Below are 48,852 nucleotides of genomic sequence, written 5' to 3' on the forward strand. Positions count from 1 at the left end.
ACGCCTTCAGCCTGACCTCGACGGATTGGGATTTTGTCGGCCTCGCCAATTATGCCCGCGCCTGGAACGATCCGGTCTTCTGGGTCGCACTCAAAAACAACCTCATCATCGTCTTCGGCTCGGTTACTCTTCAGGTCGGCATCGGCTGCATCCTCGCCGCGCTTCTCGACCGGGGCATCCCCAAGGGGCAGACCTTCTTCCGCACCCTGATCTTCATGCCGATGGTGGTGTCGTCGGTGGCGGTGGCGCTGATCTGGCTGATCATCTTCGACCCCAACGTCGGCATCCTGAACGAACTGGTCAAGGCCATCGGCCTGACGCCGCCGCAACTGGGCTGGCTGGGCGACCCGGACCTGTCGATCTGGATGGTCCTGATCGTGGCCGCCTGGCAGTACACCGGCTTCATGATGGTGCTGATCCTCGCCGGGCTGCAGGGCATCCCGAAAGAGCTCTATGAGGCAGCGGCGCTGGATGGCGCGCGGGGGATCAAGGCGTTCTGGCACATCACCCTGCCGGCCATCCGCAACGTCCTGATCGTCGCGGTGCTGATCACCACCATCGGCGGCTTCAAGCTGTTCGATTTCATCTACGTGCTGACCCAGGGTGGGCCGGCCAATTCGACCCAGGTGCTGGGCACCTACATCTTCCTGCAGGGCTTTTCGCTGACCAACATGGGCTATGCCAATGCCATCGCGGTGGTGCTGCTGGTGATCGCCGTCATCCTTGGCTGGATCCAACTCAAAGTGAGCAGAAGCGCATGACCCGGTTTCGACTTGCCCGCCTCTTCGCCTATGGCATGGTCACGGCCTGGACGCTCTTCGTGGTCCTGCCGCTGCTCTGGATGGTCATGGCCGCCTTCAAGACCCGGCGCGAGATCTTCACCGATCCGCTGGGCCTGCCGTCTGGGTTCAGCGGCGAGAGCTTCGAACGCGTCTGGGGCGTGGGCCTGGGTTTCTTCATGCTCAACTCGGCCATCGTCACCTTCCTTGCGGTCGGGGTCATCGTGCTGGTCTCGGGGATGGCCGCCTACGTGCTGGCCCGGACCAACACCTTCGCGCTCAGGATGGTCTATCTTGCCATCGTCGCGGGGTTCGCGGTGCCGATCACGGCGGTCCTGCTGCCGCTCTACCAGATGGTGTCCTCGGCCGGGCTGCTCAACAGCTACTTCGGCATCGTGCTGGTCTATGCCGCCTATGGCATCCCCTTCACCACCATCCTCTTCTACGCCTTCTTCCTCGATTTTCCGCGCGAGTTGGAAGAGGCGGCGCGGCTCGACGGCTGCAGCCGGGTGCAGATCTTCTTTCGCGTCATCGTGCCCCTGTCGGGCCCGGCGGTGGCCAGTGCGGCGATCTTCCAGGCGGTCTTTGTCTGGAACGAGTTCCTGCTGGCGCTGGTGATGCTGACCAAGCCGGCGATGAAGACCCTGCCGGTGGGCATCCTGCAACTGCGCGGAGAGTTCTCGTCGGACTGGCCGGCGATCATGGCCGGGCTGGCACTCGCCACCGTGCCGATCCTCGCGCTCTTCATCGCCCTTCAGAAATACTTCGTCCGGTCGCTCGCGGGCCTCGGCAAATAGGACATTGACCATGAACAGTCTTTCCGTTCGCAACATCGTCAAGAACTACGGCAGCTTCCGCGCGATCAAGGATGTCAGCTTCGAGGTGGACCCTGGCGAATTCATCGTCATGGTCGGCCCCTCGGGCTGCGGCAAGTCCACGCTCTTGCGCTCCATCGCGGGGCTCGAGACCATCACCTCGGGCCGGGTCGAGGTGAATGGCCGCGACATCACCGGTGACGAGCCGGCAAACCGCGGCGTGGCGATGGTGTTCCAGAACTACGCACTTTACCCGCACATGACCGTGCGCAAGAACATGGGCTTTGCCCTGTCCATCGCCGGCCGTCCCAAGGCCGAGATCGATGCCGCCGTCGAACGGGCGGCGGGCATCCTGCGGATCACCGACCACCTTGAAAAGAAGCCGCGGCAGCTGTCCGGCGGGCAGAAACAGCGCGTCGCGATCGGCCGGGCGATCACCCGCTCGCCCGAGGTCTTCCTGTTCGACGAGCCGCTGTCCAACCTCGACGCCGCCCTGCGCACCCAGATGCGCGTCGAACTGGGCCGGCTGCATGCCGAGCTGGGCGCGACGATGGTCTATGTCACCCACGACCAGACCGAGGCGATGACGATGGCCGACCGGATCGTGGTGCTGCACGACGGGGAAATCGAACAGCTCGGCGCGCCGCTCGACCTCTACAACCGCCCCGCCAACCGGTTCGTCGCGGGTTTCCTCGGCTCGCCCCGGATGAATTTCATCGAGGCTGCAGTGACCGGCGTGCAAGGCCGGTCGGTCAGCGTCGCGGCACCCGGACTGACCGGCGAGGCGGCCATCGAGATCCACGCGGAGGCCGAGGTCCCGCGACAGGGTGACAAGGTCATCATCGGCGTCCGACCCGAGGGCTTTGGCGCGGCGGGCGAACCCGGCTGGTCGATGGACACCCGCGTCGCCGTCGTCGAAAGCCTCGGCCGGGAAACGATCGTCTATGTCGATGCGGGCGAGCTGCGCGCCTTCGATTCCGAATCCCACGAAGGCTACTTCGCGGTCTACCGGTCGGCGCAGCTGAGCCTCGGGCACGGTGAGGCGCTTGGCCTGACGATCCCGGCGCGGTCGGTCTACCTCTTCGCCGAGAGCGGCACGACCCTGGCCTGGCCCGACTCTGCCGAGGCCCTCCCCGCCATAGGCTAGCGCCGTACCGCGCCCCTCATTTCAAACATGCTCACCCAAGGAGACGCCTGATGCGTTACCGGCAGATTCACCTCGACTTCCACACCAACGAGACCATCGCCGGCATTGGCAGCCGGTTCGATCCGGGGGCCTTTGCCCGGGCCTTCAAGGAGGCGCATGTCGACAGCGTCACGGTGTTCTCCAAGTGCCACCATGGCCATTCCTACCACCCGACCGAAGTGGGCAAGATGCACCCGCATCTTGAGTTCGACCTGCTGCGCGCGCAGATCGACGCGCTGCACGCAGAAGGCATCAACGCCCCGATCTACCTGACCGCGACATGGGACGAGCTGGCCGCATTCGAGCACCCCGAGTGGCGCACGGTGTCGCCCGACGGGACGCTGCCGACCTTCATGCCGCAATACGGCAATGGCGCCGGCTGGGCCTTTCTCGACTTCGCCTCGCCCTATCTCGACTACCTGTGCCACCAGACCGAGGAGGTGATGCAGCGCTATCCCGACGCAGACGGGATCTTCATGGACATCTCGTTCCAACTGCCCTCGATCTCGCGGTTCGCCAAGATCAAGATGGACGCGATGGGGCTGGACTGGAGCAACGCCGAGGACCGCGAGGCCTTTACCGCGCAGTCCATCGTCACCTACTTCGGCCGGGTCCGCGACGCGGTGCACAAGCACAACCCGAAGATGCCGCTCTATTTCAACTCGCCGCACATGCCGTGGGAGCTGCGCAAGCATTACAAGGACTACTATTCCCACGTGGAACTGGAATCGCTGCCGACCGCGGGCTGGGGCTACGAGCATTTCCCGCTCAGCGCCCGGTTCGTCGACACCCTGGGCGAACCCTTCCTCGGCATGACCGGCAAATTCCACATCCACTGGGGCGAGGTCGGCGGCTACAAGCTGCCCGAGGCGCTGGTCTATGAATGCGGGGCGATGCTGGCGCACGGCGCGTGCTGCTCGATCGGTGATCACCTGCACCCCACGGGCCAGATCGACCGCACCTCGATGGACGTGATCCGCCCGGCCTACAAATGGGTGGCCGAGCGCGAGGCCTGGGCCAAGGGGTCGACCAACCGGGCACAGGTTGCCATGCTGCCGACCGAGGCTGCCAGCCTGCCGTCTTTTGCCGGGCGTCCGCATCATCACTGCGACGCCGACGAGGGCGCCTCGCGCGTGCTGCTCGAGACCCAGATGGCGTTTGACGTGGTGGACATGCACAGCGATCTCTCGGGCTACAGGCTGCTGATCCTGCCCGACGATGTGGTCGTCGGAGACGCGCTGAAGGCCAAGGTCGAGGCCTTCGTCGCCGGTGGTGGCCGCGTCCTTCTGACCGGGAAAAGCGGCATCGACCCCGAGCATGGCTTCGTCTTCGACGTCGGCGCCGACTGGGACGGGACCTCGCCCAACAGCGACGGCGACTACGTCCTGCCGACCGAGGCCTGCCGGGCCAGTTTCGTCGGCGATCCGCTGTTCATGTATGCCCCGGCCGAGCATGTGAAACTGACCGACGGCACCTCGCTGGGTGAGGTCTACGAGCCCTATTTCAACCGCACGGTGCGGCACTTCTCGGGCCACGTTCAAGCCGCCAGCAAGCCCGAGCCGCTGGGCACCGCGGCGGGATCGGCCAAGGGCGGCTTCACCTATTTTGCCTTCCCGATCTTCACCACCTATTTCCAGGTCGGTTCCCTCGCCATGCTGGAGATCGCCGAGAAGCTGATCGAACAGGCCCTGGGCGAGGACCGGCTGGTGACGACCTCGTTGCCGCGCGCCGGACGCGTGACCGTGCGCCATCAACCGGAAGAGGCCCGCGACGTGGTGCACCTGCTCTATGCCACGCCGGCCCTGCGCGGAAACTTCCGCGGCGCGCCCGTGCAGCCGATCCAGGAGTTGATCGACCTGCACGACATCACCGTCGACCTCGCCGCGACCGGCGCGGTCAAGGCCGTGTCTGTGGTGCCCAATGGCCCGGCGCTGGAGTTCACGCAGACCGACGGCCGGGTGCGCTTTACCGTCCCGAAGGTGCGGGGCCACCAGATGGTCGAGGTGCGCTACTGACCGGCGCGCCCCTCGCGACGGTTACGGTCATCGGGCTCGACCCGGTGACGCCCTCACCGCGGCAGAAACACCAAGATACCGCACCGTAGTTCCCGCGCTGGTGCGGCGGATGGGCCGGCAAATCGGGAGGGTCCTTGCACGGATTGAGGCGCTGGACACCGGGTCAAGTCATGCTCACACGGGCCGGCGCATTCTTTTTCACGAGGTCGGGCCCTCGACCAACCAGTTCTGGTCTGCACGTGTCGGCCAGCGAAAACGCTCCGGTGGCTCGGTCTGACGGGCCCAGGCCTCGAGGATGCGTTTGCGTGCGATGCCGCGATCGATGGTCTGGGTGATATGGGTCGGGTCCCAGCCATCGAGTACACGTGTCAGCAGCTGGTCGCGGACCTCGGCGTATTGCGGCGCGTCGAACAGGTTGTGGGTCTCGTCCGGGTCGGCTTCAAGGTCGAACAGCTGGTGCCGGTCGTCGTGGAAGTAGTTCAGCTTGAAACGGCCCTGCCTGACCATGCGGGTCAAGAGCTTCTTGCCCCCCGTCCAGGCCTTCATCCCGTCGGTGCAATACTCCGAAAAGGTTTCGTTGCTCCAGTCGGCCTTCGGGTCTTTCGCGATGCCCAGCAAGCTGCGGCCGTCAGCCTCCGGCAACGGATCGTGGCCCACGGCGTCCACCAGCGTCGCGGTGAGATCGACGAGATTGACGACATGGTCGCGCCGCTGGTTCTCGGGCACCTTCCCCGGCCAGCTCAGGATCAGCGGAACCTTGGCCGATTGGTCATAGAACGTCTGCTTGAACCACAGGTCACGCTCGCCCAGTTGATCGCCGTGATCGGAGGCGTAAACGATCATCGTGTGCTGCATCAGCCCGTGGCGTTCGAGCCGATCCAGCACCTTGCCGATTTCGCCATCCAGCGTCTCGACCAGCGCGTAGTAGGCGGCCTTGGCGCGCCGCTCTTCCGCCGGCGTCATGTCGTTCATTCCGGTCTGCTTGCGCCACCAGGCAAGGTATTCGGGCTCCTGCGTCTCGTCGCGTGCCAACCTCGGGTCCGACACCCGGTCATGGTAATATTCGAACAGACCAGGGTCCCCGACATAGGGCTGATGCGGCAGCATATAGCCAAGGCTGAGCGAAAACGGATCGGTGTGACCGCGGGCGCGCTTTTCGGCCTCGCGGTCGAGAAACGCCAGGGCGTGCCGGGTCACGTCTTTGTCGAGGTCTTCGAAACTCATCCGCCCCGGACCCGATTTGACCAGGGCATCGCGAAACGGGCGCTGGCACTTGTCCAGAACGCCCAAGCTATAGTCGCTGCCCCCCAGCCAGTCGGTCATGTGGTCGCCGACCTCGCGGTGGGCATAGCCATGCAACTGATCCGGCCCAAGGCTGTGCAGGCGTCCGATCAGTGTCGGGCGGTAGCCGGCCGCGCCATGGGCATGGGCAAAGGTCGGGAGGTCCGAGGCGAGCGAGTCGCTGTTGGTCCAGACGTTCTGACGACAGGGATACCGCCCCGTCAAAAGCGACATGCGGGCCGGCAGGCAGATCGGCGACGGCGTGTAGGCATTGTCAAAGCGCACCCCCCGGGCCGCCAACCTGTCGATATTGGGGGTGCGGACAACCGGATCACCATAGCAGCCGGCGACATGCGCGGCATGCTGATCCGACAGGATATAAAGAATGTTCGGTTTCAAATGCCTGCCTCCGTCTGCCCTGTGCAGGATGCATGGTTGCCTCGCCGCGACAGAACCACAAGTGCGATCTGGGCCGTCAGCCATAACCTCAGGGCAAGTCAGCCGGGGGTGATCGGATCGGCCAGGCCGCTGTCGATCATTTCGCGGCTGACGTTTTGCAGCTGTTCGATCAACAGTTTCGCCGGGGCCGAAAACTGCATGTCGGACCGGTGAACGATGCCGACCTTGCGTGGCATCGAGATCTCCGGCAGCGGGATCGCCGCGACGTGATCCGAGAATTCCTGGATCACCAGGGTGGGATGCCAGCTGATCATGTCGCTGCTCTTGATCATCGAAATGGAAAACAGCGTCGACTCGCTTTCAACCACAGGTTTGGGCGCCGGAAATCCCAGATCGTGAAACCGCGCATCCAGACGGCGATGCCCCAGGTGCTCGGCCGCCGGCAGAATCCAGTCGTAGTCCAGACAGTCGATCGGCCTGAGGTCCGGCTTGCGCAACAGCGGATGGCCCTTGCGCACCGTCGGTCGGATGCTGTCGGAATAGAGCGGGATCTCCGCCAGTTCGTCCACGACGTCGGGCGTCGCGAGCTGGCACAGGGCAAGTTCGACATCGCCCCGCTGCACGTCCGGCATCAGGCCGTCGTGCAGCTTGCTGACGACCTTGTATTCCACGTTCGGATGGCTCGATTTCACCCGCAGGATCGCATCGGGCAGCAACTTCAGCCGCATGCTGGAGCCGACGCCGATGGTCACCTTGCCGGTGTGCCCGGATTTCATCGCCCGCAGCTCGTCCTCGACACGCATCAGGGCGTGACGGATCGACGTGCCGCGCAGGGCAAGGACGTCGCCAAAGGCGGTGGTCTCCACCCCCCTGGGCCGCCGGTCGAGCAGGGAGACGCCGAGCTCGATCTCCAACCGTCGGATCGCCTTGCTGATGGCCGGTTGGCTGATGTTCATGACCTCTGCCGCCCGGCCGAGGCTGCGTTGTTCGACGGCGGCGAGAAAATACTCCAACTGTCGCAGTTCCATGGCGCGCTCCTTCTCTGGTCGGCTGCCGCCACCCATAACCTCTGGTTTGGGATTCGGCATCAAATGCAGTTAGTAATCATGTCCCGGCCCGAATTACACTCACCGGGACACAGAATTTGCCGGGGGGCTTTGGGACATGGCGTCGGATCGACCGAACATTCTTTGGTATTGCACCGATCAGCAGCGCTACGACACCATTGCCGCACTCGGAAATCCGCACATCCGCACGCCCGCGCTTGACCGCTTTATCGAGGCCGGGACGGCGTTTCGTCAGGCCTATGTCCAAAGTCCGATCTGCACCCCGAGCCGGGCGTCCTTTCTGACCGGGCGTTACCCCGCCAGCACCCATGTCCACCGCAATGGCAACGCCTACTTCCCAAGCTCGGAAAAGCTGGTGACGCGCATCCTGGCCGATCACGGCTATGACTGCGGGCTGGTTGGCAAGCTGCATCTGGCCAGCGCCGAGGGCGAGATGGAAAAGCGCACCGACGACGGCTATCGCATGATGGCGTGGAGCCACCATTCGATGCCAGAACCGGCCTCGCGCAGAAACGACTACGGGCGCTGGCTGAAAGAGGAAAAGGGCGTCGACCATGCCGAGCTGTTTCATGACGTGAAAGGGTTCTGCACGCCCGGGGTTCCGGCGGATCTGCATCAGTCGACCTGGTGCACGGAAATCGCCATGCGGTTCATCGACGAACCGCGGGACGGGCCCTGGATGCTGTCGCTCAACCCGTTTGATCCGCATCCGCCGTTTGATCCGCCGCCCGAGTACCTTGCGCGGTATGACCCCGAGACGCTGCCCGACCCATTGTTCAGGCCGTCCGATCTTGAACGGCAGAAGGGGTTTCAGAACATCTGTCAGCAATCGCTGGAGGCGTCAGACCCCACCATCGGCGACAATGCGGCGGCCGAGGACAGTGAGTTCACCGCAACGCACCCGCCGGCGTCGTTCAACGGTCGCGGCATCAAGGCTGCCTATTACGCGATGATCGAGCTGCTGGATGACCAGTTCGGCCGCCTGATCGACCATCTGGACGCCAGGGGCGAGCTTGAGAACACCCTGATCATCTTTCATTCCGATCACGGCGAGATGCTGGGCGATCACGGGCTGCTCTACAAGGGCTGCCGGTTCTTCGAGGGGCTGGTGCATGTGCCGCTGATCTTCTGCTGGCGCGGGCAGATACAGGACAACCAGATCAGCGATGCGCTGGTCGAACTGGTGGATCTTGCCCCCACCGTGCTTGATGCGGCCGGAATCGAGATACCGTATTACATGCAGGGGCAGTCCTTGTTGCCGCTGCTGCGGGGCGAGGCGGACCCAAGCGTTCACAAGGCCTCGGTGGTCTGCGAATTCAACGATGCCCTCGGCTCGGCCAGACACTCTCTGCCAACCCACGCCACGATGAATTTTGACGGCCGCTACAAGACCGTGGTCTATCATGGGCACGGATTTGGCGAGTTGTTCGACCTGGACGAAGACCCGGGCGAGTTCACCAACCTCTGGGATCACCCGGAGCATCAGGAGTTGCGCCACCGGCTGGTTCTGAACCACCTTGACGCGATCATGGCGACCAGCAGCGCAGGTATTGAAAGGGTGGGGAGGTTCTGACCGGCACCCTTGGCCAACCCGCACCATTTGCATGTGCGGCAATGAGACATCCCTCGACACAGAGAGAGATGCACCAACACGTGGAGGAGACCCTTATGAAGACGCTTTCGCAAGTATTTCTCGGCACCTGGCTTGCCGTCGGGGTCGGACTGTCCAGTCCGGTCGCGGCGCAGAGCGATGAGGTGTGCCCCAAGCGCGGCGGCACGTTCCGCACGGTGGACATGCAGTATTCGCGTGTCGACCCGACACAGGCGGTCAACCCTGTCTACCTGATGGACCTGGTCTATGACGCACTTTTGCGGGTCGAGCACGACCTGACGATATCACCCGGCCTGGCCGTCGACATGCCAGAGCAGATCGATGACCTCACCTTCGTCTTCAAGCTGCGCGAGGGGGTCAAGTTTCACGACGGCACCGATTTCAACGCCGAAGCGGTCAAGTTCAACGTGGAACGGCAGCAATCCGGCGACGTGGTGTCGCCCTTCACCGGCATCTGGCAGGAGTTCCTGAGCGAGGTGGTGGTCGAGGACGATCACACCGTGCGTTTCGTGCTGGCCAAGCCGTGGCCGGGGTTCCTGTGGGAGGTGGCAAGCTATCTTCGTTTCGCCTCGCCCGCCAAGGTCGAGGAGTTGGGTCAGGACTACGGCATCACCGGTGCCGCCGGGACCGGGCCCTTCATGTTCGAGACCTTCGATCCGAAAAAGAGCATCACCCTGGTGCGCAATCCGGACTACTACCGGAGCGGAGAGCCCTGCGTCGACCGGTATGAATCCTCGCTTCTGGCCTCTGCCAGCGTCCGCATCCTGTCGCTCAAGAGCGGTGAGCTGGACCTGATCAACACCTTCCCTGAATCGCAGTTCCCGCAGTTCGAAGGGGTCGACGACATCATCATCGAGGAAGGCGTGGCGACAACCCTGACCCTGCTGCCGCTGAACACCCGTCACCCGGCGCTGGCCGATGTCCGGGTGCGCAACGCGATCCAGCACGCCATCGACGGCAAGGCGATCATCGACAACGTCTATGGCGGTGCCGGGGCCGAGATCGAGTCGATCTTTCCGCCGTGGCACAAGGGGTTCGTTCAGGCCGAGAACGTGTCGGCGGTGCGCCCCGACCTTGAAAAGGCCCGCGCGCTGCTGGCCGAGGCGGGCTATGGCCCCAACGGCAAGGCGCTGAAACTGAAGCTGATGACCGGCGGTGGCGGAGCCCATGTGCAACGCGGCATCCTGATCCAGGCGCAGCTCAAGGAGATCGGGATCGATCTGGAGGTCGAGAACAAGGCCTATGGTCAGTTGGTGAACGACATGTTCGCCGGCCGGTACGACATGGTGTTGTGGCAGTTCAATGGCGATACCAGCCTGAAGGACTTCACCTGGAACCTCTATTCCGGCAACAGCAGCACCAACATGACCGGCTACAACAAGGAAGGCGGTTTCCAGAACCCGCGCGCGCAGGAGCTGGCAGAGACCATCGGCCAGACCGAGGACCCGGCCGCGGTTCAGGCCGAGATCGCGGAGCTGCAACAGCTCGTCTTTGCGGACACGCCGTTCATCTTCGTCAACTTCCGCAACCACCGCGCGGCCTATAACGACTATGTCAAAGGGTTCCAGATCCCCAAACTCAAGGGCCGTGACATCCTGCACAGGGTCTGGCTGGACAAGTAGAGCCTCTGACGGCCTCATGTCCGCAGCGACACCAGACCAGGCAGTCCGACCGGATGGCCCCGGCCGGACTGCCGACACCCCGGCACGCACCGCGCGTGACGGCTTGCATCCGAGCGCAACCTGAAAAGGGACTGAAATGCTGCTTTTACTGATCGTGCGGAGGCTCTTTCTGACGATCCCGACCTTGTTTGGCGTCGCGCTTCTGGCCTTTCTGCTGGTGCACATGGCCCCGGGCGATCCGGCGCTGGCGGCCCTCGGGCTGGACGCCGACGGGGCGTGGCTGATCACCGAGGCCGATCTTGTCCGGGTGCGCGAAGACCTGGGGTTGAACAAGCCCATCGCGCAGCAATTCGGTGACTGGGTCTGGCGGGCGCTGCAGGGCGATTTCGGCCGATCCTACGTGCAGAATACCGAAGTGACGCGGATGGTGCTCAAGGCGCTGCCGACCACGATGATCCTGCTGTGTCTGACCATGGGATCGGCGATCGTGATCGGCTGCACCGTCGGGGTCCTCTCCGCCATCTACCGCGGCCGGACGATCGACTATGTCGCGCGCTTCATCTCGATTCTCGGCGTCAGCACACCGACCTTCTGGTTTGCCCTGCTGCTGATCTGGTCGCTGGCCTATCTGGTTCCGATCTTTCCGATGAACGGCCCGATCGCACGGCACGGGATGATTGCAATGGTCCTGCCGACCATGGCGCTGGCGCTGCATCCGGCGGCGCTGATCGCCCGCATGATGCGCTCGAGCATGCTCGAAGTCCTGTCGCATGACATGATCCGCACCGCCACGGCCAAGGGGCTGACCAAGCGTCGGGTCTATTTCGTGCACGCGCTGCGCAATGCGGTGAACCCGGTGATCACGGTTGTCGGCTTCCAGTTCGCCAACCTGATGGGCGGGGCCGTCGCGGTCGAGTTCATCTTTTCGCTTCCCGGATTGGGCAGCCTGCTGATCGACAGCATCTATCAGAAGGATGTGCTGGTCATGCAGGGCGCCGTGCTGCTGATCGGGGTGGTCTTTGCCGCGTCCAACCTGATCGTGGACCTGCTGTACATGATCATCGACCCGCGGGTGCGCCTATGAGCCAGACCGCCTCCGAATACGAAGGACGCGCAGGGGCGCACCGCACCTCGCTTGTGCGGGCCCGCGAAAGCTTTGCGATCTTCCTGAGCAAACCGCTGAACGCCGCAAGCTTTGCCCTGACCGCGAGCCTGTGCCTGATCGCCATTCTGGCCCCAGTGCTGGCCCCATACCCCTATGACGCCATCGACCTGGCCAAGGGATTGACGCCGCCCAGCTGGGACAACCTGCTGGGCACCGATACCGCCGGGCGCGACATCTTTTCCCGGCTGCTGTACGGCGCGCGCATGTCGCTTCAGATCGCTCTGGTGACCGTGGCCTTCGGCATGCTGGTGGGCGTCACGATCGGCGCGGTGGCGGGCTATTTCGGCCGCTGGGTGGATGAGGTGCTGATGCGCATCGTCGAGATCTTCATGGCCGTGCCGGGGATTGTCATGGCGCTAGCGCTGGTCGCGGTGCTGGGCCCGAGCATCCCGTCGATCATCCTGGCGCTGTCGATCCGCCGCATCACGCAGTTTGCCCGCGTGACCCGCGGCGCGGTGCTGAGCGTCAAGACGATGGACTATATCTCGGCCTGCCATGCGCTTGGCATGAGCCACCCGCGCATCATCTTCGGTCATGTCCTGCCCAATTGCGTGGGGCCGCTGATCGTTCTGTCCTCGGTGCTGATCGGCAATGTGATCCTGACGGAATCCGCGCTCAGCTTTTTGGGGATGGGCATTCAGGAACCGACACCCAGCATCGGAACGATGATCGCCAGCGGCAATGAATTCCTGACATTCGCGCCGTGGATCTCCCTGTTTCCCGGGTTGTTCCTGTTGCTCGTGATGCTGGGCTTCAACCTGCTGGGCGACGGGCTGCGCGATCACCTCGACCCGCGTGACGGAAATGTATCATGACCAAGGCTCACCCTACATCCACAGCCGTCCTCGACCGTGCATCCTCCATTCCGGTGGTTCTGACGGTCCGGGATCTCGAGGTCGTGTTCCACACCCGCAAGGGCCCGGTGCGCGCGGTCGACGGCGTGAGCTATGATCTGCAGCACGGCGAAACCCTGGCCATTGTCGGTGAATCGGGCTGCGGCAAGAGTGTCTCGGCGCTTTCGGTGCTGCGGCTGATCCCGAACCCGCCCGGCGAGATCACCAAGGGCGCGATCCTGTTTGACGGCGAGGACCTTGCCAAGGTTTCGGACAAGCGGATCCGCGAGATCCGGGGAAACCGCATCTCGATGATCTTTCAGGAGCCGATGACCTCGCTCAATCCGATGATGACCATCGGCGACCAGCTGGCCGAACCGTTCCGGCAGCACAATGGCCTGTCACGCCGCGACGCGATGGCGAAATCGCAGGAGATGCTGGATCTGGTGCGCATTCCGGATGCGGCCAAATGGCTGCGTCGGCATCCGCATGAGATGTCCGGCGGCATGCGCCAGCGCGTGATGATCGCGATGGCCCTGGCGTGCAACCCGAGCGTGCTGATCGCCGACGAACCGACCACGGCGCTGGATGTGACGATTCAGGCCCAGATCCTCGAGATCATCAAGGGCCTGCAAGAGCGCCTTGGAACCGCCGTCATGATGATCACCCACGACCTGAGCGTCGTGGCCGAGACGGCAGACCGTGTGATCGTCATGTATGCCGGCCGTCAGGTCGAGGTCGCCGAGGTCGGCGAATTGTTCGACCGCCCGATGCATCCCTACACCGTGGGCCTGATGAAGGCGATTCCAAGCATCGACGCAATCGCCAGGGTGACCGGCACCCCGGACAGGCTGGAAGAGATCCCCGGCGTCGTGCCCGCGCTTGCGGCATTGCCCGAAGGCTGCGCCTTCGCCGATCGATGCCCCCGCGTGCAGGCTCTGTGCCGTGAGCAAAAGCCGCCGCTTGACGAAAAGCGCCCGGGGCACCGGGTGGCCTGCTGGAACGAGGTGACGCAATGACAATGGCCGCCACGCAGCCCAGCCCGGACCCGCTGCTGGAGGTCACCGGACTGGAGACGCATTTTCCGATCCGGTCCGGTTTCCTTGGTCGCACCTCCGGCGTGGTCCATGCCGTCGATGGCGTTTCGTTTTCGATGCGCCGCGGCGAGACGCTGGGCCTTGTCGGGGAAAGCGGCTCGGGCAAGTCGACATTGGGCAAATCGATCCTGCGGCTGGTCACACCGACCGCCGGGTCGATCCGGATCGACGGTCACGACATCACCCATCTCGGCAAGGCAGAGATGAAACCGTTTCGCCGCAACGTGCAGATGGTGTTTCAGGATCCCTATTCATCGCTCAATCCCCGCATCCCGGTCGGAAAAATCGTGTCAGAGGCGCTGAAGGTCCACGGCATCGCCTCCGGCAAGGAGGCGCGCGACCGTGTGGCCGGCATCTTTCGCAAGGTCGGCCTGCGGGCCAGCGACATGCACAAATACGCCAACGAGTTTTCCGGAGGTCAGCGGCAGAGGGTGGGGATCGCACGGGCGTTGGTGCTCAATCCCGGTCTCATCATCGCCGACGAGGCCGTGTCGGCGCTCGATGTCTCGGTTCAGGCGCAGGTGATCAACCTGTTCGCGGACCTGCAGGCGGAGCTGGGGCTCTCCTATCTGTTCATCGCCCATGACCTGTCGATTGTCGCACAGGTCTGCGACCGCATTGCGGTGATGTATCTGGGCCAGATTGTCGAGATCGCAACCCGGCACGAGCTCTTCCGGGCGCCGAAACATCCCTATACAAAGTCGCTGATGGACTCGATCCCTGTCCCGCACCCCAGCTTGCGCAAGACCGACCGGCTGTTGCTGAGCAAGGACGTTCCAAGCGCGGTCAACCCGCCCAGCGGGTGCCGGTTTCACACCCGGTGCCCCATGGCGACGCCGGAGTGCTCGCGGTCACGCCCTCCGATGAAAGCCTACGGCGAAGGGCATTCCGCCGCCTGTTTCAACGTGTAGGCAAGACCGGCGTCCCGATACGCGCCGGGACGCGGACCATCGGTTTCGTCGAGGGCGCCAGCCTGACGATGGCGTTCAGCGCGCGTAGCCGCCCCGGCTGCACAGCAAGCGCGCAGAAGGCTGATTATGTTGATATTGTTCCGAAACAGGAGCAGCCCGAGTTCGCGGCGAAGGTCGCGCCGGAAGCCTAGAAGAATGAGGAAATGGCGGCCGAGTTGGCGAGCCGGTTCGAAGTTCATCTGTTACTGGCAGGTGCTTGCATGCAAACACCGACGGCGCAGACGATCCACCATGAACGTGCTCAAAGTGATGCCGAATTCCCTGCAAGCAAAAGATGACCGCCAGCGAATCGATGAGGTCGTTCACGTCCTGTCGCACCACGGTGGTGTGCCCGCCGTGGCAGTTGAAAAGCTGGTCAAGACAGTCCGCCGCAAGCCCCGTCAGACCTATTCGGCTGAGGAGAAGATCCGCCATGTATTGACGGGGCCCGCTTGGCGAGGAAAGCCCAATCTACATCTTTCATCTCGCCGTCCTTCTGCTTGTTAATTCACAGACCACCTTCTTGGCACATTGCGATGCGGCCAGATGAGGACGGCCACCACCCCATTTGGATCACTGACGCCAGCGCTTTCTCCGCGGTCCGACACCTTTCAGACGCAGTAGCGTTCGAGCCTCCGCAGCGAACGGCAGCAAGGTTCACATGACCATTTCGGGCGGCGGACACCCCACCAAAATTTTCCCCTTGCCAAACGTTCCATAATTAGTACCTTTATGCACTTAAGGGTGGAGACTGTGGCCGGGAGGCGCAAGCAAGCCCTGAGACAGGCACCTCCGGGTGCTCCGGGAGGAAAGGGAAACACACTCATGAGAATCCGCAACATCATCGCCACAACGCAGCTTGGCCTCGCGCTCGCCGCGACATCGCTGGCAGCCGAAGAGATCAACCTGCCGTCGCAGATCTCCTGGACCGCCTTCGGCACCACCTCGTCGGGATACGCGCAATCGGTGGGCATAGGTCAGATGCTGAAGGAAAACTACGGCACCGGGCTGCGTATCATTCCCGGCAAGAACGACGTGTCACGGATGATCCCGCTGCGCACCAACCAGACGCATATCTGCGCCTGTGGCAGCGCCGCCCTGCTGGCCGCAGAGGGCACCCACATGTTCGCCGGCAAGAAATGGGGTCCGACGCGGCTCTACAACCTGTTCAACAACAGTGGCGACACCGGCTTTCAGCTCGTGGTGGCCGGAGATATCGGTGTCAAGACACCCGCCGATCTGAAGGGCAAGCGCATCACCTGGATCAAGGGAGCGGTGGCGCCCAACATCAATGCCACGGCGCATCTCGCCTTCGGCGGGCTGACCTGGGACGATGTCGAGAAGGTCGAGGTGCCGGGCTTCAAGCAGGCAGCCGACGCGCTGGTCAACAACCAGGCCGATGCCGCCTGGGGCGGGACCGTCTCGGCCGCCTACAACCAGCTTGCCGCTTCGCCGCGAGGCCTGTTCTGGACCGAGTTTCCACATGACGATGACGCGGCCTGGAGCCGTGCCCGCGCTCACGCGCCCTGGTGGTCAAAGAAGGTCGTGACCGAGGGCATCGACCTGACCAGCAACACCCGTGGCAAAGAGACCTTCGAGGGCAGCGCGGCGCCATACCCGATCTTCGTGGCAACGCCGGAAGCACCGGACGCGCTGGCCTACGGTCTGACCAAGGCGGTGATGGACAACCTCGAGCAGATCAAGGACGCCGCGCCCTCGATGAACGGCTATGCGCTCGATCGGCAGAACCTGCAATGGGTCTTTCCTTACCATCCCGGTGCCATCGATTACTATGAGGAGGCCGGGCTCTGGGGCGCAGAGGAGCAAGCGCACAATGACATGCTGCTCAAGCGCCAGGACGTGCTCGAAACTGCCTGGACCGCCTATCTCGAGGCCCATGGCGATGCCGAAGACGCCGCTTTCGACAAGGGCTGGCAGGAGGCGCGCGTCGCTGCCCTGGAGGAGGCAGGACTTGAGGTGAGCTTCCGCTCCTGGGAATAACCCCCGGCGGCATTCAGACCGAGCGGCCGCCGTAGCGGCCCTCGGCAATCCCCCAACTCTCAGACAGCGGCAGGCTCCGACATGACCCAGACTTCACCAGACACGCCTGATGCGACGGCCATCCCGGCCGGTGAAGAAGAAACCATCCGGTATCGCACCCTGCCCTGGCCAGCAGACCTTTGGCTGCTGGGGGCGGCCATCGCGGCCGCATTCGCCTCGATCTACATGATCTTCGGGCTGGGCAATGTTTTCGGCCTCTACGTGCCGCTGGAGACGGAATACTTCTACTTCCTCATTGCTGTGCTGCTGCCGCTGCCGTTTCTGGTCTATCTCTCCACCAGCCAGATCATCGGAAAAGTCTGCTGGCGCGAAGTGGTCCCGGCCAGCCTCGCCCTCGCCGTGCCGGCCTTCCTTGCACTGCAGGTTGCCGGGGTCGGCTTGCCGGGCGCGCTGAGCGTCGTCGGCGATATTGCCCTGTTCGCAGCGCTCCTCGGCCTGTTCGCGGTGCCGCAGGTGCTGCGCGGGTTGCGCTTTCGCAGCATGCCGCGGTTCGACATCCTTCTCGCTGTGCTGGCCTTTGCGGTGCCCGCTTATTTCGTGGCCCGCAGCGGCGACATCCTCGACCTTGGATGGGAGTACGACGCGCCGCAACACGCCAAATACCTCGCTTTCGCGCTCTGGGCACTGATCATGGAGGCGACGCGTCGCACCGGCGGCACGGCGATCTTCTACATCTGCCTCGTGGTCTCGACCTATCCGATGTATTCGCATTTCGCACCCGGCTTTCTGAACGGCGCCGCGATCCCGGCCGAGATCACCGCGGGCTTCCACGTCTTCGGCACCGAGAGCATCCTCGGGATCCCGATGACCGCCTTCGCCAATCTTGTGATCGGCTTTCTGATCTTCGGCGTGGCGCTGCAGCACACCGGCGGCGGCAAGTTCTTCCTCAACCTCGCCTTCGCCCTGCTCGGCACCCGCCGCGGCGGGCCGGCCAAGGTGGCGATCTTCTCGTCGGGGCTGATGGGGTCGATGTCGGGCAGCGTGATCACCAACGTGCTGACCACCGGCGTGATGACCGTGCCGGCGATGAAGCGTGTGGGCTTCCGCCCGGCCTATGCGGGCGGCGTCGAGGCCTGCGCCTCCACCGGAGGCGTGCTGATGCCGCCGGTGATGGGGGCGACCGCCTTTGTCATGGCCACCTTCCTCGCCATCCCCTATTCCGAGATCGTGGTGGCCGCGATCTTCCCCTCGATCTTCTTCTACCTCGGCCTTTTCCTGCAGATCGACGCCTATGCCGCGCGCAACGGGCTGCACGGTCTGCCACGGGCCGATCTGCCGGCGCTCTCCAAGGTGTTTCGCGAAGGCTGGTACTTTGTCGCGGTCTTCGTCGCGCTGATCTTCATGTTGCTCTATATGCAGCGCGAGGCACAGGCGCCGTATTACGCAACTGCAACTCTGCTGATCATCAACCAGCTGTCGAAGACCCATCGCTGGACCTGGTCCGACCTCGTGAACTTCGTCCGCGGCGTCGGGCTGCTGTTTGCCGAACTGCTGGCGATCCTTGCCGGGGTCGGGCTGATCATCGGCGCGCTGACGCTGACCGGCAAGGTCGGGACGATCACCTACGAGCTGACCCAGTTCGCCGCCGGCAACACGCTTCTGCTGCTGGTCATGGCGGCGGCGACGAGCTTTGTGCTCGGCATCGGCATGACCATCACCGCGGCTTACATGTTCCTTGCCGTGACGGTGGCCCCGGCGCTGACCCAGGGCGGGCTCGACGTGCTGTCGGTGCATCTCTTCCTGATGTACTGGGGCATGATCTCCTTCATCACGCCGCCGGTGGCGATCGGCGCCTTCGCGGCCGCGAGCGTGGCCAAGGCCGATCCGATGCGCACCGGGTTCGAGGCGATGCGGCTGGGCAGCATCATCTACTTCATCCCCTTCTTCTTCGTGCTCAACCCGGCGCTGATCGGCCGCGGCGCGGTGACCGAGATCGTCACCGTCGTCACCGCCGCCATTGCCGGCATCGCGCTGATCGCCGGCGGGCTGCAGGGTTACTTCTATGGCGTCGGCGTACTCGGCACCCGCCTCGTCGCAATGTTGGCGCGCGCCGGCCTGGTGCTGGGCGGCATCCTGTTGGCGCTGCCGGGCAACGAGATCATCGGCTACGGCAACCTCGCGATCAACGCCGCCGCCCTGGTCGTGGTGGCGCTGGGCCTCGCCTTCGCCTGGCTCGACCGGCGCTCGCAACCGCAGGGCCAGATCGGATGAGCGCCCCCGATGAGAGGCGGCCGGAGCGCCGCCACGAAACCAAGAACGAAAGGCAAGACGCAATGAACATATCCACCCCCGTCGATGACACCTCGCTCAGCCAGGCGCTGGATCAGCTGCTCACCAGCCGCTGGTCCTGCCGCGCCTTCCGGTCCGAGAGCGTGCCGGAGACCACGATTACCGAGATCCTGCGCGTGGCGCAAAAGACCGCCTCCTGGAACAATACCCAGCCCTGGCAGGTGGACATCACCAGCGGTGCCGCGACGAAGAAATTTCGCGAGGCGCTGCTTGCGCATATTGACGCCGAGGGCGCCCGCGGCCCGCATTTCGCCTTCCCGCGCGAATACGCCGGGATCTACAAGGACCGGCGGCGCGAATGCGGCTTCAGCCTTTACGAGGCGGTGGGCGTCGCGCGCGGTGACAAGCCCGCCTATGCCCGCCAGACCCGTCGCAACTTCGAACTCTTCGACGCGCCGCATGTCGCCGTCATCTCTTCGGAAGAGGCGCTCGGCACCTATGGTGCGGTCGACTGCGGCGCCTATGTCTCGAACTTCGTGCTCGCCGCGACAGCGCAGGGCGTGGCGACCATCGCTCAGGGCGCGCTGGCCAATTTCGCAGATTTCATCCGCGACTATTTCGGCTGGGGCGAAAACCGCAACCTCGTCTGCGGCATTTCCTTCGGATACGCCGACATGAGCCACCCGGCCAACAATTTCCGGACCACCCGCGCACCGCTCGACGAAGTGGTGCGCTTCGTGAGCGACTGACCTCCCCATGGCGCTCACGACAGAAGTGGGAGGGCACCCTGCCCTCCCACTTCTGGTTCGGGGCTCAGGGTTTCAGGTTCATTTCCAGCCGGATGTAATCGCCGCGATAAGTCGCCTCCACAATATAGATCACCCGCCCCGTTTCATCGCAAAGGACCCGCCGGATCTCGGCGGTGGGCGTGTTGACCGGCACCTCAAGCTGTCGCGCCAGCTGGAAGTCGGCGGATGAGATCTGCAGCGACTGATGCGCCGTCGCGACCTCGACCCCCGGCATGTCCGACAGGATCGGCAGCACCATCTTGTGCTGCAGCTCCTCCGGCGCCTGGTTGAAAACATCCTCGGCGATGAAGATCGACACCGCGCAGTATTTCTCGCCGTCTCGGGCATGGACGCGGTGCATGTTGACATAGCGCTCTGCCGGCAGCCCGTCCTCGTCGCTTAGCTCCGGCTGGTCATCGGTCAGGGTGATGTTGGAAAGGTCCGGCTCGTCACCGCGATACATTTCGACGAGATCATCCAGCGAGGTGTTCACCAGCAGCTTCTTCTTGCCGACCTGTGCATCGGTCACGAAGGTTCCCCGCCCGCGGTGCGGCGACAGCAGGCCGTCGTCCTTCAACTGACCGATCGCCTGGCGCACGGTCACGCGCGAGACGTCGAACTCGTTCATCAACTCCTCGATCGAGGGGACCTTGGTCCCGGCCTTCCACTTCTGCTTCACAATGCGCTGACGCATGACCTCGGTCAGTTGCACGTAGAGCGGGATCTGACTTCCCGAAATCATCGACATGACATCCCTATCCCTTCTTGACTTGCATAATGTTCTAACATTAGTATGTTTAAGACATTATGCAAGCGGTCACTGCCGCCACGCTACCACGAATGGCCGATATCGCAATTCGCGCCGCGCATCACCGGCGCGGGCGCCCGCGCGCGGCCCGAGACAACGGAAGCAAAGGACCCCTCCATGAAAACCGTATTCCTGCTGTTCGATTCCGTGAACCGCCTGATGCTGGAGCCCTATGGCAGCGATCTGCTGAAGACGCCGAACTTCAAGCGTCTGGCCGAGCGGTCGGTGACCTTCGATACCCATTACGTCGGCTCCATGCCCTGCATGCCGGCGCGGCGCGACATGCAGACCGGGCGGCTGTCATTCCTGCACCGCTCCTGGGGGCCGCTCGAGCCCTTCGACAATTCCTTTCCCGAGGCTCTGAAGGCCGCCGGGGCCTATTCGCACCTGATCACCGACCATTATCACTACTTCGAGGACGGCGGCGCCACCTATCACACCCGCTACAACTCTTTCGAGTATATCCGCGGGCAGGAATCCGATCCCTGGAAGGTCGCGCTCGAGGCGCCCCTGGACGAGATCAAGGCCAAGTACCACCCCAGCCAGAACGATCCGAATTCCAAGCAGAACCCCTATCACCACATGATCAACCGCGAGTTCATGACCGAAGAGGCAGATTTTCCTTCGGTCAAGTGCATCGACGCCGGGTTCGACTTCCTCGATCGCAACCGCAACGCCGACAACTGGCTGTTGCAGATCGAGACCTTCGACCCGCACGAGCCCTTCTTTGCGCCGGAGCGGCTGCGCGAGATGTTCAAGACCGATTACGACGGCCCGATCCTCGACTGGCCGCGATATGATCGCGTCACCGAAAGCCAGGAAGAGATCGACGAGCTGCGCGCCAACTACATGGCCCTGCTGACACATTGCGATCAGCTGCTCGGCCGGGTGCTCGACTACTTCGACGAACACGACATGTGGAAGGACACCGCGCTGATCCTGACCACCGACCACGGCTTCCTTCTGGGCGAACACGACTGGTGGGCCAAGAACCGGATGCCGGTCTACGAGGAGATCTCGCACATCCCGCTCTTCGTCCACCATCCCGATCACGCCGACAAGGCCGGCCAGCGCCGCAAGAGCCTGACCCAGACCATCGACCTGATGCCCACCTTCTGCGAAATGCACGGTGCCGAGATCCCGGCGGAGGTGCAGGGCAAGTCGCTGCTGCCGCTTCTGGAAGAGGACAGCACCGACCGCGAGGCAATCCTCTTCGGCTATTGGGGCGGCGGGGTGAACCTGACAGACGGGCGTTACACCTATTTCTGCTATCCTGAGGACATGGAGAACCAGGATCTCTACCAATACACCGTCATGCCCACGCATATGACCAAGATGTTCACGGTTGAGGAATTGCGCACCGCCACCCTTGCCGCTCCCTTCGACTTCACCAAGGGAGTGCCGCTGCTGCGCGTGGCGCACAGGTCCAAGGCCGACACAAGGACCCATTCCTATCACTTCCCGGAAAAGATGGTGGATACCGAGACCGCGCTCTACGACCTGGAGACCGACCCCGGCCAGATGACCCCGATCAGCGATCCGGAGGTGATCGACCGGTTGAACGCCGCCCTGTTCCGGCTGATGGCCGAGAACGACGCCCCGGCCGAGGCGGTCAAGCGCATGGAGGACAGCCTCCTGACGCGACAGGCCGAGCCGGCCTGAGGCAACGCCATGCGGGGGGACGCGATGCAGACCGGGGAAGACCCTGCCGAGGCGCTTCTGGCGCAGACGCGTGCTTTCGCCGAGCACTGCGTCGCCCCCCGTGCCGCGCGCTGGCACCGTCAGGGTCAGTTCTGCCGCAATACCCTGCGCGAGGCGGCGGCCCTCGGCCTCAGCGGGCTGCAGGTGCCGCAGGCGCAGGGTGGGCTCGGTCTGGCCTTTCCGGTCAAGGTGCAGATGGCCGAGTGTCTCGCCGCGGCGGATTTCGGCTTTGCCCTGTCGATCATCAACACCGGCAATGTCGCCTGGAAGCTGTCGCGCGACGCAGCGCCAGAGGTCGCCGCGCGACACCTGCCCGCCCTCCTGTCAGGGGAAAAATTGGGGGCTACCGCGTTGACCGAACCACGGGCCGGGACTGACTTGGCTGCCATCGAGACCACGGCGACGAAAGAGCGTAACGGCTGGCGGCTGAGCGGCGAAAAGGCCTGGATCGTCAACGCCGCAGCTGCCGATCTGATTGTCACCTTTGCACAGACCGAACCGGGCAGCGGCGCGAGCGGTATCGCCGCTTTCCTCGTCGATGCCACCCGTCCCGGTTTCACACGCCTGCCGCCGCCGAAAATCACCGGCCCGGCCTCCATCGGCACCGGCAGCTTCCGCCTCGATGGCTACCACGTGAAGGGAGATGAGGTCATGCTGCCGCCCGGCCTCGCCTTCCGTACCATCCTCAACGACATCAACGGCGCGCGCACCTACGTCGCGGCGATGTGTTGCGGCATGGTGGCTGCAGCGCTCCGCATCGTCTCTGATTACGGCACCCGGCGCAAGACCTTCGGGCAGACGCTCAGCCAGCATCAGGGCTGGCGCTGGACGCTGGCCGAGACAGAGGTCGACCTGGCCGCCGCCCGCGCTCTTGTTTCCGAGGCCGCCAAGCGCGTCGAAGCGGGCGCCGACTGCCGTCACCAGGCGGCGCAGGCCAAGATTTTTGCCACCCGGATGGCGCTGCGCCACCTGCCGGCGCTGGGTCAGTTGATGGGCGCCGAGGGGCTGCGCGATCATTACCCGTTTGGTCGCCATGTCGAGGGTGCGCGGATTGCCGGGCTGGTGGATGGCACCACCGAGATCCTGCTCGAGACCCTCGCCCGGCGCCACATACCCAAAGAGGGAGAGACCCGCTGATGACCGAACTTCTGTACCCCATCGCGCCCGAGGCGCGCGATCCCGACAAGATCGCCTACGAAATTGCCGAGACCGGCGAGACGGTGACCTATGCCGCTTTGGAGCACCATAGCCGGCAGGCCGCGCAACTGTTTCGGGCCTGCGGGCTGAAACCCGGCGATCACATCGCACTGCTGTCCGAGAACAACCGCCAGTTCCTCGAGATTTGCTTCGCCGCCGACCGGGCCGGGCTCTACTACACGCCGATCAGCACCCATGCGACGCCGGCCGAGGCCGAATACATCGTCGCCAATTGCGATGCCCGCCTCTGGATCGTGACCGCCAGAAAGCCCGAGATTGCCCGCCACCTCGCCGCCGCGCTGCCACAGGTGCAGCATCGCTATACCATCGGCGGCGCCGTCCCCCCCTGCGCGGACTGGGACGAGGCCCGCTCTGCCCAACCCACCACGCGCATTGCCGATGAGGCGCAGGGCCTTGACATGCTCTACTCGTCGGGCACCACCGGCCGGCCCAAGGGCATAAAGTGGCCGCGCCCCGATAGCGCCCCCGGCGGGCGCACTCGCATGGTCGACACGCTGTCGGGCATCTTCGGCTATGGTCCCGACACCCGCTATCTGTCGCCGGCACCGCTCTATCACGCGGCGCCGCTCAGACACTCGATGACCAATATCAAGATGGGCGGCACCGTCACCATCACCCAGCGTTTCGACGCCGAGACCGCGCTGAAGCTGATCGAAAGCCGCCGCATCACCCACAGCCAATGGGTGCCCACCATGTTCCAGCGCCTGTTGAAACTGCCCGACGAGGTTCGGCAGGGCTACGACTGTTCGAGCCTGAAGGTCGCGGTCCACGCCGCCGCCCCCTGCCCGGTACACGTCAAGGAGGCGATGATCGACTGGTGGGGGCCGATCCTGCACGAATATTACTCCGGCACCGAGGGCAACGGCTTCTGCGCCCTGAACAGCAAAGAGTGGCTCGCCCATCCCGGCTCGGTCGGCCGCGCGCTCGATGGCGTGCTGCACATCTGCGACGAGGACGGCCGCGAGCTGCCCCCGGGAGAGGTCGGTACGGTCTGGTTCTCCGATGGCCGCCAGTTCGCCTATCACAATGACCCCGACGCCACCGCCAAGGCGTATGACGCGCGCGGCTGGTCCACCATCGGCGATATCGGGCGGTTGGACGCGGACGGTTATCTTTACCTCTCGGACCGCAAGTCCTTTGTCATCATCTCGGGCGGGGTGAACATCTACCCGCAGGAGACCGAGAACCTGCTGCTCTCGCACCCCGAGGTCGAGGACGCGGCAGTGATCGGCGTGCCGAACGAGGATTTCGGCGAGGAGGTCAAGGCCGTGGTCCAGCTGGTGACCGGCTGCGCACCGTCGCCTGCCAAGGCGGAGGAGCTGATCGCCTTCTGCCGCGAGAAGCTTTCGCCCATCAAGTGCCCCCGCAGCGTCGATTTCCGTGACAGGCTTCCGCGGGAGGCGACCGGCAAGCTCTACAAGCGCAAGCTGCGCGACGCATACTGGAACAACGACAAGGTAAAGGTGCAGGCATGAACATCGGTTTTATCGGTCTCGGCAACATGGGCGGCCCGATGGCGGCAAACCTCGCCGCCGCAGGACATCGCGTGACGGGCTTCGACCCCTCCGGCGTCCTGCCCGAGGGCGTCACCGCTGCCGACGACGCCAAGGCTGCGGTCGCAGATACGGACGTGGTGATCCTGATGCTGCCCAACGGCGCCATCGTGGCGGAGGCGACGGCCGAGGTCCTGCCCGCGATGCAGTCCGGCGCGGTGCTCGTCGATTGCTCCACCATCGATGTCGAGACCACCCGCAGGCTCGCCGCCCGAGCCGAGGCCGCTGGCATCGCCACGCTTGACGCCCCGGTCTCCGGCGGCACGACGGGCGCGGCGAAAGGGACGCTGACCTTCATGATCGGCGGCGACGCCGCTGCCTTCGAAACCACCCGTCCGCTGTTCGACATCATGGGGCAGAAGGCGGTGTTCTGCGGACCGGCCGGCGCCGGACAGGCTGCCAAGATTTGCAACAACATGATCCTCGGCGTCACCATGGCCGCCACCTGCGAAGCCTTCGGCCTGGCCGACCGGCTGGGGCTGGACCGGCAGAGCCTCTTCGACGTGGTCAGCACCTCCTCAGGCGCCAGCTGGTCAATGAACACTTATTGCCCTGCACCCGGCGTCGGACCCGCCTCGCCCGCCGACGATGGATACCGCCCCGGTTTCGCCGCGGAGCTGATGCTCAAGGATCTGCGTCTTGGCCAGGAAGCCGCGCAGGTCTCGGGGGTTGAGACGCCCATGGGCCGCACCGCCTGCGATCTCTATACCGCCTTCGTCGATCAGGCGGAGGGCCGGGGCCGGGATTTCAGCGCCCTGATCCGCCGTTACGAAGACCAATCCGCCTGACCCCGTAGACCCGCAACACTTCAGATGGACACGCCGCAGAAAACCGCACTCGGACGCGCCTTCAAAGCGGCCCGTCGCATGCATTCGCTGTTTGAGGCGCTGAACGGGGTCGCGCCCGGTGCCGCCTCCTGATGTATTCATGTCGCGAAGAGAAACCGTCCACCATCGAAGGGTTTCTCGATGACAACTGAACCAGCGGCTGAGGAAGCCCGCGGGGCGCTACACGGCGTGACCGTCATCGAGATGGCCGGCATCGGCCCCTGCCCGCTGGCCGGTCAGATGCTGGCCGACCACGGCGCCACGGTCATCCTCGTGACGCGCGACCAAGCAGAGCCCGACCCGGCCGATGTCACCCGACGCGGCAAGCACCTGATCACGCTCGACCTGAAGTCGCCTGCCGGACATGATGCGCTGCTGAGGCTTGTCGAAAGCGCGGACGTCCTGATCGAGGGCTACCGTCCGGGCGTCATGGAGCGACTTGGCCTCGCACCCGAGGAGTGCCACGCCCGCAATCCACGCTTGATCTACGGGCGAATGACCGGCTGGGGGCAGACCGGTCCGCGGGCGGATCAACCCGGCCATGACCTCAACTATCTGTCTCTGACCGGAGCGCTGGCGGCCATGGGACCCGCCGACCGCCCGCCCTTTCCGCCGCTGAACCTGGTGGCCGATTACGGCGGCGGCACGATGTTTCTGCTGTTCGGCGTCGTCATGGCGCTTCTCGAACGCACGACGAGCGGCAAGGGTCAGGTCATCGACGCCGCCATGATGGACGGGGTGATGTCCCTGCTCAGCCTGTTCCACGGTTGGCAGGCGCAGGGGCGGATGAGCGACGCGCGGCAGGCCAATCTCCTCGACGGGGGTGCGCCCTTCTATCGCTGCTATGAAACAAAAGACCGCAAATTCGTCGCCCTGGCCGCAATCGAGCCGAAGTTCTACGCCGCCCTTCTGCGCGTTCTGGACTTGCCGGAGACCTGGCTCACGCAGCAATTTGTCCGATCAACTTGGCCGGACCGCGCCGCGGTCCTGCAACGCCTGTTCCGCGAACGCGACCGGGACGACTGGATGGCCCTGTTCGACGGTACAGAAGCCTGCGTCACGCCGGTCCTCGACTGGACCGAGGTCGCCAATGACCCCCATGTCCGTGCGCGTAAAAGCATGGTCGAGCGTGGCGGGGTGAAGCAGGCACGTCCCGCGCCAAGGCTCAGCCGGACGCCTGCCGCGGTGCCGACCACGCTCAGCGCTGCGGGCGCCAACACCGCGGCGGTCCTGAGAGGAATGGGTTTCAACGACAGGGAAATCGCAGCAATGGACCTGTAGGTCATGTCTGTTGGTCGTGTTGGTGCGACGTCAATTCTGCCGCAATCGGCCAAGATCGCCTCTCCGCGTGCAGCCAGACAGCGCCGGTATCGACACTCTGCAGTGACCGACCGTTAACGCGCCTTCCCGTAGCGTCGCTGTGGCCGAAGCCCCGCTTTCGCCATTCAAAACCGGAGGCGCGCAGTCCAGCACTCCGCAAGATCCCACAGGTGGTGAACAAGTCCATTCATGCCTTAACCGCCTTGCAGCACCCGGTCTGCCAGCACTGCTGCCGAAGTGCGGTTGTCGACGCCCATTTTGTGAAACACCTGCTCGAGATGCTTGTTCACCGTGCGGGCGCTGACCGACAGAATATCGGCAATGTCGCGATTGGTCTTGCCATGTGACAGCCAAAGCAGCACCTCGGCTTCGCGGGCCGTCAGGCCAAAGTCTGCTGCAAGCCGCTGGTTCTCGGACTGGCCGCCACCGGATCGCACGCGGATCATCAATTCGCTCTCGGCGAGGCCGATCAGTGAAAGCGTCGTGTCGCCCAGCGTCATGGGCCCGGCCTGCGACACCGGAATCCGAGACACCTCGGCCAGCCAGGATTGCAGACGGTCGCTGGCGCGGCCAGAAGGAAACTCGGCGCCGATCACACCCAAGGCGCTCTGCGTGCCCCAGGACAACCGGCCATCCGGCCATCCGGCAAGACAGCGATCACCATCTGCCCGGCATAGTCAAGCGCCGCCCGTGCGGATTGGATAGCACGGGCGTTCATCATATGACGGGTGATCCGGGCGATCAGCTCATCCACCACCACCGGCTTGGTCACGTAATCGACGCCCCCGGCATTCAGCCCGGCCAGGATGTGCTCGGCTTCAGTCAATCCGGTCATGAAAATCACCGGCGCGCTTTCGGAAATCGGCGGAGCTTTCAGCCGGCGGCAGGTTTCGAAACCGTCCATGCCGGGCATCATCGCGTCAAGCAGGATCACGTCGGGCCGCACCCTTTGGGTCAGCCGCAGCCCTTCTTCGCCCGAGCGCGCCACCAGCACCGTCATGCCGCCGCCTTCAAGCGCATCGCTCACCAGCCCCAGCGTCTCGGGCGCGTCGTCGATCACCAGCACGATATAGCGCCCGTTGTCGGTCGCGGCGTTCATTGTTCGATCTCCTTCAGAACCCGCGCCACCGAGGACAGGTCGTATTGCGCAAGGTGACCGTCAAGCCGCCGGCGCAACGCAGCATCAAGCGCGCCGTCCCGCACAAGCACATCAAGCTCGCGTCTCACCCCGGCGGCATGGCCGATGTCGGCGAGCCCGATCAGCCGACGCACCGCCTCAAGCGGCAAGCCGTTGGTGGCGGGTGCGGGCTCGGACGGGGCATCGAAGGTCAGCTCAACATTGAGCAGCCGTGACAATCGCGAAACCAGGTCATTGAGCGAATAGGGTTTGACCACAAAGGCATCGTAAAGCCGTTCGCGGTCGACCGGCTGACGCGCCTCGAGCGCATGCCCCGTGACCATGACAATTGGCGTGGCGCGGTATTTCGGGCGGGCGCGCAGGGCCTCGGCCAGCTCCCAGCCGGTCATTTCGGGCATGTCGATGTCCAGCAGAAAAAGGTCAGGTGTGAACTCGTCGACAAAGTTCAGCGCCGTTTCGGCATCGGAGAACGGTTGCAGCAGAAAGCCCATCGGCCGCAGCACCGTTTCCAACAACCGCAGGTGATCGGCGTCATCGTCACGGCCATGATCGTCTTGCGCGCGCCGCCATATCCGGTGGCGGCAGTGGCCTCGACCCCGCCCCAGCCGCCACCCTGCGCAGGCACGCCCTGTACCGAGGGCAACATCAGGCGCACGGTAAAGGTGGTGCCCCTGCCCGGCTCGCTGTCCACCGTGATCTCGCCGCCCAGAATTTCGACCAGCAGCCGGGTAATCGTCAGCCCCAGCCCCGACCCTCCGGCGGATTTCGGGGCCAGCCGTTCAAAGGGTTTCCAGATCCGGTCGACCTGTGCCGGGTGGATGCCGATGCCGGTGTCGCGGATTTCAAAGCGGGCGATTTCGTTGCGGTATGACAGCGACAGGCTGACAGACCCGCAGGGGGTATAGCTGATGGCATTCGACAGCAGGTTGATCAGGATCTGCCGCAGCCGCTTTTCGTCAAAATCGACCCAATCGGGCAGCTTGCCCTCGGTGGTGATGCCGAAATCAAGGCCCTTCTCGCGCGCCTGCCGTTCGAAAATTGCCGAAACCTGGCCCAGCAAGGCTGGCAGGTTGATGCGGTCGCGGTGGATCTCAAGCCGCCCGGCCTCGATCTTGGAGATGTCGAGCAGGTTCTCGATCAGCCCGGCCAGATGCTCGGATCCGCGGCGGATTGCCTGGACCGCGCCGCGGTGATTGCGCGGCAAACCCTCGTCGCGTTCAAGCACCTGCGCATAGCCGTAAATCGCGTTCAGCGGCGTCCGCAACTCGTGGCTGATCCCGGCCATATAACGCGTCTTGGCAAGGTTGGCGGCCTCGGCCTTCTCCTTGGCAGCCTGAAGGGCCGCATCGGTGCGTTCATGCGCCCGCACCTCGCGCAAGAGCCGCTGGGTCTGGGTGTCGGCTTCGTCGCGCGCCTTGTGGTGGCTTTCGGCGGTGAGGATGAAGGTCCAGACGATCACCCCGATCACCACCAGAACCGAGCAGAAGATCACCGCCAGCACCGCATCGAGCGTTCCGGTGCCGGCACTGGCGCGGATCACCACCAGCAGCGCCGCAAACACCGAGGCCGGCACGAAGGTCGCGACCGCGAACAGCGCCACCCGCGTCGCCAGCGCCCGGTAGAGCCGCTCGGGCAGGCGGCGTTTCATGCTGGCGGTAAAGACATGGCCCATGCGCGCCTGCGGCTTGCAAGCATCGCGGCAAGAGGCGTCAAGGGTGCAGCACAGCGAACAGATCGGCCCGTCGTAAAACGGGCAGTCGGTCATGTCTTCGGCATCAAAACGGAATTCGCAGACACAGCATTCGGTGGTCTGACCGGGGTGCACCGGTGGCCGGGTTCCGAGATCGGGCACCGGGCGGGCAATGTAATAGCGCCCGCCGGTTTGCCAGGCAATCAACGGGGCCATCAGCATCGCCACCGAAAGCGCGATCAGCGCCGAGAAACTCTCGGCCAGCGCGCCGAACACTCCGATATAGGCCATCAGCGATAGCGCCACCGCCGCCCCCATCGCGCCGGTGCCCACCGGGTTGATGTCATACAGATGCGCGCGGCGAAATTCGATGCCACGCGGGCTTAGCCCCAACGGCTTGTTGATCACCAAATCGGCGGTCAGCGCGCCGATCCATGCCAGCGCGACATGGGAATAAAGCCCGAGGATCGACTCGACCGCGTGAAACACCCCCAGTTCCATCAGCATCAGAGCAATTGCGACGTTGAACACCAGCCAGACCACCCGACCGGGATGCGAATGGGTCAGTCGGGAAAAGAAGTTCGACCAGGCGATTGAACCGGCATAGGCGTTGGTCACGTTGATCTTGAGCTGTGACAGGATCACGAAAGCCCCGGTCAGCACCAATGCCAATAGCGCCGAGGGCATCACCGCCTCATAGGCTGCGTAATACATCCGCGTCGGATCGGTGGCCTGGCGCAGCGGCACCGAGGCGTTGACCGCCAGCGTCACCAGAAACGAGCCCGCCAGCATCTTGGTCACGCCGAGCACGGTCCAGCCCGGCCCCGCTGCCAAAAGCGCCGCCCACCAGCGCCGTCGCTGGCGGGCGTTGCGCGGCTCGGGCAGAAACCGCAGGATGTCCACCTGTTCGCCGATCTGCGCGATCAGTGACAGAACCACCCCCATGGCCGCCCCGACCATCATCATCGTCGGGCCTTCCGCGCCGCGAGCGCCGGTATAGCTGGTCCAGCTGGTCAGCTCGGCCCCGGACAGCGCCAGAAGTGCGAAGGGCAAGATGTGCAGCCCGATCCAAAGCGGCTGGCTCCAGGCTATCAGTAAGCCCCGACGTCGCAGGGGGGTGCCAGACCCCCTGCCCCTGCCCCTGCCCCGCGCCCCATCGGCGCGGGGCCAGTCCGCGCCACAGATTCCTTTCAGTCACATTCGCAAAGGTGAGCCATGTTCTCCGAATACACGGCCAGCGAGCTCGGCGCGATCTTCGCGATGCAGGGCTTTGCCGGTCTCATCCTCTTCTCGGTCTTCGTCCTGATGGCGCTCGGCCTCGCGATCATCTTTGGCCAGATGGGCGTGATCAACATGGCTCACGGCGAATTCATGATCCTCGGGGCCTACGTCACCTATCTGGTGTCCAACCTCTTTGGCGACCATATGCCAGTGCTGTTCTCCGGCTATTTCTTTGTGGCGATGATCCTTGCCTTCATGGCTGCCGGGGCGTTGGGGATGTTTGTCGAATGGGCGATGATCCGACACCTCTACAAGCGCCCGCTTGATACCCTGCTGGCCACCTGGGGTCTGAGCCTGATCCTGCAACAGATCTATCGGTCGGTCTTTGGTGCGCGCGAGGTGGGCGTGACCATTCCTGACTGGATGATGGGGTCATTGCCGCTGACCGACATGATCGAAGTGCCGATCAACGGCATTTTCGTGATGATCCTCGCAGTGAGCATCTCGGCCGGCGTTTATGTCATGATGTACCGTTCGCGCTGGGGCCAGCAGGTGCGCGCGATCAACAACAATCGGCAGATGGCCGATGCGGTCGGCATCAACACCGCGCTGACCGACCGTATGACCTTCGGCATTGGCTGCGGCGTCGCGGGTGTGGCAGGCAGCGCCTTTACCATGATCGGCTCGACCGGGCCGACAGCAGGCCAGCAATACATCGTCGACACCTTCCTGGTGGTGGTCTTCGGCGGCGCAGGCAGCCTTTTGGGCACCATCGCCTCGGCCTTTTCGATTTCTCAGGCGCAATCGATCATGGAGTTCTTCCTCTCCGGCTCGATGGCCAAGGTCCTCACCCTGCTGACCGTGGTCGGCATCCTGATGCTGCGACCGCAGGGCCTTTTCTCGCTCAAGCTGCGCAAGTGACCCGGAGGATAGACCAATGAAAACCCACAGCCACGCCTTCCTTTCGCCCCGCGACATGATCGGCTTTGCCCTGCTTGCCGCGGTGATCTTCGTGGTCTTCCCGATGCTGCTTGAACCGTTTCGGCTCAACCTCTTCGGCAAGTACCTGACCTATGCCTTTGTCGCGGTGGGCCTCGTGCTCTGCTGGGGCGTTGGCGGTATCCTGTCGCTGGGCCAGGGCGTCTTTTTCGGCCTCGGGGGGTATTGCATGGCGATGTTTCTCAAGCTCGAGGCCTCGAGCCCCGAGAATACCGCCATCCAGTCAACCCCGGGCATTCCCGATTTCATGGACTGGAACCAGCTCTCGGCGCTGCCGTGGTGGTGGGAGCCGTTCAGCTCCTTCGCCTTCACCATCTTTGCGGTGATCGCAGTGCCGGTGGCCTTCTCCTACATCATCGGCATGGCGATGTTCCGTCGCCGGGTGGGGGGCGTCTATTTCGCCATCATCACCCAGGCCATCGCGGCGATCCTCACGATCCTGATCATCGGCCAGCAGGGCTTTACCGGCGGCGTCAACGGCATCACTGACCTGCGTACCCTTCACGGCTGGGACATCCGCACCGACGAGGCCAAGACCGCGCTCTATTTCGTCAACGGCGTGCTGCTTTTTGCCGTGCTCCTGGTGGCGCAGTTCGTTCGCAAGTCCAAGCTCGGCCGGCTGCTGATCGCGATGCGCGATCAGGAGGACCGGGTGCGCTTTTCCGGCTATGACGTGGCCAACTTCAAGATCTTCGTCTTTTGCCTCGGGGCCGCCTTTGCCGCCATCGGCGGCGCAATGTTCACCCTTCAGGTCGGGTTCATGTCGCCGTCCTTCGTCGGCATCGTGCCTTCGATCGAAATGGTGATCTTTGCCGCCGTCGGGGGCCGGTTGTCGATCCTCGGCGCGGTCTGGGGCACGCTCTTGGTGAACTGGGCCAAGACCTCGTTCTCGGAAAGCTTCCCAGAACTTTGGCTGCTCGGCCTTGGTGCGCTCTTTATCGCTGTGGTCATGGCCTTTCCCAACGGGTTGGCCGCTGTCTGGGCCGAACAGATCGAGCCGCGTCTTCTGAAACTCACCCGGCGCGGCACCAAGCCGCTGCCCAATGCCACCCCGGCGGAGTGATCCCTGATGCTCGACATGACCAACCCGAAATACGTGCTGATGGTCGAAGGGCTGACCGTGTCCTTCGACGGGTTCAAGGCGGTCAACGACCTGTCGTTCTACGTCGAACCCAACGAATGCCGTGTCATCATCGGCCCCAATGGCGCGGGCAAGACCACCGTACTTGACCTGATCTGCGGCCGGACCAAGGCAACCTCGGGCAATGTTGCCTTCAAGGGCGCGGACCTGTTGAAAATGCGCGAAGATCAGATCGTGCATGCCGGGGTGGGCCGCAAATTCCAGACCTCCTCGGTTTATGAAGATCTTTCCGTCTTTGCCAATCTCGAGCTGAGCTTTCCCAAGGGCCACGGCGTCTTTGGCGCGCTGTTCTTCCAACGCGACGACGAGGTCAAGGCGCGGATCGAAGAGATCGCCGAGATGATCTTTCTGGCCGAGCACTTGACCCAGAAGGCGGCCTTTCTCAGCCACGGCCAGAAGCAATGGCTCGAGATCGGCATGCTGCTGATCCAGGACCCCGAACTGTTGATGCTCGACGAGCCGGTGGCCGGCATGTCGGTGGCCGAACGCAAGAAGACCGCCGAGCTGCTCAACCGCATCATCGCAGACCGTTCGGTCATCGTGATCGAGCATGACATGGGCTTTGTCGCCGACATCGCCACCCGCGTCACCGTGCTGCACCAAGGCAAGGTTCTGTCCGAAGGCTCGATGGAACACGTCCAGAATGACCCTCGGGTTGTCGAAGTCTATCTCGGACACTGAGAGGTCAACATGCTGAATATCAACCAACTCCGGGCGTCTTACGGCAAAAGCGAAGTGCTCCACGGTCTCTCCCTTGATGTCGCCCCCGGCGAGATCGTGGCCATCATGGGCCGCAATGGCATGGGCAAGACCACGCTGATGAAATCGCTGATGGGGATCGTGCCGTCGCGCCAAGGCTCGATATCGATCAACGGCACAGATGTGACCGCGCAAAAACCGCACCAGCGGGTCGTCAGTGGCATCGCCTATGTGCCGCAGGGGCGGATGATCTTTTCGTCGATGACGGTGCAGGAGAATGTCGAGACCGGCCTGACCGTGACCGGCGAGCGCTGCGTGCCGTCGGACATTTACGAACTGTTTCCGGTGCTGCTTGAGATGAAAGGCCGCCGCGGCGGCAATCTTTCCGGCGGGCAGCAACAGCAACTGGCCATCGCCCGCGCACTGGCCTCGAAACCCAAGGTGCTGCTGCTCGACGAGCCGACCGAGGGCATCCAGCCCTCGATCATCCGCGAGATGGCCCGCACCCTGCGCCGCATCCGCGACGAAAAGGGCCTGTCGATCATCGTCTCGGAACAGGTGCTGAGTTTTGCGCTCGATGTCGCCGACAGGGTCGTGGTGATCGAGAACGGCGAGTTCGTCCAGGACAGCCCCCGCGCCAGCGTCGACGAGGCCAAGGTCTCGAAATTTCTTTCCGTCTGAACCAATTACAGGGAGTTTTACCATGGCAGACACGCTGATTTCCGTCGATCTTTCGGAAAGCCCGCATACCAACGACAAGATCCACAACCGCTGGCACCCCGATATCCCCATCGCCGTCTGGGTCGAGCCGGGCGACGATTTCAAGATCGAGACCTACGATTGGACCGGCGGGCAGATCGCCAACAATGACGATGCCGCCGACGTCCGCGATGTCGAACTCGAGCAGGTGCATTACCTTTCGGGGCCGATTGGCGTCAGAGGGGCGGAACCGGGTGACCTTCTCAAGGTTCACATCCTCGACATCGGTGCCAAGGAAGAAATGAACTGGGGCTTCAACGGCTTCTTTTCCAAACAGAACGGCGGCGGGTTTCTGACCGAGCATTTCCCCGAGGCGCAGAAGTCGATCTGGGATTTCCACGGCATGTTCACCTCGTCGCGGCATGTGCCGGGGGTGGAATACGCCGGTCTGATTCACCCCGGCCTGATCGGCTGTCTGCCGGACCGCAAGATGCTCGATATGTGGAACACCCGCGAGAAAGGGCTGTTTGACACCGATCCCACGCGCACCCCGCCGCTGGCGGCACTGCCCAACACGCAATCGGCACATATGGGCCAGATGCAGGGCGAGGCGCGTGACAAGGCCGCAGCCGAGGGCGCGCGGACCGTGCCACCGCGTGAGCATGGCGGCAATTGCGACATCAAGGATCTGTCGCGCGGATCGACCTGTTATTTCCCGGTTTATGTCGACGGCGCGGGCCTTTCGATGGGCGACCTGCACTTCAGCCAAGGCGACGGCGAAATCACTTTCTGCGGCGCCATCGAAATGGCCGGCTGGCTGCATATCCAGGTCGAAGTGGTCAAGGGCGGCATGGAAAAATACGGCATCCGCAACCCGATCTTCAAACCCTCGCCAATCACGCCGAAGTACGACGACTACCTGATCTTCGAAGGCATCTCGGTCGACGAGGACGGCGGCCAGCATTACCTCGACGTGCATGTAGCCTATCGGCAGGCCTGCCTTAACGCTATAGAATACCTCAAGAAATTCGGGTACACTGGGGCGCAGGCCTATGCGATCCTTGGCACTGCGCCGGTGCAGGGACATATCTCGGGGGTGGTCGACATTCCCAACGCCTGCGCCACGCTCTGGCTGCCGAACGAGATCTTCGATTTCGACATCATGCCCGGCAATGATGGCCCGACCACGCATTTCGACGGTTCGATCGACATCCCGCTGGCCCCCGATCTCTAACCTCTGACGGGCGGGGCCCTGCACCCGCCCCCTTCCACCCAGGAGGCTCACATGCCCTATTACGACTATCTCTGCGAGACCTGCGGCCCCTTCACCGAACAGACCAGCATGGCCAACTTCGATCAGCCCTGCGACTGCCCCAACTGCGGCATCTCGGCCCGGCGTGCGCTGCTGCGCGCGCCGATCCTTGCCAATATGGACACCACCCGCCGCACTGCATTCGCCACCAATGAACGCGCGTCCCACGAGCCGAAATCAACCCGCAGCCACGGACCCGGGTGCGGTTGCTGCTCGGGCAAGAAGAAACCCACGCGCACCCTGCACCGTCCGGACGGCTCGAAAAGCTTTCCTGCGGCCCGACCTTGGATGATTTCGCACTGACCTGAGGAATCCGGTACCCGCGCGCTCTGGCGGAACAGGCGTGGAAGCGCCGCAGAGCCATGACAGGTCCAATTTTGAGGTTTGGCATGACTGGCCGCGGTCGTCTCAGTCGGTGTTGAGAGGTGCTCCTTGTGCCTTTAGACCCGCCCCGTGTCCCGACCGGCAGAAGGGTTACCGAGGGCTGGCTTGGACAGAATATGGTTTGCCATCCCGTTCAAGCGCATGGTGACCTGGTGACTACCCTCTTGGATCGTGGTGGCCATCCGCCCCCTCAGCCGTCCGCAGGACCAACCCGGCCTGTCCCGCAAGCGGGCTGTATGCGGGGATGGCGGCAACCTCGTGACCCAGCCGGGCCAACCTGCCCATAACCTCGGGGCCCGCGTGGCCCTCGATCTTCAAGGAATCGCGCTGATCAGAAAAGGTCCGGCCCAGCAGGAAGCGTGGGGCACCGAGCGCCTCGGCCGGACCGGCCTGGTAGTCGATGAGGTGGGTCAGCAACACCGAGAGCGTCTGTGGCTGGCCATCGGCCCCTTGGGTGCCGAAGACAAATTCCGGACGACCGGCGCCGTTCAGAGCGATACCCGGCGTCAGGGTGTAAAAAGGCAGCTTTCCGGGGGCGAAGGCGTTCACATGGGCCGGGGCCGAGTTGAACGCGGCCCCGCGGTTTTGCCACACGATCCCGGTGTCGCCAGCGACGACGCCGGCCCCCCAGTCGAAGTACGTGCTTTGCAGCACGCTCGCCGCATTGCCCGCGGAGTCGATGGCACCGAGGAAGGCAGTGTCGCCGTGTTGCCACGGCTCGGGCCAGGGCAGCGCCCGGTTCGGAAAGATCTTGGCAGCCTTTGCGTCAAGGGTTGCGTCGCAGAGCATCCGCTCCACGTCGATGGCGGCAAATTTCGGATCGGCTATGCTGGGACGGTCCTTGAAGGCATGTTTCACCGCCTCGATGCACAGGTGCAGGTGCGCGGCGCTGCCTGCCGTCAGGCCGGCGAGCTCAAGCCGCCCGAGGATGCCCATGATTTGCAGAAGGGTGATGCCCTGCGTCGGTGGCGGTGGTGCCAAAAGGAGCCGGTTTCGGTAGGGCGCGGAAAGGGGGAGGGTTTCCCTTGTGCGGGTCTGCGCAAGGTCTGTCGCAGCGATGGGGATGCCATTATCGTGCAACCCGCGCAGGATGCGCCTTGCCAGCGTCCCTTCGTAGAAATCGCGCGCGCCACGCTCGGCCAGCGTATCCAACGTCTCGGCCAGCGCGGGTTGGCGCAGATGCGTGCCCGCGCGAAGCGGCTGGCCATCGGCGACGAACAATCCCTCAAACCCCGGCCAATCGGCGATCTCGGGCAGCCGAAACTCGGTCCAGAACGCCTGGGAGGTCGAGACCGGGTGGCCTTGCCGGGCAATCGTTGCGGCAGGTGCAATCAGATCCTGCCACTTTCCCGTCCCACCGAGCACACGGGCCGAATAGTCCAGTGCGTGCGCCCAGCCGTCCACAACTGCGGCCGTGGTCAGAACGGCCCCGGCACCACGCGTCGGGATCGGGGCGGTCGGCAAGGGGCGGTCGATGCCCTGTCCGATGGCGAGGAAACAGCGCCGATCTCCCATGCGATCCGCCACAAGCCAGACAGCGTCGCCGCCGAGCCCGCAGAAATGTGGCGCGACAACGGAGAGTACCGCCCCGGCAGCGATGATCGCCTCGGGCGCGGTCCCACCGGCGTCCAGCACCCGTTGTCCTGCGGCGGTCGCCAAGGGGTGCGGCGTGGTTACCGCTCCGGGGGTCATTGCGCTGTGCTCGCGAGGGAGGCGCGGATGATGCCCACGACTTCCTCCCGGCGGAGGTCGAGGAAGGCCGGATCGCCAAGGTCCCGACCGAGGACAACGCTCATCGTGTGGCGGTTGGCGATATGGATCGTCGAAAGACCGAGAATTGACAAATAGAGCAGCCCCGGATCCGGTCGGCTGGCAAAGCACCCCTCCTCCATGCCCCGATCAAGGACGGCGCCGATCGCCTCGATAAGCGTTTTGGCCCGGCTGTTGACGCTGGTCAGGTCGCGCACCTCTTGTGCATTGGTCATGTTCTCGATCCGCATCAGCGCCTGGAATTGCCGGTTCCGGCACATGTAGTCGAAGGTGAAACGAACGAGCCCATCAACGGCCTCGGCCGGAGGCATTTGCCAGAAGGTCGCCTCGGTTTCGGCCTTTCGCAAATCTTCATAAGCCTGTTCGAGGCAGACACGGTACAGGCCGTGCTTGTTGCCAAAGTAATGGTAGAGCATCCGGACATTGCATCCCGCCGCCTTGACGATCCGCGAGACGCTGGCGCCCTCGTACCCATGGCGCACAAAGTCGGCCGTCGCCGAAACGATCAGGCTCCGGGCGACGGGTCCGTAGACGTCACCTCGGTTCGATTCCTGCGAATGCGCCGGCTCATCGTTTTTAACCTGATCATTTATGAGGCCACCTGCGGCGCCATTGAGCGGTTTCAGCGTTTTCTGTCTCATTTTCCTCCTCCTAAGCCGTTACGCATTCCATCTGGAGTAAGTAAGCGTTCACTTACGTCTGACTGCTGCTCGCAAAGGGCGCAAGGTCAAAAGTGAAATCTCCCTGCTACGACGGCATGGCCCCATGGATTGGATCAAAATGACCAGTAAACTGCACATGATACTTGCAACTACGGCGATCGCCGCGGCAAGCACTGCCGCGTCCGCCGAGGAGTTCACGGACAAAAGGGTCGCTGTCGCGATCACCGAGACCATCTCGGGCTACAACCCATACGCGGATCCGGTGGTCCTGTTGGGCAGCGTCTGGTGTCAGGTTTACGGCTGCATCACACGCTACGACTGGGAGGCCGGCGAATTCGTTCCCTTCCTTGCCGAGTCGGTCGAGACCCTCGATGAACTGACTTGGGAAATCAAGTTGCCCGAGGGGCTGACCCGCCACAACGGAGAACCGGTGCTGGCCGCGGATGTCGTTCACTCGATCGAATACCTCGGAACCAACCCCGGCTCTGGCAAATCGTACCTCGTGGCGGGCTGGGAGAGTGTCGAAGCGATCGACGACCGCACGGTCCACATCACCACCGCAACCCCTGACGCAACCCTGCGTGACAACCTTGCCGGGGTCGCTGTGACCTCGAAGGCGCTGTTTGACGAGCTGGGCGACGGCATGTTCCGAGAGGCACCGTTCGGCGCAGGCCCCTACATGTTGTCCGACATCAGCATCGGCGAGCACATGATCATCGAGCGGAATGACGATCATCCGATGATCCGGGCGCAAAACCCGCAGCAGATCATGTTCCGCATCATGCCCGAACCCGAGCAGCGGGTCACCGCGCTTGCCAACAGTGAAGTGCAGATCGCGCAGCTGGTTCCGCCGCAGCTTCGTCCGCGGGTCGAGAGTCTGCCCAACGCCAGACTCGAGACGACCAACTCTGTCGAGATGATGTTCCTCGGCATGTCGCCCAAGACGCACCCATGGGATGTAAAGGAAGCCCGGCAGGCGGTCGCTCATGCGATCAACCGCGAAGCCATCGTTGCCGCGGTCCTGCAGGGTCAGGCCAAACTGCTGAACGGCCCGGTCAGCGAAGGCCAGTTGGGATACAACCCCGCGTTCAAGAGCCCTTACGACTACAACCCCGAACGCGCCCGCGCGCTTCTGGCTTCGGCTGGACTCGAAGGCGTCGAAGTGACTCTCTCCACGCCGGTCGGCCGTTACACCGCAGATCGTCAGATTGCCGAGGCGATGGTGCCGATGCTGGAAGACGCCGGGTTCAGCGTGTCTCTGGACACACCGGAATGGGCAACGCTCTGGGCCAATGTTCAGCAGGGCAACGTACCCTTCTACTATATGGGCCGTGGTTCGATGATCGACCCGTCGCGGGCCCTGCACCAATATTTCGCGACCGGTGGCTCGCCGCGGCTGGGCTTCTCGAATGCCGAACTGGATGCGCTATTGGCCGCTGAGCGCGCCGAGTTCGACCCCGCCGGCCGCTCGACCAAGATGCAGGAGGCGGTCGTCAAGCTGGTCGATGAGGCCCCTGCCGCATTCATGTGGCAGCACGAGATGGCTTGGGGCGTCGCCAACGGCGTGACCTTCAACCCGCATCCGGCGGATCAGGTCAACGGCTGGGAAATCCTCGTCGAGTGATCGCCCGCCCCCAACTGCCCGGGCCGCCCGTGTGGCGGCTCGGGTCTCGCGAGGACCCAACATGCTGATGTACCTTTCCAAACGCATACTTGGTGCGATCCCTGTCCTGATCGTGGTGGCCGCCGTGGTGTTCACCCTGATGCAGTTCGCCCCCGGAGACGCGGTGAACATGCTGGTGTCTGACGAGGCCTCCGAAGCGGACAAGGCCGCAATCCGCGAGGCATGGGGACTTGACCGGCCACCCCTTGTCCAGTTCCTCAGCTTCCTTGGCAATGCGGCCACAGGCGATTTCGGGATGTCCTTCAAGTACAAGGTGCCGGTGCTGGAACTGGTGCTGGAAAAGCTGCCCGCGACCATCGAACTGGCGCTCGCTTCGACCCTCGTGGCAGTGCTGATAGGTATTCCTCTCGGGGTTCTCGCAGGGGCCCGCCCGGGTACGGTCTGGGACAGCATCGCCTCGGCGTTCAGTTTTGCGGGTATCTCGATGCCCAATTTCTGGCTCGGCATCCTGCTGATCCTTCTGGTTGCCGGCCAGTGGCACCTTCTGCCTTCGGGCGGACGCGAACCCTGGGGCTTGAACCTTCCGACGATCACCGGTTTCAACCTGGTCGACTCCGTCCTGCAGGGACGCTGGGACGCCTTCGTCTCGGCGCTCAAATACCTCGCACTGCCGTCCATCGTCATGGGCACGAACATGATGGGCATCATCGCGCAGATGACCCGCGCCTCGGTGCAGGAGGCGCTGCAGGAAGATTACGTTGTCACCGCCCGGGCCAAGGGACTGAGTGGCAGCCGCGTGCTCTGGCGGCACGCATTCCGCAACGCGCTGATCGGGGTGGTGACGATCATCGGGCTCGAGTTCGGTGCCCTGCTGTCCGGCGCCATGATCGTCGAGACGGTCTTTGCATGGCCGGGCATCGGCAACCTGCTGATCCAGGGCATCGCCTCGCGTGACTTTCCGCTGATCATCGGTCTGGTGCTGGTCTACACAGGCCTGTTCATCATCGTGAACCTGCTGATCGACATTCTCTACACGATCATCGATCCCCGAATTCGGGTCAACTGAGGTGGCTTTCTTGATGCACACGCAATCCTCTACCGCGGCTCACCCCGGACGCTGGGCGCGACTCCGCAAAAGCTATCGCCAGATGACCGGGTTCAAGGCACTGTTCGGTCTTGGCATGGTTGCGCTCCTGCTGATCATGAGCATCCTCAGCCCGTTTCTGGCCCCGCACGCGCCGAACACGCAGGACCTGATGAGCGCCATGCGCCCCCCCGACTGGGTCGGCCCCCACGTTCTGGGCACGGATCACCTTGGTCGCGACATCCTCAGCCGGATCATCTACGGATCCCGCGTCTCCCTTCTCATCGCGGTCGCGGTGGCAGTCTTCGCCAGCCTGCTCGGCGTCTTCCTTGGCGTGGTCGGCGGCTATTTCGGCGGACGGATCGACGATGCGGTACAGAAGGTGACCGAAATCTTCTGGTCCTTTCCGCCCCTGATGCTGGCAATCGCCATTGTCGCCTTTGTGGGACAGGGGCTTCTGATTGTCGTGATCGCCCTGACCGCGCAACGCTGGATACCCTACTGCCGCGTGACCCGTGCCGAGACGATGGCCCTCAGGGACCGCGAGTTCATCCTCGCGGCTCGGTCACTCGGAGCCTCGAGTTGGTTCGTCATCCTGCACCACATTCTGCCGAACGTGACGCTTTCGATCATCGTGATGACCAGCTTTGCGATGGCCAACGCAATCATCGCCGAGGCATCGCTCAGTTTCCTCGGCCTCGGAGTACCACCCCACATCACCACCTGGGGCGGCATGCTGTCCGACAGCCGGGCCTATATCTCAAGCGCGTGGTGGATGGCGCTCTTTCCCGGCCTTGCGATCTTTCTCACCGTTTTGGGGCTGAACCTGCTTGGCGACGCCTTGCGCAACCAGTTCGACCCCAAACTGAAATCTCATTGACACTGACCCAACGGAGATCAAGCCATGTCGACTTTTACCCGAAGCCACCCCGATACGATGGACGGGGCCAAACGGTCGCTCGTCTGCAAGACCGGCGCATGGACCCACTTCATCGGACTGCAGCCCCGTAATCTCGACGGCGACATCAAGGAACAGGCCGCGGATGTGGTGGCCCAGCTTGAGGCTCTGCTGGAAGAGGCCGGACTGGCGCAGGAAGACCTGTTCACCGTCACCATCTGGCTGAAAGACATGCGCTATTTCTCCGCCCTGAACGCGGTCTGGAATGGCTGGGTGGACGAAACCAACCCGCCCGCACGCACCTGCGTCTCTGGTGAGCTTTACCGGCCCGACCTCTTGGTCGAAGTGGTCGCCGTCGCCTACAAGACCGAGGCCGCAGCATGACCATCCAGAAGACAGGGCGCATCGACAAATGGGGGCCAAAGATCTTTCTGGGATCGGCGGCGGGCGACATCGCCTCTGTCTGCCTGACAGCACCGGACAAGTCCGGCAGTTTTGCAGAACAGACCCAAGGTATTTTCGGGGTGATCGATGAACTGCTTGCCCAGATGGGCACGGACCGGACTGCCCTGATCTACGCTCAGGTCTGGCTGGCCGGGATCGAGCATTGGCCGGATTTCGTACCGCTCTGGAACGATTGGGTCGGGACGGACCACGCCCCTGGCCTGTCGGTGGTCGAAATGGCCGCCTCACGCCGGGACTCCCGCCTGGAAATCCGGGTCTGGGCCGACCGCCCGGCCGCCGCCTGACACCGGAGATCAGCTGTGACCCCCGTGAACAACCGACTTCTCGATATCAAGAAACTGACCGTCTGCTTCGGGGCCGACAGGACACCCGTGGTGCATGAGGTGTCGCTGACCCTGGCGCGGGGAGAGATCCTCGCGCTGGTGGGAGAAAGCGGGTCGGGCAAGTCGGTCACGACGAAAGCGGTGATGCGCCTGATCGACCACCAAGGTGGCCATATCACCGGCGGTCGCATCCTGCTTCACGCGCAAGGAACGGCCGAACCGCGTGATCTCGCGCGTCTGACAGAGCGAGAGATGCGCCGGGTGCGCGGCGCGCGAATCGCAATGATTTTCCAGGACCCCATGACGTCGCTCAACCCGGTCCTTACCATTGGCGCTCAGTTGACCGAAGCGATCCGCGAACACCGCCCGCATGCCGATGCTTCGGCCAAGGCGCGCGCCATCGAAATGCTCGAACGGGTCCGGCTCACCGATCCGATGCGCCGCTTCGACCAGTACCCGCACGAGTTGTCCGGCGGAATGCGCCAGAGGGTGATGATCGCCATGGCGCTGGTCTGCGAGCCCGACATCTTGATCGCGGACGAACCGACCACCGCTTTGGACGTGACCGTGCAGGCCGAGATCCTGCATCTTATCCGCAACCTGCAGAAACAGACCGGCATGGCGGTGCTGTTCATCACCCATGACATGGGCGTCGTGGCCGAGGTCGCGGACCGCGTTGCCGTAATGCTCTCAGGACGCGTGGTAGAGGAGGGTCCGGTGCGCCGCATCTTTGACGCGCCGGAACATGCCTATACCCGCAAACTGCTGGATGCGGCACCGAAGTTCCGAACCGCCGACCGCGAGACCACGGCGCGCACCGATACAAAGGGCCCGCCGGTCATGTGGGTGCGCCACCTCTCGACCCGGTTTCCCGTGCGGTCGGGCCTTTTGCGGCGGCACAGGGCCAACCTGCATGCGGTCAGCGATGTGTCCTTCGATCTCTATCCGGGCGAGACGCTCGCCGTCATCGGCGAAAGCGGCTGCGGCAAGTCCACCCTGGCCAAATCGCTCTTGCGGCTGGTGCCGGTACAAAAAGGTCAGGCCTTTCTGGCCAATCAGAACCTTCTGGGGCTCGAAGGCGATGCGCTCCGCGCGGCACGAGACAGCATCCAGATGGTTTTTCAGGACCCCTACGCAGCCCTCGACCCGCGCATGACTGTGCGCCGGATCCTGACAGAGCCGCTTCGCATTCGGGGCAAGCACCGAACCCATGCCGCAGACGACGAACGGCTTGCAGCACTGATCGCACGGGTCGGGCTGCCGCCTGACAGCCTCGACCGATATCCGCACCAGTTCTCGGGCGGTCAACGGCAGAGGATCTGTATCGCACGGGCGCTGACGATGCAGACCAGGGTTCTGATCGCGGATGAGCCCGTTTCAGCGCTCGATGTGGCCATTCAGGCGCAGATCCTCGACCTTCTGGCCGAACTGAAGCGCGACCAGGGGCTTTCCCTGATTTTCATCTCGCACGATATGGCCGTGGTAGAGCGGGTCGCCGACCGCATCTTGGTGATGTACCGCGGCATGATCGTGGAAGAGGGGCCGGCCAGTGACCTGCTCGCCGCCCCGGCCCACCCCTATACCCGGCGCTTGCTTGACGCGGTGCCGGTCTCGCACCCGGACCTGAGGTTCCGACGCGACTTGTCCGGGCCTGGCACCAGTGCGCCGGTCTTTCCCCTGGACACCGAGATGCCGCTGCGGCGCTGGCACACCGTTTCGCCGGGCCACCGGTATTGTGTCGATGAGGGCAACGCCCACTCATGACGAATGCCGAGGTATTGCCGACTTGCTGGCCTCAACTTGTGACGGTTTGAAATGGCTGCATCACAGGGCCATTTCACAGGTGTCGATGCCCGCCTCGTCCCGCCAGGGTCCATTCCTTCTCCGCCATTGTGACATGCCATAATCGGCGCACCGGCCGTCTCGACCCGAGGCGCGTCAGGCATTCGGAAGGCCGAGGTCCTGTGACAGTGTCTGCGAGAACCGTGTCAGGCAGTCGACGATCCGTTCATGGCCTTCGTCGTCGGTCAGTTCATTCGGGCCGATGGCCGCAACCGCAAGGCGGATCGTGCCGGAATGATCGAAGATCGGCACCGCAAAAGCGGTGATGCCGGGTGTCGGCATGTCCCGCGTCATGCCGTATCCGCGGGCCCTCGTCTTCTCGATCGTGGCCTCGAACCAGCCGCGGTCGACCTGGAAATAGCGCCGCCGGTCGCCCTCTGTGTCGGAGAACTCCTTCTCTACGAGCTCCGCACTGACCGCCTTCGGCAGGAACGCCGTGAAGACATGCCCAGAGGCGGTCATCGAGAGGTAATACACGCCGCCGACCCGGATGTTGAAGTGGATCGGGTCAAGCCGCTCCTCGATGTGGATGATGGTCGGGCCAAAGGGGCCCCAGACCGCGAGCGAGACCATCAGCCCCAGTTCCTCGGCAAGCTCCGGCACCCGCTTCAAGGTTTCCTTGTAGGGGTTGAGACCGCGCAGCCGGGCGAGGCCGAGGTGCAGGGCAAAGGGGCCCAGCGTGTACCAGCCGTGATCCGAGCGTTCCAGCAGCTTCATGTTGCAGAAACTGACCAGATAGGGATGCAGCTTGCCCGGGGCCAGGCCGGTGAGATCGGACAGATCCTTGAGCTTGATCGGACCGGAGGCCGCGACGAAGGCTTCGAGGATATGGCCGCCGATATCGATCGACTGGACGCCTCTCGGCTCCTTGGTCTTTTTCACTGTGCGCTCGGTCATGTCGTTCACAGTCCTGCGTCTTGAGGGGAAGCACAAGCCCCGGCCGCGCGACAGACAGGTCGCGCGGCCGGGGCGTGCATCATGTGACCAGCGCGCTCTTCAGGTGCAGCTTGGCCTTGAGCTCCTGACGGCACAACGCATGCAGGAAACAGCTCTGTTCGGCCAGAAACAACAGCTCCTGCGCCACCGGGTCGGCCTCGGTGGTGGTCAGGTGGACATGGGTTTCCACCGCCGCCGCGTCGCCGGCCCGGCCGGTGCGTCCCGAGGCGCCGCCGAGGCTGAAATGCATGTCCTGCAGGATCTGATAGCGCGCCACATCCAGCTTGTGCACGTCGATCAGGATGCCGAACTGTGTCATGAAACAAAATCCGATGCCGGCGGCAACATAGGCCTGGGCGTCGGGCGCCTTGCCCTGGCCGCCGTTCGCGGCGGTCTCGTCCGACAGGAATCGCCATTCGGTGCCATTGGGGGCGTAAAGCTGCTGGCGGATCTCCTTGACGCCATCGGCGCGGTAGACCGCGCTGGTGCCGACATGGATCAGGGTGCCCTTGGCGTCCTTGACCGAATAGGCACCGCTGGCCTTGCTGCCGACCGAGGCCGCACTGGGCGAGGGGCCGATCGGGGAAAGCAGCACGTCGCCACAGGGCACCACGCCAAGGCCTGGGTCGTCGGACATTACCTCCGGCAACAGCGCCAGATCCGGCCTGGCCTTGTCGGCCGGGGCGATCTCGCTGCCGTTGCGGGCCAGCCGGAACAGGCTGTCGAGTTGGCCGCGCAGCAAGCCGTTGAGCGGCGAGGCGGTGACCGCATCCATCAGGAACTGGGTGAGAGCGGAGCCTTGCAGGCTGCAGTCGATCTCGACCGTCAGCTCCACCGGCAGCGCGCCGCCCACCATGGTCTTGCGCGGCATCGAGCCGGTCATCGAGTAATAGTTGTCCAGCTTCAGCTTCAGGTCGCGGATCTCGACGCCGCGGATCTCGGCCAGGGCCGTGATCTCGGTCATGTAGGAGGCGATCATGCCGACCGCGAGAAAGCCCAACGGCGGCGGCGCGGCGTCATTGCCGTTGAGGTTCTTGCCCTCGTCGCTGACCATGCGCCAGGTCGCGCCGCCGCCTGCCGAAGCGACAAAGGCCTCCTTCTGGAACCCCGCAAGCGAGGTCACGACGGTGCGGTTGGCCGCTCCCAGGCAGATGTCGGGCGCGGCGCAGACCGGTGCCTGATCGGTCTCGACCCGGTAGATCAGCGGCAGGCCGAGATCGGCGATGACATTCGCTTTCGTCTTCATCGCAGACCTGCACATGCCGGGGAGTCCACCGCGCCGCGGCACAGAAACGCGCCGGCCGACTGCTCGGGGCGAATCATCTGCACCGCCCCTCGCGCCTTGATCCAGGGGGTTCGGCGGTTTTGTTTCATGAACAATCTCAGCATCTTGCTTTCCCTTTGTGTCCAATCCGCCGGTGCTGGCGAAATATTCTTGCATTCCCATAATAAATCGATAATTTGTAATTGTCTAACGTGTTAGAAATGGGAGGATAACATGGACCACGTTTCTTCATCGAGAAGCCTGTTGCTGGCCGGGCTGATGCTCGGCGCCTCGACGATGGCCCTGTCGGCCGCCGAGACCATCCGGCTCACCACCGTGTCGGGCTATCCGACCACCGCAGCTTGGGTGCAGAAGTTCGAGGACACCTTCGTGCCCGAGGTGAATGCACGCCTGGCCGAGGCCGGCACCTACGAGATTGACTGGGTCTATGGCTGGGGCGGCGCCATCGTCGGCCCGAAAGGCGAACTCGATGCGATCGAGTCCGGCCTGGCCGATATCGGCGTGGTCCAGACCGTGTTCCACCCCGACCGCCTGCGGGTCTATGACATTGCCTATGCCACGCCCTTCGTGACCACCGATCTGGACCTGATCACCAGAACCGTCAACGACCTCGCGGAGCAGTTCCCGGAAATGCACCACCCCTGGCAGGACAGCGGACAGGTCATGCTGACCACGCTCGCCGCGGTCGACAACTACCAGATCCTGCTCGACGGCGACTATTCCGGCCCGGAGTCCCTGCAAGGCAAGAAGCTGGGCGGGGCGGGCACCAACCTGCGCTATGTCGAAAGCGTCGGTGCGACCGGTGTGTCGTCGACCCTGGCCGATTTCTACAACGGGGTCGCCACCGGGATCTTTGACGGGGTCATCGTCTGGGCCACCGCGGCCGAGGCGTTCAAGCTCTACGAGGCGGCACCGACCTATGTCAAAGTCGATTTCGGCGGCGTGAACTCGATGGCGCTGAGCATCAACGAGTCGGTCTGGGGCGACCTGCCCGAGGAGGTCCAGACCGCCCTGCAGGAGGCGGCCGAGGTCTATCGCGCGGATCTGGCCAATTTCTCGATGCAGGAAGCCGAGCAATCGATCAAGGACATGGTGGCCGATGGTGCGACCGTGGTCGAGGTCAGCGAAGAGGATCGTGCCACCTGGGCCGCGGGCTTGCCCGATATCGCCAAGGAATGGTCGGGTGAAGTCGAGGCGATGGGGGCCCCGGGCGGGGCGATCCTCGACGCCTATATCGCCGCGATGAAAGCCGCCGGAGAAACCGTCCTGCGGGATTGGTCCGCCGACGGCTGACCGCCGGTCAAAGCCACCCTCCCGGCCGCCCGGCGGTGTGCGTAAGGACCCGCCGGGCGGC

General features: G+C 63.8%; 43 protein-coding genes (1 of these 43 cut by a window edge). 32 read left to right on the top strand and 11 right to left on the bottom strand.

What is annotated here, in order from left to right; translation table 11 throughout:
- The 4 genes in view from VOI27_RS13280 to VOI27_RS13295 are tightly spaced (at most 50 nt apart) and all read left to right on the top strand, a layout consistent with a single transcriptional unit that may run on beyond the window.
- Positions 1-761: the 3' portion of a sugar ABC transporter permease gene (locus tag VOI27_RS13280; protein WP_323765838.1), read on the top strand. The gene continues 148 nt to the left of window position 1, outside the view; only the last 761 of its 909 coding nucleotides appear in the window; its start codon lies off the left edge, out of view; it ends in the stop codon at positions 759-761.
- On the top strand, positions 758-1,576 hold the full coding sequence (locus tag VOI27_RS13285; protein WP_323765839.1) for a carbohydrate ABC transporter permease: 819 nt from the start codon (positions 758-760) through the stop codon (positions 1,574-1,576). The genes VOI27_RS13280 and VOI27_RS13285 overlap by 4 nt, the downstream gene beginning before the upstream one ends.
- A gap of 10 nt (positions 1,577-1,586) precedes the next feature.
- Positions 1,587-2,741 carry an ABC transporter ATP-binding protein gene (locus VOI27_RS13290; RefSeq protein ID WP_323765840.1) on the top strand — a complete coding sequence of 385 codons (1,155 nt, stop codon included), beginning with the start codon at positions 1,587-1,589 and terminating at the stop codon, positions 2,739-2,741.
- Positions 2,742-2,791: 50 nt separating this feature from the next.
- The gene (locus tag VOI27_RS13295; protein WP_323765841.1) at positions 2,792-4,795 is read left to right on the top strand and encodes a beta-galactosidase trimerization domain-containing protein; all 2,004 of its coding nucleotides are present in this window, start codon (positions 2,792-2,794) and stop codon (positions 4,793-4,795) included.
- Between the two features lie 198 nt (positions 4,796-4,993).
- On the opposite strand, the gene VOI27_RS13300 is transcribed toward VOI27_RS13295, so the two are convergent.
- Both VOI27_RS13300 and VOI27_RS13305 read right to left on the bottom strand, forming a co-directional pair.
- Positions 4,994-6,475, bottom strand: a complete 1,482-nt coding sequence (locus tag VOI27_RS13300) for a sulfatase-like hydrolase/transferase (RefSeq protein WP_323765842.1) — start codon at positions 6,473-6,475, stop codon at positions 4,994-4,996.
- 98 nt (positions 6,476-6,573) lie between these two features.
- On the bottom strand, positions 6,574-7,503 hold the full coding sequence (locus VOI27_RS13305) for a LysR family transcriptional regulator (protein ID WP_323765843.1): 930 nt from the start codon (positions 7,501-7,503) through the stop codon (positions 6,574-6,576).
- Positions 7,504-7,639: 136 nt separating this feature from the next.
- On the opposite strand from VOI27_RS13305, the gene VOI27_RS13310 reads away from it, so the two are divergent.
- From VOI27_RS13310 to VOI27_RS13355, 10 genes are all read left to right on the top strand, one after another.
- A complete protein-coding gene (locus VOI27_RS13310; protein WP_323765844.1) occupies positions 7,640-9,115 on the top strand; it encodes a sulfatase in 1,476 nt (491 codons plus the stop codon).
- Positions 9,116-9,210: 95 nt separating this feature from the next.
- The gene (locus VOI27_RS13315) at positions 9,211-10,776 is read left to right on the top strand and encodes an ABC transporter substrate-binding protein (RefSeq protein ID WP_323765845.1); all 1,566 of its coding nucleotides are present in this window, start codon (positions 9,211-9,213) and stop codon (positions 10,774-10,776) included.
- A gap of 136 nt (positions 10,777-10,912) precedes the next feature.
- Positions 10,913-11,860 carry an ABC transporter permease gene (locus VOI27_RS13320; RefSeq protein ID WP_323765846.1) on the top strand — a complete coding sequence of 316 codons (948 nt, stop codon included), beginning with the start codon at positions 10,913-10,915 and terminating at the stop codon, positions 11,858-11,860.
- Positions 11,857-12,756 carry an ABC transporter permease gene (locus VOI27_RS13325; protein WP_323765847.1) on the top strand — a complete coding sequence of 300 codons (900 nt, stop codon included), beginning with the start codon at positions 11,857-11,859 and terminating at the stop codon, positions 12,754-12,756. The genes VOI27_RS13320 and VOI27_RS13325 overlap by 4 nt, the downstream gene beginning before the upstream one ends.
- Complete coding sequence (locus VOI27_RS13330) at positions 12,753-13,793, top strand: ABC transporter ATP-binding protein (protein WP_323765848.1); 1,041 nt, start codon at positions 12,753-12,755, stop codon at positions 13,791-13,793. The genes VOI27_RS13325 and VOI27_RS13330 overlap by 4 nt, the downstream gene beginning before the upstream one ends.
- Positions 13,790-14,782, top strand: coding sequence for an ABC transporter ATP-binding protein (locus VOI27_RS13335; protein WP_323765849.1), 993 nt, complete (start codon positions 13,790-13,792; stop codon positions 14,780-14,782). The genes VOI27_RS13330 and VOI27_RS13335 overlap by 4 nt, the downstream gene beginning before the upstream one ends.
- 291 nt (positions 14,783-15,073) lie before the next feature.
- The gene (locus VOI27_RS13340; protein ID WP_323765850.1) at positions 15,074-15,328 is read left to right on the top strand and encodes a hypothetical protein; all 255 of its coding nucleotides are present in this window, start codon (positions 15,074-15,076) and stop codon (positions 15,326-15,328) included.
- Positions 15,329-15,646: 318 nt separating this feature from the next.
- Positions 15,647-16,822 carry a TAXI family TRAP transporter solute-binding subunit gene (locus tag VOI27_RS13345; RefSeq protein WP_323765851.1) on the top strand — a complete coding sequence of 392 codons (1,176 nt, stop codon included), beginning with the start codon at positions 15,647-15,649 and terminating at the stop codon, positions 16,820-16,822.
- Positions 16,823-16,903: 81 nt separating this feature from the next.
- Positions 16,904-19,093: a TRAP transporter fused permease subunit gene (locus VOI27_RS13350; RefSeq protein ID WP_323765852.1), complete on the top strand. Its 2,190-nt coding sequence runs from the start codon at positions 16,904-16,906 to the stop codon at positions 19,091-19,093.
- A 62-nt stretch (positions 19,094-19,155) separates the two neighbouring features.
- Positions 19,156-19,860: a nitroreductase gene (locus VOI27_RS13355; protein WP_323765853.1), complete on the top strand. Its 705-nt coding sequence runs from the start codon at positions 19,156-19,158 to the stop codon at positions 19,858-19,860.
- A gap of 64 nt (positions 19,861-19,924) precedes the next feature.
- Here VOI27_RS13355 and VOI27_RS13360 read toward each other — a convergent pair whose 3' ends face one another.
- The gene (locus VOI27_RS13360) at positions 19,925-20,647 is read right to left on the bottom strand and encodes a GntR family transcriptional regulator (protein ID WP_323765854.1); all 723 of its coding nucleotides are present in this window, start codon (positions 20,645-20,647) and stop codon (positions 19,925-19,927) included.
- A gap of 177 nt (positions 20,648-20,824) precedes the next feature.
- On the opposite strand from VOI27_RS13360, the gene VOI27_RS13365 reads away from it, so the two are divergent.
- From VOI27_RS13365 to VOI27_RS13385, 5 genes are all read left to right on the top strand, one after another.
- On the top strand, positions 20,825-22,369 hold the full coding sequence (locus VOI27_RS13365; protein ID WP_323765855.1) for a sulfatase: 1,545 nt from the start codon (positions 20,825-20,827) through the stop codon (positions 22,367-22,369).
- Between the two features lie 24 nt (positions 22,370-22,393).
- Positions 22,394-23,545, top strand: a complete 1,152-nt coding sequence (locus VOI27_RS13370; RefSeq protein ID WP_323765856.1) for an acyl-CoA dehydrogenase family protein — start codon at positions 22,394-22,396, stop codon at positions 23,543-23,545.
- A complete protein-coding gene (locus tag VOI27_RS13375) occupies positions 23,545-25,101 on the top strand; it encodes an acyl-CoA synthetase (RefSeq protein ID WP_323765857.1) in 1,557 nt (518 codons plus the stop codon). The genes VOI27_RS13370 and VOI27_RS13375 overlap by 1 nt, the downstream gene beginning before the upstream one ends.
- Positions 25,098-25,967, top strand: coding sequence for a 3-hydroxyisobutyrate dehydrogenase (gene mmsB / locus VOI27_RS13380; RefSeq protein WP_323765858.1), 870 nt, complete (start codon positions 25,098-25,100; stop codon positions 25,965-25,967). The genes VOI27_RS13375 and mmsB overlap by 4 nt, the downstream gene beginning before the upstream one ends.
- 228 nt (positions 25,968-26,195) lie before the next feature.
- Positions 26,196-27,287 (top strand): CaiB/BaiF CoA-transferase family protein, encoded by a 1,092-nt coding sequence (locus VOI27_RS13385; RefSeq protein WP_323765859.1) that lies wholly within the window; start codon positions 26,196-26,198, stop codon positions 27,285-27,287.
- Between the two features lie 233 nt (positions 27,288-27,520).
- Here the strand turns inward: VOI27_RS13385 and VOI27_RS13390 are convergent, their stop codons facing one another.
- Genes VOI27_RS13390 through VOI27_RS13405 form a run of 4 tightly spaced genes read right to left on the bottom strand, consistent with a single transcriptional unit; the run spans position 27,521 to position 31,207 of the window.
- Positions 27,521-27,922, bottom strand: coding sequence for a helix-turn-helix transcriptional regulator (locus VOI27_RS13390; protein ID WP_323765880.1), 402 nt, complete (start codon positions 27,920-27,922; stop codon positions 27,521-27,523).
- Positions 27,919-28,425 carry a response regulator gene (locus VOI27_RS13395; protein WP_323765860.1) on the bottom strand — a complete coding sequence of 169 codons (507 nt, stop codon included), beginning with the start codon at positions 28,423-28,425 and terminating at the stop codon, positions 27,919-27,921. The genes VOI27_RS13390 and VOI27_RS13395 overlap by 4 nt, the downstream gene beginning before the upstream one ends.
- Positions 28,422-28,955: a response regulator gene (locus VOI27_RS13400; protein WP_323765861.1), complete on the bottom strand. Its 534-nt coding sequence runs from the start codon at positions 28,953-28,955 to the stop codon at positions 28,422-28,424. The genes VOI27_RS13395 and VOI27_RS13400 overlap by 4 nt, the downstream gene beginning before the upstream one ends.
- Positions 28,910-31,207, bottom strand: a complete 2,298-nt coding sequence (locus VOI27_RS13405; RefSeq protein ID WP_323765862.1) for an ATP-binding protein — start codon at positions 31,205-31,207, stop codon at positions 28,910-28,912. The genes VOI27_RS13400 and VOI27_RS13405 overlap by 46 nt, the downstream gene beginning before the upstream one ends.
- Positions 31,208-31,369: 162 nt before the next feature.
- Between VOI27_RS13405 and urtB the strand changes: the two genes are divergently transcribed.
- Genes urtB through VOI27_RS13435 form a run of 6 tightly spaced genes read left to right on the top strand, consistent with a single transcriptional unit; the run spans position 31,370 to position 36,528 of the window.
- The gene (gene urtB, locus VOI27_RS13410; RefSeq protein ID WP_323765863.1) at positions 31,370-32,296 is read left to right on the top strand and encodes an urea ABC transporter permease subunit UrtB; all 927 of its coding nucleotides are present in this window, start codon (positions 31,370-31,372) and stop codon (positions 32,294-32,296) included.
- A gap of 16 nt (positions 32,297-32,312) precedes the next feature.
- Entirely contained in the window at positions 32,313-33,437 is a 1,125-nt protein-coding gene (gene urtC, locus VOI27_RS13415) for an urea ABC transporter permease subunit UrtC (protein WP_323765864.1), read from the top strand.
- A gap of 6 nt (positions 33,438-33,443) precedes the next feature.
- The gene (gene urtD / locus VOI27_RS13420) at positions 33,444-34,196 is read left to right on the top strand and encodes an urea ABC transporter ATP-binding protein UrtD (protein WP_323765865.1); all 753 of its coding nucleotides are present in this window, start codon (positions 33,444-33,446) and stop codon (positions 34,194-34,196) included.
- A gap of 9 nt (positions 34,197-34,205) precedes the next feature.
- Positions 34,206-34,895, top strand: coding sequence for an urea ABC transporter ATP-binding subunit UrtE (gene urtE, locus VOI27_RS13425; protein ID WP_323765866.1), 690 nt, complete (start codon positions 34,206-34,208; stop codon positions 34,893-34,895).
- A gap of 22 nt (positions 34,896-34,917) precedes the next feature.
- Entirely contained in the window at positions 34,918-36,147 is a 1,230-nt protein-coding gene (fmdA, locus tag VOI27_RS13430) for a formamidase (RefSeq protein WP_323765867.1), read from the top strand.
- Between the two features lie 51 nt (positions 36,148-36,198).
- Complete coding sequence (locus VOI27_RS13435; protein WP_323765868.1) at positions 36,199-36,528, top strand: FmdB family zinc ribbon protein; 330 nt, start codon at positions 36,199-36,201, stop codon at positions 36,526-36,528.
- 237 nt (positions 36,529-36,765) lie between these two features.
- Here VOI27_RS13435 and VOI27_RS13440 read toward each other — a convergent pair whose 3' ends face one another.
- A complete protein-coding gene (locus VOI27_RS13440) occupies positions 36,766-38,244 on the bottom strand; it encodes a gamma-glutamyltransferase family protein (RefSeq protein ID WP_323765869.1) in 1,479 nt (492 codons plus the stop codon).
- Positions 38,245-38,297: 53 nt separating this feature from the next.
- Entirely contained in the window at positions 38,298-39,020 is a 723-nt protein-coding gene (locus VOI27_RS13445) for a TetR/AcrR family transcriptional regulator (RefSeq protein WP_323765870.1), read from the bottom strand.
- Positions 39,021-39,144: 124 nt separating this feature from the next.
- Between VOI27_RS13445 and VOI27_RS13450 the strand changes: the two genes are divergently transcribed.
- From VOI27_RS13450 to VOI27_RS13475, 6 genes are all read left to right on the top strand, one after another.
- Entirely contained in the window at positions 39,145-40,665 is a 1,521-nt protein-coding gene (locus tag VOI27_RS13450) for an ABC transporter substrate-binding protein (RefSeq protein WP_323765871.1), read from the top strand.
- A gap of 67 nt (positions 40,666-40,732) precedes the next feature.
- Positions 40,733-41,731: an ABC transporter permease gene (locus VOI27_RS13455; protein WP_323765872.1), complete on the top strand. Its 999-nt coding sequence runs from the start codon at positions 40,733-40,735 to the stop codon at positions 41,729-41,731.
- Positions 41,732-41,813: 82 nt separating this feature from the next.
- Positions 41,814-42,629 (top strand): ABC transporter permease, encoded by an 816-nt coding sequence (locus tag VOI27_RS13460; RefSeq protein WP_323765873.1) that lies wholly within the window; start codon positions 41,814-41,816, stop codon positions 42,627-42,629.
- A gap of 24 nt (positions 42,630-42,653) precedes the next feature.
- Complete coding sequence (locus VOI27_RS13465; RefSeq protein WP_323765874.1) at positions 42,654-43,031, top strand: Rid family hydrolase; 378 nt, start codon at positions 42,654-42,656, stop codon at positions 43,029-43,031.
- The gene (locus tag VOI27_RS13470) at positions 43,028-43,396 is read left to right on the top strand and encodes a Rid family hydrolase (protein ID WP_323765875.1); all 369 of its coding nucleotides are present in this window, start codon (positions 43,028-43,030) and stop codon (positions 43,394-43,396) included. The genes VOI27_RS13465 and VOI27_RS13470 overlap by 4 nt, the downstream gene beginning before the upstream one ends.
- Positions 43,397-43,411: 15 nt before the next feature.
- Entirely contained in the window at positions 43,412-45,199 is a 1,788-nt protein-coding gene (locus tag VOI27_RS13475) for an ABC transporter ATP-binding protein (protein ID WP_323765876.1), read from the top strand.
- A 174-nt stretch (positions 45,200-45,373) separates the two neighbouring features.
- Here the strand turns inward: VOI27_RS13475 and VOI27_RS13480 are convergent, their stop codons facing one another.
- Both VOI27_RS13480 and VOI27_RS13485 read right to left on the bottom strand, forming a co-directional pair.
- Positions 45,374-46,174, bottom strand: coding sequence for an IclR family transcriptional regulator (locus VOI27_RS13480; protein WP_323765877.1), 801 nt, complete (start codon positions 46,172-46,174; stop codon positions 45,374-45,376).
- Between the two features lie 79 nt (positions 46,175-46,253).
- Positions 46,254-47,459: an OsmC family protein gene (locus tag VOI27_RS13485; RefSeq protein ID WP_323765878.1), complete on the bottom strand. Its 1,206-nt coding sequence runs from the start codon at positions 47,457-47,459 to the stop codon at positions 46,254-46,256.
- A gap of 252 nt (positions 47,460-47,711) precedes the next feature.
- Between VOI27_RS13485 and VOI27_RS13490 the strand changes: the two genes are divergently transcribed.
- The gene (locus VOI27_RS13490; protein ID WP_323765879.1) at positions 47,712-48,791 is read left to right on the top strand and encodes a C4-dicarboxylate TRAP transporter substrate-binding protein; all 1,080 of its coding nucleotides are present in this window, start codon (positions 47,712-47,714) and stop codon (positions 48,789-48,791) included.
- Positions 48,792-48,852 lie beyond the last annotated feature (61 nt).

Source organism: Marinovum sp. (genome assembly GCF_034669705.1).
GTDB lineage: Bacteria > Pseudomonadota > Alphaproteobacteria > Rhodobacterales > Rhodobacteraceae > Marinovum.

Excerpts from the sequence above, each read along its gene's own strand:
- VOI27_RS13285 (WP_323765839.1), top strand. The coding sequence starts at position 758 with ATGACCCGGTTTCGACTTGCCCGCCTCTTCGCCTATGGCATGGTCACG.
- VOI27_RS13290 (WP_323765840.1), top strand. The coding sequence starts at position 1,587 with ATGAACAGTCTTTCCGTTCGCAACATCGTCAAGAACTACGGCAGCTTC.
- VOI27_RS13295 (WP_323765841.1), top strand. The coding sequence starts at position 2,792 with ATGCGTTACCGGCAGATTCACCTCGACTTCCACACCAACGAGACCATC.
- VOI27_RS13305 (WP_323765843.1), bottom strand. The coding sequence starts at position 7,503 with ATGGAACTGCGACAGTTGGAGTATTTTCTCGCCGCCGTCGAACAACGC.
- VOI27_RS13310 (WP_323765844.1), top strand. The coding sequence starts at position 7,640 with ATGGCGTCGGATCGACCGAACATTCTTTGGTATTGCACCGATCAGCAG.
- VOI27_RS13315 (WP_323765845.1), top strand. The coding sequence starts at position 9,211 with ATGAAGACGCTTTCGCAAGTATTTCTCGGCACCTGGCTTGCCGTCGGG.
- VOI27_RS13320 (WP_323765846.1), top strand. The coding sequence starts at position 10,913 with ATGCTGCTTTTACTGATCGTGCGGAGGCTCTTTCTGACGATCCCGACC.
- VOI27_RS13325 (WP_323765847.1), top strand. The coding sequence starts at position 11,857 with ATGAGCCAGACCGCCTCCGAATACGAAGGACGCGCAGGGGCGCACCGC.
- VOI27_RS13330 (WP_323765848.1), top strand. The coding sequence starts at position 12,753 with ATGACCAAGGCTCACCCTACATCCACAGCCGTCCTCGACCGTGCATCC.
- VOI27_RS13335 (WP_323765849.1), top strand. The coding sequence starts at position 13,790 with ATGACAATGGCCGCCACGCAGCCCAGCCCGGACCCGCTGCTGGAGGTC.
- VOI27_RS13340 (WP_323765850.1), top strand. The coding sequence starts at position 15,074 with ATGAACGTGCTCAAAGTGATGCCGAATTCCCTGCAAGCAAAAGATGAC.
- VOI27_RS13345 (WP_323765851.1), top strand. The coding sequence starts at position 15,647 with ATGAGAATCCGCAACATCATCGCCACAACGCAGCTTGGCCTCGCGCTC.
- VOI27_RS13350 (WP_323765852.1), top strand. The coding sequence starts at position 16,904 with ATGACCCAGACTTCACCAGACACGCCTGATGCGACGGCCATCCCGGCC.
- VOI27_RS13355 (WP_323765853.1), top strand. The coding sequence starts at position 19,156 with ATGAACATATCCACCCCCGTCGATGACACCTCGCTCAGCCAGGCGCTG.
- VOI27_RS13360 (WP_323765854.1), bottom strand. The coding sequence starts at position 20,647 with ATGTCGATGATTTCGGGAAGTCAGATCCCGCTCTACGTGCAACTGACC.
- VOI27_RS13365 (WP_323765855.1), top strand. The coding sequence starts at position 20,825 with ATGAAAACCGTATTCCTGCTGTTCGATTCCGTGAACCGCCTGATGCTG.
- VOI27_RS13370 (WP_323765856.1), top strand. The coding sequence starts at position 22,394 with ATGCAGACCGGGGAAGACCCTGCCGAGGCGCTTCTGGCGCAGACGCGT.
- VOI27_RS13375 (WP_323765857.1), top strand. The coding sequence starts at position 23,545 with ATGACCGAACTTCTGTACCCCATCGCGCCCGAGGCGCGCGATCCCGAC.
- mmsB (WP_323765858.1), top strand. The coding sequence starts at position 25,098 with ATGAACATCGGTTTTATCGGTCTCGGCAACATGGGCGGCCCGATGGCG.
- VOI27_RS13395 (WP_323765860.1), bottom strand. The coding sequence starts at position 28,425 with ATGAACGCCGCGACCGACAACGGGCGCTATATCGTGCTGGTGATCGAC.
- VOI27_RS13400 (WP_323765861.1), bottom strand. The coding sequence starts at position 28,955 with ATGGGCTTTCTGCTGCAACCGTTCTCCGATGCCGAAACGGCGCTGAAC.
- urtB (WP_323765863.1), top strand. The coding sequence starts at position 31,370 with ATGTTCTCCGAATACACGGCCAGCGAGCTCGGCGCGATCTTCGCGATG.
- urtC (WP_323765864.1), top strand. The coding sequence starts at position 32,313 with ATGAAAACCCACAGCCACGCCTTCCTTTCGCCCCGCGACATGATCGGC.
- urtD (WP_323765865.1), top strand. The coding sequence starts at position 33,444 with ATGCTCGACATGACCAACCCGAAATACGTGCTGATGGTCGAAGGGCTG.
- urtE (WP_323765866.1), top strand. The coding sequence starts at position 34,206 with ATGCTGAATATCAACCAACTCCGGGCGTCTTACGGCAAAAGCGAAGTG.
- fmdA (WP_323765867.1), top strand. The coding sequence starts at position 34,918 with ATGGCAGACACGCTGATTTCCGTCGATCTTTCGGAAAGCCCGCATACC.
- VOI27_RS13435 (WP_323765868.1), top strand. The coding sequence starts at position 36,199 with ATGCCCTATTACGACTATCTCTGCGAGACCTGCGGCCCCTTCACCGAA.
- VOI27_RS13445 (WP_323765870.1), bottom strand. The coding sequence starts at position 39,020 with ATGAGACAGAAAACGCTGAAACCGCTCAATGGCGCCGCAGGTGGCCTC.
- VOI27_RS13450 (WP_323765871.1), top strand. The coding sequence starts at position 39,145 with ATGGATTGGATCAAAATGACCAGTAAACTGCACATGATACTTGCAACT.
- VOI27_RS13455 (WP_323765872.1), top strand. The coding sequence starts at position 40,733 with ATGTACCTTTCCAAACGCATACTTGGTGCGATCCCTGTCCTGATCGTG.
- VOI27_RS13460 (WP_323765873.1), top strand. The coding sequence starts at position 41,814 with ATGACCGGGTTCAAGGCACTGTTCGGTCTTGGCATGGTTGCGCTCCTG.
- VOI27_RS13465 (WP_323765874.1), top strand. The coding sequence starts at position 42,654 with ATGTCGACTTTTACCCGAAGCCACCCCGATACGATGGACGGGGCCAAA.
- VOI27_RS13470 (WP_323765875.1), top strand. The coding sequence starts at position 43,028 with ATGACCATCCAGAAGACAGGGCGCATCGACAAATGGGGGCCAAAGATC.
- VOI27_RS13480 (WP_323765877.1), bottom strand. The coding sequence starts at position 46,174 with ATGACCGAGCGCACAGTGAAAAAGACCAAGGAGCCGAGAGGCGTCCAG.
- VOI27_RS13485 (WP_323765878.1), bottom strand. The coding sequence starts at position 47,459 with ATGAAGACGAAAGCGAATGTCATCGCCGATCTCGGCCTGCCGCTGATC.
- VOI27_RS13490 (WP_323765879.1), top strand. The coding sequence starts at position 47,712 with ATGGACCACGTTTCTTCATCGAGAAGCCTGTTGCTGGCCGGGCTGATG.